Origin of the sequence: Cellulophaga sp. RHA_52, from assembly GCF_007827205.1 — a bacterium.
Classification (GTDB): domain Bacteria; phylum Bacteroidota; class Bacteroidia; order Flavobacteriales; family Flavobacteriaceae; genus Cellulophaga; species Cellulophaga lytica.
The window spans coordinates 1,858,186-1,915,856 of sequence record NZ_VIRZ01000001.1; the positions used below are offsets into that span (position 1 = coordinate 1,858,186).

Below are 57,671 nucleotides of genomic sequence, written 5' to 3' on the forward strand. Positions count from 1 at the left end.
GAAAATTTAAAGTCTGTACAAGAAATAGTACAGCCTAAATTAATGCTAACAATGTTTATTACAACAATACCAGACAAGGTAAAAGACAAAATAGAAGAAATATTAAGTAATACAAGTGCACATTTATTGGTAGCTGGTAATCCTATAAATTTAAAAGAAAAATATTTTGAAGAAAGAACAACTTATGTATCTAGCCCTTTAGAATTAATAACAATACTTCAGGAAAAAAAATAGTACAAGTAAAAATCAGTTTAAGAATCCGAAAGCCTAGTGTTTTCGGATTTTTTTTGTCTTTTTTATTTAAAATTAACCATTTGTGCTACAATTTTAAACACTTCTATTACTAGACAAATTATAGTATTACTAATTTTATTGAAGTAAATATTTTAAATTTAGAGATAAACCTTTTTTAACTAAAATAAGCAACCTTATAAAATGAAAGACTCAGGCAACATTAAAAAAACAAAAATAAACACCAAAGTATCCAGAAGAGGCTTTATTACAAAAACAGCTTTAGCAACCGGAGCCATTACTATATTACCAAGGCATATTTTTGGTAGAGGATTTGTTGCTCCAAGTGACAGAGTTAATATAGGTTTTATAGGATTAGGAAAACAAAGTAGAGGTTTAGCAAATAATTTTGTGGGTGCTACAAATTCCCAAATTATAGCAGCCTGTGATGTATGGTCTACAAAAAACGAATGGTTTAAAGGTGCTGTAAATAAAATTTATGCAGACAAAAGAAACCAAAATAGTTACAACGGAGTAACTACATACACAAATTACAAGGAGTTGTTAGACCGTAATGATATAGATGCCGTAGTTATTGCAACACCAGATCATTGGCATGCAATACAAGCTATAGATGCTATGAAAGCGGGTAAAGATGTTTATTGTGAAAAACCTTTAACTCATAATATTAATGAGGGTATAGATCTAGTTAAAACAGCAAAAAAAACAAGTAAAATATTGCAAACTGGTAGTATGCAACGTTCTAACAAAAATTTTAGAAGAGCCTGTGAACTTGTTAGAAATGGTTACCTGGGAGATATAAAACAAGTATTGGTAAATGTAGGAGACCCAGCAGTACCATACAATTTAAAAGCAGAAACACTACCAAGTGAGGTAAATTGGAACAATTGGTGTGGACCTGCCCCATTATTAGAATATAATCACAGATTAGCACCATCTCGTAACGATGTTGATTTTTGGCCAGACTGGAGACTTTATGAAGAAGTAGGTGGTGGTATACTTTGTGATTGGGGTGCACATATGTTTGATATTGTACAATGGGCTTTAGGTATGGATAGGTCTGGACCTGTAAAGTATGTTCCGCCAACAGATAAAACAGCTGTTAGAGGTTTAAAAATGTATTATGATAATGGAGTAGAAATGATACACCAAGACTTTGGTAGAGGTTGGGGTGTACGTTTTATAGGGTCTAAAGGTACTATGGATATTAGCCGTAGCTATTTTGAAACTACGCCTAAAAATTTAGTAAATGCAGAGTTAACAACATCAGATACTAAGTTGTATGACACAAAAGGGAATCACTACCAAGATTGGATTACTTCTATAAAAAATAGAACTCAACCTATTTGTGATGTAGAAACAGGTCACCGTTCTGCAACAGTATGTAACATTGCTAATATTGCGTATAATTTAGGCAGAGATTTAGATTGGGATCCAGTAAAAGAAAAGTTTTTAAAAGACAAAGAAGCTAATAAAATGCGTGGTAGAAAAGAACGTAAGTTTTAATACATAATACCTTATTATATTTATATATTCACCTGCTCCTTTCTAAAAGAAGCAGGTGTTTTTTCTGTATGCTTTTTAAAAGATCTAGAAAAGTATGATACGTTTTCAAAACCAACCTTTTGTGCCACCTCTTCTAAAGAGTCGTTTGTGGTTAATAGCAGTAGTTGTGCACGCTCTATTCTTTTGGTTTGTATGTATTTATTAGGTCTAATACCATAGGTTTGTAAAAATAACTTAGAAAAATAATCTGTACTGTAATGGCACTTATTAGCAAGCTCATCTATAGTAATTGGTAAATGAAGATTTTTATTAATGTAGTTTAGTATTTGGTTTAAATTAGAGTTGGTTAGGTTTATTTCTTTAGGGAGTTTATTATTTGTTATAAATTTTGATATTAATATATTTAATATTCCTTGGGTTTCTATAAACTCTTTTGTGGTTAAATTTTCATTTTGTTTAATAAAGTCTAATAGTGTAGGTCTATTATCATACGTTTTAGGATCACTATTTTTAATTTCCCTATTGGCATTTAAGTCAACCAATCTTTTAAAATAATACAAGCTTTTTTCATCTGCTTTTACTTCGTATTCAAAATTTTTAAAATTGTATATAGACAAGCCATTATTAATTTCCTCTAAAAAACTAATGTAATATTGCTCATGATAATCCTCACAAATATACCTAGCATAAGTATAGCTAGGAATTAAGTATATGTAGCCAGGCTTTAAAATGTAAACTCCATCATTATGGTACACTTTAGCAGTGCCTTTTGTAATGTAATACATTCTGGTAAACGGACTAATAACATTGTCAAAATTCCATGATGTACCTAATTTAGCATAGCCAGTGTTAAGTAAAGTTAACCTTAAAGATTGTAGAATTTCTATCATAATTAGTACTTATTCTTCTAAAATAGCTGATTTAGTATTTTTCTAAAACTAGACACTTTTCTAAACAACTACTTAAATCTCTACTAAAATAGCAAATTTTAGTAGATTATATCACTAGATAAAAACTGAACATAACGGAAATGTATATTTTATAAGCTGATTTGGTCAATAAAATGGCTACAAGTTATTTTATTTTTGAGATGTTAAATAATCGTCAAATTTTATGTTAAAAAATAAGATACTGTTAATTATAGGTGGTGTTTTTTTGTTATTGTGTTCTTGTGGAGGCCCAGACTTACCAGAGTTGGTTGCTGTAGAATATAACAACTTACCAGAAAAAGTAGATTTTAATCAGCATGTAAAACCAATTTTGTCTGATAAATGCTATTTGTGCCATGGTCCAGATAAAGGAAACATAAAAGGTGGCTTACAATTACATGAGGCTAGTTTTGCTTATGCAGAATTAGCAGAGACTCCAGGAAAATTTGCAATTACTCCAGGTAATTTAAACAAAAGCGAGTTTTTTCATAGAATAATGACAGATGATCCTAAGTTAATAATGCCAGAACCTAGTTCTCATTTAACCTTAACAGATTATGAAAAAGCTGTTTTAATTAAGTGGATTGAAGACGGAGCTGAGTATAAAGATCATTGGGCATTTATTAAACCAGAAAAGCCAGTTGTACCAAAAATTAAAGAGCCTAATTTAGCGGCAAATTCTATAGATAATTTTGTTCTTGCAAAATTAGAAGAAGTAAACCTTTTACCTTCTAAAAAAGCAAATAAGCATATGTTACTCCGTAGGGCTTCTTTAGACCTAACAGGTTTACCGCCAACACAGCAAGAAATACAAAATTTTATAAATGATACTTCTACTAATGCTTTTGAAAAACAAATAGATAGGTTATTAGCATCTCCTCATTTTGGAGAGCAAATGACATTAGATTGGATGGATGTTTCTAGATATGCAGATACTCACGGTTATAGCAATGATAGGTATAGAGATACTTCTCCGTGGAGAGATTGGGTAATAAAATCTTTTAATGAAAATATGCCATATAATGAGTTTTTAACTTGGCAATTGGCAGGAGATTTATTTGATGACCCAACAACAGAACAAAAAATAGCAACAGCTTTTAACAGACTGCATCCGCAAAATTTAGAAGGTGGTATTATAGATGAAGAATTTAGATCTGAGTATGTTGCAGATAGGACCGCTACAGTAACACAAGGTATGTTAGGCTTGTCTTACGCTTGTGCAAAATGCCATGACCATAAGTATGACCCTATTTCGCAAAAAAACTATTATGAAATGTATAGTTTTTTTAACAATATAGATGAAACCGGCTTAATTCCTTGGGATTTAGCTACACCAGTTCCTGCAATGATGTTGCCAACTAAAGAGCAAGAAGGGGTAATTGCTTATCTAGAAAAAATTGTAAATACTACAGAAAATAAAGTAGCGCAAACTGCACAAAATGAAACCACAAAAGCAAACAAATGGTTAGCCAATAATAGTCATCAAAAAATACCATTGCAGCCAGCACCAACTGGTTTGGTGGCCTCTTTTAATTTTAATACTCCAAAAATAACAAATGCTATAGGTGGTAACGGACAAAATAATATAAGAATGCGCCAGCAATTTGTAGATAATGAAAAACCTATTTACAAAAAAGGAGCTAGTGGTAATGGTTTGTTTATGAATGGAGATACTTGGTTAGATTTAGATAAAATTGGTATTTACCAAAGAAATCAGCCATTTAGTATAGGTATAAAAGTATTTATACCAAAAGATTTAGAAGAGGGAGTTATTTTTCATAAAATGAATAGCCCAGAGTTACACAGTTTTAGAGGGTATCATTTAAAAATAAAAAACAATAAACTACAGGCTTTACTAGCCCATGTATATCCAGATAATGCCATAGTAATAGAGTCATTAAATAATGTGCCAAAGGAAAAATGGATACAACTTACTATGACCTATGATGGCTCTAGCAAAGCAGACGGGGTAGCTATTTATGTAGATGGAGAAAAACAAAAAACAAAAACTGTTTATGATAATTTATATAAAGATATTGTATTTCATGAGATAAGATTATACGGGCCAGAGAGTGAAAAACTAGAACCAGGTTTGCGTATAGGAGCAGTATGGAGAGGTAAAGGTATTGGCGGAGCCACTGTAGATGATTTACTGGTTTATAATAAAGAATTAAGTGAAATTGAAGTGTTGCAAATTGCAGATACAGAAAAACTTAAAACACTTAAAAATAAAACCTTTGCTAATTTATCTAATGCAGAAAAAGATAAACTATTAAAATATTACCTACATACCAACTCTGAGTCTTACACTGCTATGCTAAAAAAATTAGAAAAAGACAGACTTGTTCTAGTAGATAGTATAGACCCTGTTAAGCAGATTATGGTAATGAAAGAGCGTAAAACGCCAAGACAAACCTATATTTTAGATCGTGGTAATTATGATTCTCCTACAGATTCTGTTTTTCCTAATGTGCCAGAAGATATATTGCAATGGAATGATAGCTGGCCTAAAAATAGGTTAGGTTTAGCCAAGTGGATTACAGATAAAAACAATCCTTTAACTGCCAGAGTAACGGTAAATAGGTATTGGCAAAATTTATTTGGAAGAGGTCTTGTGTTAAGTTCAGAAGACTTTGGTAACCAAGGAAACCTGCCTACGCACCCTAAATTGTTAGATTGGTTAGCGGTTAGTTTTGTAGAGTCTGGTTGGGATGTAAAAAAACTACTTAAAACTATAATGCTAACAAACACATACCAGCAGAGCTCTGTAATATCTGAAGAGTTATTGGCTGTAGATGTAGAAAATAAATGGTTGTCTCGCGGTCCGTCTTCAAGGTTATCTGGAGAAATGTTAAGAGATAATGCCTTGTTAGCATCTGGTTTGCTAAACAAAAAAATTGGAGGAGAAAGCGTAAAACCTTATCAGCCTAAAGGATTATGGAAAGTAAATAGTGATGAGTATGTGCAAGACGGGGAAGAAGGTTTGTACAGAAGAAGTATGTATACCATTTGGAAACGCTCTGTGCCAAACCCAACTATTGCTACTTTTGATGCTCCTACTAGAGATTTATGCTCTTCTCGTAGACAAAAAACAAATACACCATTACAAGCTCTTGTTGTTCTTAATGATCCTACATACATAGAAGCATCTAGGGTGTTAGGTAAAAAAATGTCTGAAATAAAAGATGAAAAAGAGGCAGTTAACTTAGCCTTTTTAAGGCTTACAGGAAGAAATGCCAATCAAAATGAACTAAAACTACTAATTAATTTGCAAAAATCTGAATACGAGAAATTTAGTGCCAATTTAGATAAAGCAAAAGGTTGGTTACAAACAGGGGCTTTTAAATTGTCTGACACAGATAACAAAGCTCTGGTAGCAGCAAATGCCGTTGTAGCTAGTACAATAATGAATGCAGATGCAACAATTACTAAAAGATAAATAGACCATTTTTTTAAAGATATATTATGTGTAATAATCGTCACCAAAAAATAAAATCTGTTAATAAAGATTTACAAGAACTAGAGAAACAAGTAGACCGAAGAGATTTTTTAAAAAAGACATCTTTAGGTATAGGTGCTTTAGCTTTAGGAACATTGTTAGGAGCAGATAAAATGTTTGCGTCTATAAATAAGAATAGTTCTGCAGAAGATATATTAAAAACGTATAACAAAAACAGGCTTGGTTTACCTCACCATTTACCAAAAGCAAAAAGAATTATTTACTTGTTTCAGAGTGGAGGTCCATCACAAATGGATTTGTTTGACTATAAGCCTAAGCTAACAGATATGTTTGGTAAAGAGTTACCAGAGTCTATTATAGGCGGACAAAGGTTAACTGGGATGAGTGGCAACCAAAGTACGTTACCTATAGCGCCATCTTCGTTTACGTTTAAGCAATACGGAGAGTCTAGAGCTTGGGTTAGTAATGCAATGCCTTATTTGTCTGAGGTTGTAGATGATTTATGCTTTATAAAAGGAATGCAAACAGACCAAATAAACCATACACCAGCAGTTACTTTTATGCAAACAGGTAACCAGTTGCCAGGTAGGCCATCTATTGGATCCTGGCTTAGCTATGGTTTAGGATCAGACAATGAAAATTTGCCAACGTTTATAACTTTAGTTTCTAAAAATGGTAAAGGCCAACCTTTAAAAGCGGCTTTGTGGGGTAATGGTTTTTTACCAACAGAACACCAAGGGGTACAGTTTAGATCTGGTAAAGATCCCGTATTGTACTTAAGTGATCCAGAAAATTATGATGGTAATGACCGTAGACATATGCTAAATTATTTAAAAGATTTAAATAGTTTACAAACTGATGCTTACGGAGACCCAGAAATACAAGCAAGAATGTCTCAGTATGAAATGGCATTTAAAATGCAAACTTCTGTGCCAGAGGTAACAGACTTGTCTGATGAGCCAGATAAAATTTTTGAAATGTATGGTAAAGACAGTAGAGATCCTGGTACTTATGCAGCAAATTGCCTAATGGCCAGAAAATTGTTAGAAAAAGGCGTAAAGTTTGTACAACTATACCATCAGGGTTGGGATCAACATAGTTACTGTCCAGGAGGTGTAAAAAGTCAATCTAAAAAAACAGACCAGCCAACTGCAGCATTAATAAAAGATCTAAAGCAAAGAGGTATGTTAGATGATACCTTGGTTGTTTGGGGAGGAGAGTTTGGCCGTACAGTATACTCACAAGGTCAATTAACCAAAGAAAATTATGGTAGAGATCACCATCCAAAGGCATTTACAATGTGGATGGCAGGAGCCGGTGTTAAACCAGGTTTTACTTATGGAGAAACAGATGATTTTAGTTACAACGTTGTAAAAGATCCTGTACATGTACATGACTTTCATGCAACACTTTTACATTTATTTGGTATAGACCATGAACGCTTAACATTTAAGCACCAAGGCAGACGATACCGTTTAACAGATGTACATGGTAATGTTGTAAAAGATTTATTAACCTAAATAACCAAATAAATGTCTTCTAGAAGAAATTTTATAAAAAATACAGCTCTAGCTAGTGCAGCTGTTACAGCTACGCCATCTATCGGTTTTTCAATTATTAAAAAAAGCAAGCCCAACCAAACTATTTTAGGCCACGGAGATTATACGTATAAAGTAAATAATGATTGGGCACAAATAAGTGCAGTGCATACTCCTTTGTTAAATTGCCATGAAATGGAAATGGACAGTAAAGGAAGGTTAATAATGATAGGTGACCATACCAAAAATAATATTATAATTTTTGATAAATCTGGTAAGGTTTTAGATGCTTGGGGAACAGCTTACCCTGGTGGTCACGGACTTAAAATATCTAATGAGGGTGGTGAGGATTTTTTGTTTTTAGCAGATTCTGGTTGGTATTTAAATAAAACAGGAAAATGGGTTAAGCATAATGGAAGAATAACAAAAACAACTACAGATGGTAAAGTTATTTTTGATATTGGTCATCCGCAAACAATAGGAGTTTATGAGCCTGGAGAAAATTTTTGTCCAACCGAAATAGCCATAGGTCCTAATGGAGATATTTATGTGGCAGATGGTTACGGACAAGATTATATTTTGCAATACAATTATAAAGGAGAATTTATTAGGCGTTGGGGAGGACATAACAACACCAATAAAAATTACAATTTGCAAAACGCACACGGTGTTGCTATAGATTACAGAGATAAAAACAACCCTATGGTTGTGTGTACCTCAAGAAATGAACAGTGTTTTAAATGGTTTACCTTAGATGGCACGTACGTTAAAACATTAAAATTACCCAATATGCAAGTATGCAGACCAGTTTTTGATGATACTAACTTGTATGCAGGTGTGTGCTGGTCTCAGCCCAAAGTTGGAAAAACAAACTGGAAAGACCACACTGGTTTTGTAACTATTTTAGATGGTGATAAAGTGGTTTCTAATCCGGGAGGCACTGCTCCAGAGTACAAAAACGGAGCTCTTCAAAAATCATATCAACTAAAAAATAAACCCATTTTACACGGTCATGATGTATGTGTAGATGAAGATAAAAATTTGTATATCTGCCAATGGAATGCTAATAAAACGGCTCCAATAAAATTAGAGCGCGTTTAAAATTATAAGTTGAGTATGGAAAATAGTGTCCCAGATATTGTATTATTTTTAGGTAGGTTTCATCCACTTGTGGTGCATTTACCAATAGGTTTTTTAGTATTTGCCTTTTTATTAGAGGTTTTTAGCAGAGTTAAAAAAAATCCTGTATTAACAACGACTATTCCTTTAGCATTGTTTTTAGGAGGTGTAAGTGCATTGGTAGCTTGTATTTTAGGTTATATGTTATCACTAAGTGGAGATTATGATGAAAATGCGTTGGATTCTCACTTTTGGTTTGGTGTTGTAACAACAGTACTAGCCTTTGTAGCTTGGTTAATTAGAATTGAAAAAATAAAATTATCAAACTATAAAAAATTACAACCCAATATAGCGGCTCTTACTTTATTAGTTATTGTAATAAGTGTAACAGGGCATTATGGTGGTAACCTTACTCACGGTAGTGATTATCTAGTAAAGTACTTACCTTTTAACAAAGAAGAAAAAACAGAATTAGCAGCAGTTACAAATTTAAAAGAAGCTGAGGTTTACGGACATTTAGTGGCTCCAATTTTAGATAATAAATGTATTAGCTGTCATAACCAGAGCAAAAAAAAGGGAGGTTTGTCTATGGTAGACAGTGTTTCTATACATAGTGGAGGAAAAAATGGTCCTGTTTTAGTACCTGGTAGTGCTACCAAATCTGAACTGGTAAAAAGAGTATTACTAGACCCTCATAGTAAAGATTTTATGCCTCCGGAAGGAAAAACACCCTTAACTGATGAGGAAATTGCTATTATTACCTATTGGATAAATAGCTCTAACGCTGGCTTTAAAACCAAAGTAGCTAATGTAGAAACACCAGAAAATATAACCACAATTGCTAGCACTATGTTGGGGCTTACTAATAGTAACTCTTCGGAGGCATTGCCTACGGTAACTAAAGTAAGTGAACAATTAATAGCAAGTATAGAAAAAGAAGGTTTTAGGTTAAGAGAGCTAGTGTTTGATTCTAGTTTATTTGAGGTAGTTTTAGATGTCAATACAATACAAGAAGTAACCAAAGATCAGCTTCATAATAAATTAGAAAAGTTGTTACCTATAAAAGAAAATATCATATGGTTATCTTTAGAAAGTAATGGGATAACAGATGAAAATGTAAAAGTGATAAGTCAATTTACAAACATTCAAAAGTTAAAGCTTGGTAAAAACCCAATATCAGATAATGCTGTAGAGTATCTTACAAGTCTACAAAAAATGACATCAGTTAATTTATTTGAAACTAATATTACAGCTAAAAGTTTACGAGTGTTTTCTAAAATGAAGAACTTAAAATATGCTTATGTTTGGAAAACCAATATAAAACAAAAAGATTTGGAAGGCTATAACAGTAACAATGCTCCTAAAATAGTATTAGGAATGTAATCTCCAAGTTATTTAACCTACTATGAAAAACAGAATTTTTATAAAAGCTTGTTTAGTGTTACTTTTTACAGGTTGTATCAGTAAAAAAGTAACAACAGAAATACCTAATAAGAGCCTAAAATATACTGCAGACTGGGAGTCTTTACAGCAGTATAATGTGCCAGAATGGTATAAGGACCTAAAATTTGGAATTTACTTTCATTGGGGGCCATATACAGTGCCTGCATATAAAAATGAGTGGTACTCTAGGTGGATGTATGTAGATGGGCACCCTATTAACAAGTACCATAAAAAAACGTATGGTAGTTTAGATACTTTTGGTTATAAAGATTTTATACCAATGTTTACTGCAGAAAAGTTTAATGCAGATGCTTGGGCAGATTTATTTGTAAATGCAGGAGCACAATTTGCTGGTCCAATAGCAGAACACGCAGATGGTTTTGCAATGTGGGATAGTAAATTAACCACCTGGGATGCTAAAGATAAAGGACCTAAAATAGATGTTGTTGGTGCTATGGAAAAAGCTATAAAGGCCCGTGGTTTAAAATTTATTACTACTTACCACAGGCATTGGTTATACGCTTGGTACCCAACTTGGGATAAAACTACAGATGCTGCTAATTTAAAATATAAGGGATTGTATGGGCCTAAAGTTCCAGAGGGCACTTTTGTTATGGCAGATAAACCTACAAACCCTTTACCTAACAAAATATTTAATGAAGAGTGGTTAAACAGACTTACAGAGTTAACTACTAAGTATGACCCTGATATTGTTTGGTTTGATAATAAAATGGATATTATTGATGAAGATTACAGAAAACAATTTTTAGCAAACTTTTACAACCAAGGATTAAAAAATAATAAGGAAGTTGTAGTAACCTATAAATTTAAAGATTTAGCAGTTGGCTCTGCAGTTTTAGATTTAGAACGTTCTAGAATGAGTGATAAAAAAGACTTTACTTGGTTAACAGACGACTCAATAGACTGGAAATCTTGGAGCCATATTCAAAATCCTAAATACAAATCTACAAACAGACTTATTGATTTTTTGGTAGATGTAGTAAGTAAAAACGGAGCAGTTTTATTAAATATTACACCAACTGCAAAAGGAGAAATTCCTGCAGAAGTTAAAGAACGTTTGCTGCAAATGGGAGCTTGGTTAAAAGTAAACGGAGAAGCTATATATGGTACAAGAACTTGGGAGGTTTTTGGAGAAGGCCCATCGGAGGTTGTAGAAGGGCATTTAAGCGAGCATAAAAATAAAGACAACACAGAAAAAGACATTAGGTTTACAACAAAAGATGGTATACTGTATGCTATAGTTTTAGATTGGCCTAAGGATAAGGTTTTTATAAAATCATTAGCAAACACAAAACATCAAATAAAAAAAATAGAAATGTTGGGTACTAACCAAAAAATTGTTTGGGAACAAACAAAAAATGGTTTGGTTATACAACCTTCAAAAACAAAAAATGGTAACTACGCTTTTGTGTACAAAATAGTTTTTTAAATAATTTTCATCAGCTTTATAAAACCATCAGCATTATTTTATTTGTAGTGTTGGTGGTTTTTTTGTGTGTTTATTAATTTGTGTAATTAATGCGTTAATTTTTTATAAATTAACATTTTTATACTGTTTAAATTACATAAATAATACAAAACCAACATATTTACTGGTTTCAGCGTGGTTTAGTTAACACTTTTTTAAGATTTTATACATATGTTTTACTTAAAAAAACATTTGTTACTACCCTTAAAGCAAATAAAACCAACATTTGTGTAACTAAACTTAAAAAACGATTATGGAAATGAAATTTAATTTACTTGTTAAGTCTAGACATAAAGCTTTTTTAACGATTTTGTTTTTTGTTATAGGCTTTGGTTTGGCTCTAGCACAAACAAAAACCGTAAAGGGTAATGTTAGCGCAGATGGCGAGCCACTTTTAGGGGTAAGTGTTGTTGTAAAGGGAACAACAGTTGGGGTAGTTACAGACTTTGATGGTAACTACACCATACAAGCAGAACCAAATAGCGTATTAATATATAGTTATATAGGCTATGTTGCGCAAGAAATTGCAGTAGGCTCTAAAAGTACTATTAATGTAACTATGGTAGAAGATATTGAGGCATTAAAGGAAGTAGTACTTATTGGTTACGGTGTGCAAAAGAAAAGAGAGGTAACAGGTGCAGTTGCCCAAGTACAAGCAGAGGATATTGAAAAAATATCTACTTCAGATGTTGGTAGTGCACTGCAAGGGCAAATTGCAGGTGTAAACGTAACTTCTAGTAGCGGACAACCAGGGTCTGATGCAGTAATACTTATACGTGGTATAAACTCTGTTTTTGGTAGTAACTCTCCTTTGTATGTAGTAGATGGTATACCGCAAGATGGTAATCCACAATTAAGTATTGCAGAAATAGAAACTATAGATGTACTAAAAGATGCAGCTTCTGCAGCTATTTATGGTACAAGAGGCTCTGCGGGTGTAATATTAATAACTACTAAATCTGGTAAAGTTGGTAAAATGGATATTGGTATAACCAGTTATATGGGGGTGCAAGATATTGTATCTAGTGTTCCTTTAATGAATTTTGAAGATTCTATGTATAGCCAATTTGTAAGGTTAAACAATATAAATGGTACTTTTCCAAATAACTCATTTACAACACTAGAGCAAAACCGTTATGACTTTACCAACAACACCAATTTAATGGATATTCTTCAGGAAGATATGGCTTTAATTCAAAACCATAACCTTAATATATCAGGTGGTAAAGAAGGCTTACGTTTTAATGTGTCTGTTAACTATTTTGATCAGAAAGGTTCATTAATTAATTCTGGTTTAGAAAGGTTAAATGTAAGAGCAAATACAACTTATAAAAAAGGAAAATGGACGTTTACAACTGGTATTGGTTTAAGAACAGATGAGCAAGAGTATACACCTTGGCAAATATTATTAGATGGTTACAGGTACAAACCTTATCAGCAATTAATAGATCCAAATTCACCAACGGTAGATGATAGCGCAGGTGCTGCAAATAATAATGATGCTACAAACCTTAGTTTTTTAATGGCTAAGCTTAAACAGTCTGACGTTAGAAAAGGTGATAATTTTAATGCACGTATGCAGGTAGATCACCAATTATTATCTAGCTTAAAATTAACTACACGTGCATCTTTAAGCAGAACAAACAATACAAGAGTTAGGGTAAATCCTTTATTTACAGCATATTCTGTAGAAGGAGATTTAATACCGCAACAAATTAGGTCTGGGGTGTATAACCAAAGTGATAGATCTACTAGTGCAACCATAGATGGTATTGCAACTTTTGACAAAACTTTTGGAGACCACCACGTTACGTTGGTAGGTGCGGTAAGTGCAGAAAAATACACATACGATTCTTTCTTTGCTCAAAAATTTGATCTTTTTAATAATGAAATCACCAACTTAAATGGTGCTACGTTAGATGCTAACGTAGGTACTGGTAGTGGTTACGGACAAGACAGAACCAATACATTAATTGGTATGTTAGGGCGTATACAGTATGATTATAAAGGAAAATACTTAATAAGTGCAAGTTTAAGGCGTGATGGTACAAGTCGTTTTTCTGAAGAAAACAGATGGATATATGCACCATCTGCATCTGCAGCTTGGATTGCATCAGACGAAAAAGGTTGGGATGATATATTTGGACAAACCTTTAATTTCTTTAAAATGAGGTTTAGTTACGGTACAACAGGTAACCAAAGTATATTAGATTATAGTACTGCACCAACTATTGGTTTAGGACATGACTATGTTTTTGGTACAGGATCTGACCAAGTTTTGGTTTTAGGAGCTATACAAGAAGCATTTAAAAATCCTAAAGCAAAATGGGAAAAGAAAATAGAAAAGAACTTTGGTATGGAGTTCGGTTTTTTTAACAATAAACTTACAGTAACCAGTGAGGTTTATGATGGTTCTAGAACAAATATGCTATTTCCTGTTATTTTACCTCCAACAGTTGGTGGTGGTAACAACTCTAGCGTAATATTAAATGTTGGTGATATGCGTAACTACGGTACAGAATGGAGTGCTAATTACAAACACAAAGGTAAGTTTAGTTGGAATGTTTCTGCTAACTATTCTAAAAATGAAAATAGAATTACTAGAATGAGTGATTCTAACAAGTTTTCATTCTTAGGAGGTAGCCAAGTAGCGCCAGGCTTACCAGGAGAAGATTTAGTTACTGCTCTTAGAGAAGGTTATGAGGCTGGTGCATTCTTTTTAGTAGAAACAGATGGTTTAGTTACTAGTCAAGAAGAGTTAGATGAGTACAGACAAATAGATCCTACTGCTAATTTAGGAGATTTAAAGTACGTAGATCAGTTAACCGTAGATACAAATAATGATGGTATACCAGATGCTGGTGACGGAGAAATTACACTAGATGACAGAGTTTATAAAGGTAGTGGAGCTCCTGAGTATGAGTTGGGTTTTAACTTTAACGCTAATTATAAAAATGTAGATTTTTCTATGAACTGGTATGCAGCCATAGGAGGAGAAATTATTAATGGTAGTAAAGCCTATGCATACAAGCAGGGTACACATCAAGACTTAGTTCACCAATGGACATTAACAAATCCAACATCTACAATTCCGTCAGACAGAGGTAGAGATCATTTTAATTACAGAGGATATACAGATTACTGGTTGCAAGACGGTAGTTTTGGTAGGTTAAGAAACGTAACTTTAGGTTATACTTTACCTAAAAAATTAAATGAGAAGCTTAATATTAATAAATTAAGATTTTACATAGCAGCAGATAACCTATTAACCATTACCAATTATGATGGTTTTGATCCAGAAATAGGTAATGATGGTTTAAGCACACGTGGTATAGATGCGGGTGTTTACCCAATAAGCACACAATATAGAGCTGGTATTGAATTTAAATTTTAATAAAAAAAGAACTAGAAATGAAAAAATTAATATTTAACAAAATAGCTGTTGCTTTACTGTGCATTATTTGCAGTACAGCATGCTCAGATGATTACTTGGAAGAAACCAATCCTAACGAACTATCAACAGGTAGTTTCTGGAAAAATAATGTAGATTTAAACGGAGGTTTAACTGCGGTATATAATGCTTTTAAAAATACAAGTATTTTCAATGTATTGTCAGACAATCACAGGGCAGATATGAGCTGGCCAGGTTTTGGTAGGCCAAACACACAAAATTCATTCTACCTACAAACGTTTAACGATTCAGAAAATGATATAAGAAATAAGTGGTCTGCTATTTATACAGTTATTTTTAGAGCAAACCAAGTTATAGCAAACGGAGAAAGGTTAATTGAAACGTATGACGACCAAGATAATATAGATTTTGCTACACAAATAATAGCACAGGCTAAGTTTTTTAGAGGAATTTCATACACCTACCTGTATAATATGTTTAACCAAGGTAGTGTGCCAATTTTTGATTTTGTACCAGAGGCAGAAAGCGATTTTTATCAGCCATTAAGCACGCCTGAAGAGGTAAAAGCTTTTTATTTAAAAGATTTAGAATTTGCTTATGAAAATTTACCTCCAATGTGGGACGGTAATGCTAATGTTGGTCGTGTTACAGCTGCAGCTGCAGCCGCAGAATTAGGAAGAAGCTATTTGTATGAAGAAGATTATACAACAGCAGCAGTATATTTTAATGATATTATTACTAACGGAGAATATGGTAGGTCTTTAGTAGAAAACATAGACGATAATTTTTCTGAGGCAGGTGAATTTAATTCTGAGTCTATTTTAGAAGTTAGTTATTCTGTAAACTTCAAATCAGAACTAAACCCGTATGATAGTCAAAATGTATCTAACACATTAGGTAGAGTATTTGCACCAGCAAACTTAGGTGGTTTTAGAGTGTCTATGCCAAGTGCTTGGTTGCAAATGGCCTATAAGAATGAAGAATTAGATATGAGTGACCCTAGAAACTATGTGCCTTGTGAAGATGGCACAGAAGGCTGTGATCCTGTAACATTAATGAGACCAAGATCATACTCATTACGTGCTTCTTATTCTATTGCTGTAGTAGATGATTTAGACACTCCTTATTATGGCGGATTATCTACAGCAGATGCTACAATATTTAACAACAAAGAAACAGCATATTTTAGAAAGTATACAAACTGGGCAACTGTAGCAACAGAAAGTGACATTGTACCTAATACACGTTCGGGTATTAACATACGTTTGGTACGTTTGGCAGATGTTTACCTTATGTTGGCAGAGTGTTTAATTAAAGGAGGTACAGATGACGGTGGCGTAGAACAAGCAATGGCATTAATAAATGAAGTAAGACACCGTTCTGCTTTAAAATTAATTGGTCCAGATGGTAGCGGTACCTACCCAGGAGCAGATCATGACAATGTTACTTATGATGCTAATAGTTTAATGGAACATTTAATGTATGTAGAAAGACCATTAGAATTAGCAGAAGAAGGGCACGCTGTTCGCTTTTTAGATTTAAGAAGATGGGGTGTTTTAAAAGAACGCTTTCAAGAGTTAAGTCAAAAAAGATACTGGGCAGATAATTTTCCTTTTATAGATAAAGAAGGTAAACCAGTAACAAGATGGGGTTCTGTTTTAAAAGAAGGAGAAAGCCCTATAGCAAATGGCTTTACGTTTATAGATTATGCACAAGCTGCAGTAAATTATAACGAGAGTATACATGGATATTATCCTATTCCAAATAGTGAAGTTACAGCCAACCCAAATTTGAATAACTAAAAAAAGATATTATGAATAATAGATTAATTTTAATAGCATTAGTTATAGCGCTTTTTACCGCGTGTAACAGTGATGATTATGATGCTCCTAATTCGTTCTCAGACGTATCTTGGTACACAAGTGGTTTTAGAGATACAATAGTTAGTGTAAGTGTAAATGATTTTGCTTCATTTTCAGATTTATCTCAAGGTGAAATATCACACAAATGGACCATAGAACAAGGAAGTTATTTTTTAGAAGGTCCAATTAAACGTAAAGATTCTATTTATGATGATTTTATAATTAAACCAGAATCTTTAGAGAGCACAGACAAAACAGTACATGTTCTGTTTAAAGAAGGTGGTTTAAAAAAAGTAAACCTTTACAATGAGTTTAAAGAATATGTAGAGTTTAAAGGTGCAGATGGTTTTGTTTTTCCTTCTAAAGAGGTAGGTGGTAAATGGGTTATAGATACTACTTTTGTTGTAGATGTGTATGATACTATTGTGCCACAAATACTAATTCGTCAAAACGGAGTAGTTGTTCCTCATGAATTAGAGAGTGATGTTATTACGGTAGAAGCAGGGTCTGAATTAGAGTTTGTAGATATTACTACCATTGGTCGTCCTAATACTAGAGCATGGCAAATAGGAGATATTACAAGTACAGATTCACTTGCTGTAATACAATTAAACCAATTGGGTTCTTTTAAAGCAGCTTTAAATATTAGTAGGCTAGGAGAAAATATACCTGCAGATTATGATAGGTATAATGTTGCAGCTACTATAAATGTAGTGCCGTCATCATTACCATTTGAGGTTGCTGGTGATTTGGTAGAATTAGAAAACCAAACCATACAAATACCTTATAATGGAGAATTTAAACCTTTTGCAGACCAAAAAGCTCATTTTACAGTAAACGTAAATGGTACTCCTTTTACCATTTCATCTATAGGTTTAAACTCTTCTAATGCAACTATTTTAGAGATAAAACTTCAAGACCAAATATACAGGTCAGATAATATTACTGTTTCTTATGATGGTAATGGCACATTAGAGTCTACAGATACTCGTATACCAGCTGCTTTTACAGATTTACCTGTTCAAATGTATCAACATGAAGCAGTACGTTATGATATAGAAGATGGTGGAGTAAACTGGACAACTAAAGATGATAACTTACCAACTACAACTGTTGCACCATCAACAGAACAAGCAGCTAGCGGACAATATAGTATAAAAGTAGATGCAGCAGAATCTGGTGCTTGGTCTGGTTTTCATAATTTAATAGATCAATATACCTTAACAGCAGGGGTAACTTATCAGTTAGAGTATAAAATTTATAAGCAAGCTGGTGCAGTTATAAATATGAACGGACCTTGGATACAAAAAGACGGAGAAACTGTATTTCAGTTTTGGAATAATATTGTTGCAACAGCAGCAGAAGATACTTGGGTTACGGTAAGTCCAGGTCAAAGGTTTACTGCAGCTACTACAGGTAGTGATTATGAAATATATTTAAGACACAATGGTATGGGTGTTATATATTTTGATGATATAAGAATTATGGAAGTAGATGAAAGACCATAAAAAATAATTTTTTTAAAAAAAATGGCTCTACTCTACAAAGTGGGGCCTTTTTTATACTTAAAATACTAGTGTTGTCTATTTTTTGTACAGTTTTTTTTTGTGTTAAAATCACAATCATTCTACAACTTTGAGCCAAACTAATTAATTTATTATGATGAAATTTAATACAGCAATAGTATTCTTGTTATTTTATGTAGTGTCTTGTAGTGATAGTAATTCTACAGATAAAGTAGAAGATGAAGAAGTAATAGAGACACCAGAAACCCCAACTGAAGAACCAGAAGAAGAACCAGAAGTAACTTGGAAAACCATACCTGTGCCAGCAGAAGCAGGAGAAGGTAATGTTTGGGAGTTTCAAAATATGTCAGACAGTTTTGATTATGAAGCAGAGGCCGCTAATAAAGGAGCAGAGTTTGATGCCAAATGGACAGATTTTTATCATAACCAATGGTCTGGCCCAGGATTAACAGAATGGAAAAGAGACCACTCTTTAGTTAAAGATGGTTATTTGCAAATGGTTGCTAGTAGAGTTCCAAACTCAAACAAAATTCATTTGGGTTGTATAACCTCAAAAGAACAAGTAATTTACCCAGTGTATATAGAGGCGTATGTAAAAATTGCAAATACTACGCTAGCATCAGATGTTTGGCTTTTAAGCTCAGATGATACTCAGGAGATAGATATTGTAGAAGCTTACGGAGCAAGCTACTCAGAGTTAGCACAGGCAGACCAAACTTGGTATGCAGAGCGTATTCATTTAAGCCATCATATGTTTATTAGAGAACCTTTTCAAGATTACCAACCAACAGATGCAGGTAGTTGGTATAAAGATGAGGTTGGTACATTATGGAGAGAAGATTTTCATAGAGTAGGAGTGTACTGGAGAGATCCATTTCATTTAGAGTATTATATAAATGGAGAGTTGGTAAGAACAACCTCTGGAGCAGAAATGATAGACCCTAATAATTATGCAGATGGTGAAGGGTTAAGTAAACCTATGGATATAATTATTAATGCAGAGGATCAAACATGGAGATCAGATAAAAATATTACACCATCTGATGCAGAATTGGCTAATAAAGAAAATAATACATTTAAAGTAGATTGGATTCGTATTTTTAAACCGGTTAAAGCAGATTAAATGTATTAATCATATGTTTTATTCATAAAATCATATGTTATTCTTCATTACTAAAAAAAATGTAACTTTTGTAAAGCGCTTTAATTAGCGCTTTTACTTTATCAAACTAAAACCTACCAAAAATGTTTAAAAAGCTATTTTGTTTTTCACTGTTTATGGCAACCATTATTTCATGTGCCGAAAAAGAAAAAATTACAATAGAAACCAAAAAGCCAAATATAATTTACATAATGGCAGACGATCATACGTCACAAGCATTTGGTATATATGGTAGTAGGTTGGCAAGTTTAAACCCTACTCCAAATCTAGATAAAATTGCTAACGAAGGTATTATTTTTGATAATTGTTTTGTTACAAACTCTATTTGTACACCAAGTAGGGCAACTATGATTACGGGTCAATATAGCCAAACAAATGGCGTGTTAGATTTAGAAGGGCATATACCACCAGAAAGGCAATATTTGCCACAGGAAATGAAAAAATTAGGGTATGAAGCTGCTGTGGTTGGCAAATGGCATTTAGAAGATGAGCCTGCTACTTTTGATTATTATGCTGTATTACCTGGACAAGGTAAATACCATGATCCAGAATTTATAGTGCAAGGAGAGCAAGAGTGGCCAAAAAACAGAATACAAACTAAAGGACACTCTAGTGATAATATTACAGATTTAACTATTGCTTGGTTAAAAGACAAACGCAATAAAGACAAGCCGTTTTTTTTAATGCACCATTACAAAGCACCTCATGACGATTTTGAGTATGCACCACGTTATAAAGATTATTTAGAAAATACATATATACCAGAACCAGCAAGTTTGTATGAGAATGGTAATAATGGTTCTATAGCCACAAGGGGTTCTAATGATTCTTTACTGCGCGTTATTGGCTCATCTGTATCTAAAAGAAACATTGTTAGAAGTATGGGAATGCGATTGTGGTCTAACAAATATATGCAAATCTCTAACCCAGAGTTTGATGCCTCAAGCATTTCTTTAGATATGACAGACAAAGAATACACTCACAAAACGTATCAAGAGTACTTAAAAAGATATTTACGTTGTGTAAAAGGTGTAGATGATAATGTAGCCAAATTGGTAAAATTTTTAAAAGAGGAAGGCTTGTATGATAATACTATAATTGTGTACACAGGCGACCAAGGTTTTATGCTGGGAGAACATGATTATATTGATAAAAGATGGATGTATGAAGAATCTATGCGTATGCCATTTTTTGTGCGTTATCCAGAAAAAATAAAGGCTGGTACTAGAACAGACGCAATAATTAACAATGCAGATTTTGCACCTACTTTAATAGAGCTAGCTGGTGGCACAGCCCCAGAAAAAATGCAAGGGCATAGTTTTAAGTCTATTTTAGAAACAGGTAAAGAACCAAAAGGGTGGCAACAGTCTACATACTACAGGTACTGGATGCATATGGCACACGCACATGCAAACCCGGCACATTTTGGTATTAGAACAAAACAGTACAAACTAATATTTTTTTATGGTAAATATTGGGTAGATACCAAAGACCCTAATGCTACATGGAACAAAAAAAGTTGGGGTAATAAGTTTGAGATGGATACACCAGCTGCTTGGGAGTTTTATGATTTAACTAAAGATCCTAAAGAAATGAATAATGCCTACAATGACCCTGCGTATAAAGATATAATTAAGGAACTTAAAAAGCAGTTAAAAGCCAAACGTAAAAGTTTAAATGAGGAAGATGGTAGTAAGTTTCCGCACATACAAAAGGTAATAGATGAGCATTGGAATGATTAAGAAAATATAGGTAAATAAAAACAGTGTTATGCAAAATGTATTAAAACTTTTAATAGTTACTAGTTTGCTAAGTTTTACAGTAGTAACTAGCCAACTTAAAAAAGAAAACTACACGTTAAACACTGTTTTTAAAATTCCAAAATGGGAGGTTTTAGATATAACATTTACAGCAAACCAAAATGTAGCATCTCCTTATACGGCTAATTTTTATGCAATTTTTACTCATAGTAATGGTACAGTACAGCAAGTGCCTGGTTTTTATAATGGTAATAAAGAATGGGTAATACGGTTTTCTAGTTCTTTAGAGGGTAATTGGAAATTTACAACCTATGCAGATCTAAAAAAAATACATCATAAAAAAGGTAGTGTAATGGTGTCTTCTGCAGCCACTAATAATCACGGAGCATTAGTTATACCAAAAAATGATCCTCAAAATTTTTATTATGAAGATGGCACTCCTTACTTTTTATTGGCCTTTGAGTGCGATTGGCTTTATGCCTTAGACTACCACAACAAAAAAGGATTACCAAAAACAGAGCATCTTTTAAACCTTTTAAACCAAAACGGATTTAATCAGGTAGTGATGAATGTTTTTTCTTATGATGTTAGCTGGACTAAAGATTCTAAATTAAAACAACATCCAGAACATGAGTTTGGTGGGCCAAAAGATATTTTTCCTTTCCTTGGCAATAATAACAATCCAAATTACTCAGCTCTAAACCCAGAATTTTTTAAAAAATTAGATCGTACTATTAGCTTAATGCATAACAAGCGTATAGCTGCGCATTTAATGATATACGTTTGGAACAAATTGGTTGCTTGGCCTAATATGAATACAGATGCAGATAATATGTATTTTGACTATGTAGTAAAAAGGTACCAAGCTTTTCCTAATATAGTATGGGATATTTCTAAAGAGGCGCTGTACTATGGTAGGGCAGATGAAGCGTATATTCACGGAAGAATAGAAAGGTTAAAAACAAATGACAAATACAACAGGTTGGTGTCTGTACATGATTATAAATATTGCTCTAATTTTCCAGATAAGGTAGATTTTATTTCTTCTCAAAATTGGTCACATAACATTTACAACAAAATGTTAGAAGCCAAAACAAAATTTAAAAACAAACCAATATTTAATATAGAACACGGTGGTTATGAGGAGTCTATGTATACTGTTTTTACAGGAGATTATACCAATGCAGAAACCTGTTTACGTCGCAATTATATGTGCTTATTTGCAGGTGTGTACACCACTTATTATTGGCAAGGTACTTCATGGAATGTAATTATTTATAACCCTTTTGAGCAACCTAAAGAGTTTTATAAACCAAAGTTTATATACTTTAATTACATGCAAAAACTCTTTAGTAAGTTTCAGTTTCATAAAATGAAGCCTATTCCTTGGCATAACGGTAGTGGTTATAACTTAACAGATGATAAAGGCACAGTTTTAATATATATACACAAAGAAAACTACGGTATAGATGCTGCATTTTTAAAAAAGAAAGATGAAAACCGAACTATGCAGTGGTTTAATACCCTAACAGGAGAGTTTACAAAAGAGGTAGCTATTAAAAAACAAGGAAAGTTTAAGTCTCCTTGGGCAGAAAAGGCAGATGCAATACTTATTTCTAGGCTTAAATAGTAGTAAAAACAGGGAATTAGACATTTGGTCTACTATAAAAAACATACGTTTTAATGCTTTTAAAACTATAGTTAGAATTTCGCTTTAGATAAGTAAGAACAACCTTTAAGATCTATTAGATATGAAAAGTGGAAAATATATAGTACTGAGCTTTTTTATTCTCTCATTAACAATTTTGTCTTGTGCAGATAAAAAAGATAAAAAGGAGGAAATAGCTCAAGAAACTAAGCCAGTTTATGAAGCAAACTGGGAATCAATCAAAAAAAATTATAAAGACCCAACTTGGTTTAACAAAAAAAAGTTTGGCATTTTTATTCATTGGGGCGCATATAGTGTTCCTGAATATTCATCAGAATGGTACCCACGTAAAATGTATATGGATACGGCTACTTTTTCTGCGCAACTAAATTTAGAAAAAAAGGGACCTTCAGATGTGTATTTGCATCATAAAAAAGAATGGGGAGATCAAAAAAAGTTTGGTTATAAAGATTTTATACCAATGTTTAAAGGAGAAAATTTTGATGCAAATGAATGGATAGATTTGTTTAAAAAATCTGGTGCAAAATATGTAATACCTGTAGCAGAACATCATGATGGTTTTGCAATGTATAAATCTAATGTTACACGTTGGAACGCGGTAGATATGGGGCCTAAAAGAGATATTTTAGGAGAATTATTTAAAGCCGGAAGACAAAAAGGTATGATTATGGGAGCATCTTCTCATTTTGCTTTTAATTGGTCTTTCTTTAATAAAAAAGATCATTTTGATACTACAAACCCTGCATATGCAGATTTGTACTCTACAAAAGGTAAAGATTTAAATGAACCTGTTTCTAAAGAGTTTAAAGAGTTGTGGTGGGCAAGAACTAAAGATATTATAGATAATTACCAACCAGATATTATGTGGTTCGATTTTTATTTAGATATTCCAGATTTTGCAGATCAGAGACCAAAATTAGCTGCTTATTACTATAATAAAGGTATAGAATGGGGTAAAGAGGTTGTTCTACAAGATAAAAATTTTTCTCATGAAGCTTTTCCAGAAGGTACAGTTATTTATGATCTAGAACGAGGTAAATTACCTGGTATACGTAAATTACCTTGGCAAACAGATACCTCTATTGGCAAAAACTCTTGGAGCTATGTTTCTAATTGGCAGTCTAAAACAGCCAACCAAATTGTAGATGATTTGGTAGATATTGTTAGTAAAAACGGAAATCTTTTACTAAATGTAGGGCCTAAATCTGACGGCACAATACCAGAAGATCAAAAAGAAATTTTACTACAAATAGGAGATTGGTTAACTATAAATGGTGATGCTATTTATGACACTACTTACTGGAAAACGTTTGGAGAAGGACCAACAGAGGTTAAAAAGGGTCACCACTCTGAAGGGAATAATAAAGGATTATCTTCTAAAGACATTAGGTTTACAACCAAAGATAATAAGCTTTATGCTATTGTTTTAGATTGGCCAAAAGATGGTGTTGTTGTTATAGAATCTTTAGCAAAAGAAGCTACTTATGCAAAAGATTTAAATATTACCAATGCAAGAGTATTGGGTAGTAAAGAAAAAATAAAGTGGAGTCAAGAAAAAGATGGTTTTAAGGTTACAATGCCAAAAGAAAAACCAGGAGACTTTGCATATGTTATTGAGTTAGAAATGTAGTTTAATTGTTTAAAGTAATAAAAAGCCAAGGTTTTATGCAGATACAAATCTTGGCTTTTTTAGTTTAAAAAAATAGTAAGTGTAATGGCAATGCAATCTTTTAAAAAAGTGTTTTTTTATACAGTAATAACAGCTTTTTATTTGTTGTTATTTGTGAGTTGTAAAAGTACAGATGTAGTTAAAAATACAAATTCTTCAACCATTTATTTGTTTGATGAAAAGTTATCTAATTGGGAAATTTGGATGGGAGCCGTGCATACTTCTGTAGATTTAAATGTAGAGAAGTTTGCAGATGTAAAAACAGGAAAACCTTTAGGGCTAAACAAAGATTTAAAAAATGTGTTTTCAATCATAAAAGAAAATAACGAACCGGTTTTAAAAGTTACAGGTGAAATTTATGGCGGTTTAACTACAAAGCAAGAGTATGGAAATTACCATTTAAGTGTGCAGTTTAAATGGGGAGAAAAAAAATGGGAACCACGTTTGTATACCAAAAGAGATAGCGGAATTTTATATCATGCTAAAGGGCCACACGGAGCTTTTTGGAATGTTTGGATGTCTAGTTTAGAGTTTCAGGTGCAAGAGGGTGATTGCGGAGATTTTATTGCTCTAACAGATGTTTTTGGTGATGTTCCTGCAGAAAAAAAGTATGCTAAAAACGGAAAGCCATTTTTTGTATATAATCCTAATGCAGAATTAGTGCCTTTAAAATGGGGACCAGGTTTTGAATCTGGTCAAGCCAGTAAATTAGGAATGTTTGAGAAGCCAAACGGAGAGTGGAATACATTAGAAATTTATTGTTTGGGGTCAGAAAGTATACATCTAGTAAACGGTAAAGTTGTAAACAGGGTAAAAAATGCCCGTTATTTAAAAAATGGTATTGTTACACCTGTAACTCAAGGAAAAATACAAATACAGTCTGAAGCTGCTGAAGTATATTATAAAAATTTAAGCATAACACCAATTACCTTTTTTCCTAAAAAGTACCTTAACCAGTAATGTTTAAGATATAATTCATCATCCGTTCTATATTCTAAAACATACGTTATCTGCTAAAGGAGGCTATTAAATTATTTTTGAAATGTGTTTAAGGTAACAAACAACACTTTTAGTAATTAGGAGCAAAAAAGAAAAGACTTTGCTACTATAATATCCTTTTTAGTATGGTAAAATTAAAATTAACAATAGCAGTTTTTAGTATAGTAGCGTTTAGTTATAGTCAATCTTCAAAAGAACAAAAAAATAGTAATGCGGTATATACAAAAAGTTGGGAGTCTTTAGCAAAGGTAAATGCTACTCCCAATTGGTTTAAAGATGCTAAGTTTGGAATATATGCCCATTGGGGACCAGTTTCTTCTGCTTTTGAAGGTACAGATGCAGATAAGTATTATGCTGGTTGGCACGGAATGAAAATGTATGAAGACGGTAAAAAAGTACCAACCAAAAATGGTAAGCCAACAACTAACTACCTACACCATAAAAAAAAGTATGGTAAGCCAGCAAAATATGGTTATAAGCATATAATAGAACAATTTTCTCCTACTGCTTTTAATGCAAAAGAATGGGCAGAGTTATTTAAAAAATCAGGAGCTAAATTTGCTGGACCCGTAGCTATGCACCATGATAATTTTGCTATGTGGAACAGCAAGGCCACACGTTGGAATTCTATAAATTATGGTGGCATAGATCCATCAGCAGAATTAAAAAAAGAAATAGAGGCAAAGGGGCTAAAATTTATGGCTTCTTTTCACCACGCATTTACGTGGAAATATTTTGCACCTGCACACAAACACGGCGGCATAAACCCTAAAGATTATGACTTATATACAAATCCACATTCATTAGAATCTAATACTCCAGATGAAGATTTTTATAATGATTGGTGGCTTAAAATTAAAGAATATATAGATGTGTATCAACCAGATTTAATTTGGTTTGACTGGTGGTTAGAGAATATGACAGAAGAAAGTAGACAGCAATTTTTAGCATATTATTACAATAAAGGAATTGAGTGGAACAAAGAGGTTGTAGTGTCTTACAAAGAATCTACTTTTCCTGAAACCACTGCTGTTAAAGACTATGAGCGTGGAAGACCAAACCAGCCAAAGTCTCCTATGTGGTTAACAGATACGTCTCCAGGTGCTTGGTTTTACAGACCCAATGCCAAGTTTAAAACGCCAAATGAGCTTGTAGATATACTTGTAGATATTGTATCTAAAAATGGCTTAATGTTGTTAAATGTGCCACCAAACCCTGATGGATCTATACCTCAAGAAATGAAAAACTTATTGTTAGATATGGGGAGTTGGTTAGCTGTAAACGGAGATGCAATTTATGGTACAAGACCTTGGATAATTTTTGGTGAGGGGCCTACTCGTTTACCAGAAGGCGGACATAAAGTTGAAAAATTTAAAATAGCATACACAGATGCAGATATTAGGTTTACTAAAAAATCAGATAAGGAATTTTATATTATCATAATGGATACTCCTAAAAAAGAAATTACGGTAAAGTCTTTATCTACCGCTATAGGAGTATTAAACTCTAAAATAGAAAATATAAGTTTATTGGGCAGTAATGAAAAAATTAGCTGGAAAAGAGACCAAAGAGGACTTATAATAGCCAAGCCAGCTAAACTACCAACAAAATATGCACACGCATTTAAAGTTAGTTTAGAGGGTTATAAAGAAAACAATATTGGTGGTACAATAGATGCTCATGCAGATTAAATTAACAACTAACTTAAACCAACATAATTTATATTATATGAAAAATGTTTTGCAACTACTTATAGTATTATTACTACTGTGTGCTAGTATAAACGCACAAAACCCACTGGTAACAGATATATTTACGGCAGACCCAACTGCTCGTGTTTTTAATGGTAAGTTGTATGTTTATCCGTCTCATGATATAGTACCAGAGGAAGGAGTACAAGCGCCAGATTTTTGTATGCCAGATTATCATATGTATTCTTTAGAAGGTGGTAATACATGGAAAGATTATGGAGTGGTTTTAGATCAAAATAGTGTGCCTTGGGGTAAAAAAAATTCCTACGGTATGTGGGCCCCAGATTGTATTAAAAAAGGAGATACATACTACTATTATTACCCTGCAGAACCATTAGATAAATCTTCCTTTAGGCGTATAGGCGTAGGTACATCTAAAAATCCTACTGGGCCATTTAAATGGGAAAAAAATTACATTAAAGGTGTAGAAGGTATAGATCCAGGCTTGTTGTTAGATGATAATGGTAAAGCTTATTTATATTTTGGTGGAGGAGAAAAATTATATGTTACTCCATTAAAAGATAATATGAAAGAAATAGCTGCAAAACCTATAAAAATAGAAGGGTTGCCTGCTGGCTATAAAGAAGGTTCTTTTCCTATAAAAGTAAATGGTATATATTATTTAACTTTTGCGCATGTATTTGCAAATGAAGGATACACTATTGCATACGCTACAAGTAACAATCCTTTAGGGCCTTTTACGTATAGAGGCAAAATAATGGACAACCTTGGCAATGGTACCAATCACCATTCTGTTGTAAACTATAAAGGAAAATGGATATTGTTTTATCACTGGTGGGAAATTAGCGGTTACAATAAATTAAGATCTATGCGTGCAGATTATATGACATTTAAAGAAGATGGTAGCATAGCCCGTGTAAAGCCAACATTAAGAGGCATAGGAGCACCAACAATAGGAGAAAAAATACAAGTAGATAGGTATAATGATATTAGTGGAGCAAAAACTAGTTTTGTAGGTGGTAATGAGCCTATTGGGTGGATGGTTACAAATACCAAAATGATGAGTAACGTAAGGTTTAATAATGTAGATTTTGCAAGTGGTTCTGCTAAAAAAATAGTTGCACGCGTAGCAAGCGGACAAAGAATAGGTTCTATGGAGGTACGTTTGGGAAATCCTAAGGGAGATTTAATTGCAGAGTTTCCTATAAAATATACTGGTGGCTGGAATAGTTGGCAAACCATAGAAACAAATCTTTTAAAAAAGGTTTCTGGTATGCAAAATATTGTAGTTGTTTTTAAATCTGTTTGGGGTGCCGATAAAATTGTAAATCTAAATTGGTTAATGTTAAAATAATAAGAATGTTTAAAAAGTACATATTTGTGATATGTGTTGTTTTTTCAACACAGATTTTTGCGCAAAAACAGCCTAATGTAATTGTTGTTTTAGCAGATGATATAGGTGTAGGAGATATTTCTTATTACAGAAAAATGCATAGCAACAATGTGGTTTTAAAAACACCAGCTATAGATAATTTAGCTAAAAACGGAATGGTTTTTACAGATGCACATTCTCCTGCGGCATTATGTGCACCATCTAGATATGCAGTAATGACAGGGAATAATTGCTACCGTAGTTATGCTCCTTGGGGTGTTTGGGGAGCTTATGAGGCATCACCAATTAAGCCAAACCAATTAACTCTTGGTAAGCTTATGAAAAATGCAGGATACCAAACAGCTTTTTTAGGCAAATGGGGGTTTGGAATGGATTTTTTTAAAAAAGGTAGTGACACGCAAATATACAGGTCTCCTAGAAAAAGAGTAGAGTTAGGCGTAGATGTACGTAAAATAGTAGGTAAAGGACCACTAGATAATGGTTTTGACTATAGTTTAACTTTCCCTGCAGGAATACAAAATGTACCTTATGTTGTGTATGAAAATCAAGAGTGGATGCCTTTAGAAAAAAACTCAGAAATTGGCTATATATCACAAGAGAATATGACCAAAAAAGGGGTTACTTTAGATAAAGATGAAGGCTTAGGAGATACAAATTGGGACCCGCACAATATGGGACCTTTACTTGTAAATAAAGCAGTAGATTATATTGCTAAAGCAGATACAAACAAACCTTTTTTTATGTATTACTGTTCTTTAGCAGTGCATTTGCCACACACGCCTACAAAAAGGCTAAATGGTGAAAAAATAGCAGGCCAAACACCATCTAAACATTTAGATATGGTAAAAGAGTTAGATGTACAAATGGCTATGCTGGTAGCAGCATTGAAAAAGAAAGGTGTTTATGATAATACTATAATTTTGTTTACATCAGACAATGGGGGGTTATTAAAAAGGAAAAGCATACAATCTGGTCACAAATCCAACGATATTTACCGAGGAGGAAAAAACCAAGCTTATGAGGGCGGACACAGAGTACCTTTTATTGCTTGGTGGCCAGAAAAAATTAAGAAGAACTCTACATCTAAAATACCAATTTTAACTATAGATATTTTAGCAACCTTGGCAGCAATTACAAGTCAAGAAATTGAAGAAGGCCAAGCTAATGATTCAGCCAACTTATTGCCAATTTTTACAGGAGAAAACAAAAGTAAAGAAGTGCACCCTTATTTAGTTACACAATCTGGTACTGGTAAAGAAGCAATTATTATTAAAGACGGTTGGAAATTAATTATAGCTTTTGATAAAAAAGATAAAACTAATAGTACCAGAACTCCAGTAGCATTATTTAATTTAAATAATAATGTTACAGAAAATGAAAAGCAAAATTTAATACACAAACCAGAGTTTGCATCTAAAGTAAAAAGCCTATTTACAACCTACAACACGTACAGAGATTCAGGAGAGAAAACTAAAATTTAAATAGATATTTATACCATAAAAAAGCCCAAACAAGTAATTTAACTGTTTGGGCTTTTTTTAAGATGTTATTTTTTATTTAGACTTTTGTAATTCTTTATTACTTGCAGTAATACGTTCTTTTTGTTTTTTACTTAAACTTTGTTTTAAATATACCTCTGGTCTGTGATAAACGTGGTGTTTTTTCATTTCAGGATCGTTAATAGCAGTACTCAAATCACAGTCAAAACGTACTAAAACAGCATGGTTTTTATCCCAAGTTGTTGCATTTGTAAAATGAGATAATCCCCAACTAATTCCGGTGCCATTTTTAGTATTTGTAAAGGCATCAGGTACATAAGGTCCTGCTGCTGTAGGCATCATTTCTACTATAGAGGCAATCTTAAAATTAACACCATCTTTTGCAAACTGTACGGTGTTGTGCTCATTACCATCTCTAATTGTTAAAGCAGCAATTCCATCTTTAAAAGGGAACATAGTAGTTTCATGACCAGATGCTAAAACTGGATTTAGTTTATTTTTAGTAAAAGGCCCAAAAGGAGAATCTGCAGTAGCCAAACCTTGCATTCTTACCAAATCAGGTTTTCCATCAAAATCAGATTTGTAATACAAGTAAATTTTATCTTTATACACTAAAGGATATGGGTCATGTATAGAAAACTGATCCCACGCACCTTTTGGTCCGTTAGGGATCACAATTTTATTAGTTGCTGTCCAAGGCCCATCAGGAGAATCTGCATAAGACATTAGTACAGGGCAATCATCACCACGTAAACCACTGGCTTCACTAAAACCTTGGTAGTACATATAGTACTTTCCTTTCCATTTTAAAATATCAGCAGTACTAACAGATCTGTGACCCAATTCTGGTTTAGGAGGTCTAGGTATTGCAACACCTTGCTCTTCCCAGTTAAACCCATCTAAACTGGTAGCATACCAAATTTCAGATAAATCCCAATCTGCAGAAGGTATAGTCTCTGTAGCCTGTTTAGCACCTTTAGGAGGTGTTTTGGTTTTTCTGTGTGTGTACCAAACATAATACTTCCCGTTTTCAAAAATAATTTTAGAAGGATCTCTACGGCTAACAGTTCCGTCTCCATTGCTATAATCTAACCCCTCTAATTTTGTATATTTAAATAAGGAGTACAACTCGTTGTCTTCTGGTCTTGGCGCTAAATAGTTATCATAATTACGTTGCATAGCCTCACTTAACGGTTGGTTAGGTTTTTGTTTAGGTAATGCAAACGGAAAATTTTGTGCAGAAACAGTATTAGCCGTTAAAAAAAGGCAACTTATTATTAATGTTATTTTTAGTCTTTTCATATTATTTAGTATCAATTAATTTCCAAGTTCTTACCCAGTTATAAGTAGTAGTTCTTTCTTCTTTAGAACCGTTCATTCCGCCATCTTCAGGAACCGGATTCCAGTTATACGTTTCTACAACCATTCTTAAATACATTTCTATATTAAAGTCTGCTGCAGGTTTTACTTTAGATACAAAATTACCATCCATAAAAAACAAAATTTCATCTTTAGATTTCCACCAAACACCATACACATGAAAATCTTCATAAGTTTTAGTATCAAGTTTTCCTTTAGATTTAACAGAGCCTTTTTCAAAATCACAGCCTTCAGGAATATTTCTACTATGTGTGTTAGAGTTCATAGATTCATCAAAATACTTCATCCATTCTGCCTTATTAACAATTTGCCCAACAGTTTCTTGTATATCTAGTTCTGTAACTCTTTTATTACATCCATTTTGTTCTCTAGATTCATTTATTAGCCAAAAGGTAGAAGACATAAAGGTTTTGTTGGCTTTCATTTTACACTCGTAATACCCGTATTTCATTGCGTTTCTAGAGCCAACATAACCACCGCCATGGGTGTACACTTTACCATTTTTAGTAACGGGCTTATCTAATAAAGTGGTTGTAATTTGTAAGCTACCATCTTTAACTTTAATATTTTCTGCCAAAAATAATCCTGGAGCACGCCCAATCCATCCTTGTCCAGATATTTGCCATTTACTCTCATTTACTTTTTTGCCTTTAAATTCATCAGACATATTTTTTACCAATTTCCATTTTTTATGGTTAGGTTTTGGATCTTGTCCATCTTTAAAAAACGGAGCTTTTTGAGCAAAAGATTGTCCAACACTTATAAAAATAATAAGTAGTGTAATTTTTTTAGTTACGTGTAAAATAGATTTCATTTTAGTTAGTTTAAGGTTTTATATTTGGTTTTGTAAGTACTTTAAACGCTCTTGTATTAGCATATTATTTTTTACAGTAGTATGTAGTTTACTTTGGTTAATAGTAAACGTATATTTCTGGTAAAAATCTTTTTGTAGTACAATGCTATTAAGTATTAAAAGTGCTTCTTTTGGTTTTTTAGATTGATATAAAAGCTGAATTAAATTCTTAGAAGTATCTTTTTTTTCAGCTATAGCCAAAAACTCTGCAGCTCTCATTTTATTTACAATATCTGCATCTGTAAGCATTATATTTTTAATTAGGTCTGATAAACTAGTTGCTTTGCTACCAAAACTTGTACTTGTTATCAACGCCCAATAACGTGCTGTTTTATCTTTAGATAGTAAATGTTTTTTAAGTTTTGTTTTAGCGTCTTTAAATGGTATAAGCTGTAGATTGGCTATTTTAATGTACTTATTTATTTTTTTTTGATGTTTTTTACCATAAGCTAACGGATTTTTAAAAGCTTGCTCCACTAGTATATGCTCTGGATAAAATGATAGATCTGGCATAGCTTTTTGCCAAGTATTCATCTTTTGCCTAAAAGCTATTATTTTATGCTTGTAAGCAGCATTTTTAGCCAAGTTATTGGTTTCATAAGGGTCTTTTTTTACATCATACAATTCTTCTACCATTTTGGGCTTAAAAAAACTAGACTGTATAGGGTTAAGTTTGTTTTGTAGGTTTAGCGTGCTCCATTGTTTGTAGGCAAGTTGTTTGTACCTGTAGTTGTTCATTAAAGCATCTATGTTAAAAGGCTGAAAATTTCTAATGTACTTTAGGTTATTTTCTCTAATGCTTCTAACCATATCATACTTTTCATCAAACCTATCTGCGTAACCAAAAGTAGAATTGTTGTTAATGGTTTTTTGTTTTACTGATTCACCCAAAAAAGCAGAACCATCTATAGATTTAGGAATTGTAACACCTGCTAAATTTAAAACTGTAGCACTAAAATCTATAAAACTAACAAATGTGTTAGTTGAAGTACCTATAGTAAAAGGAGACATTTTTTTATATTTTTCTGGTATATAAACAACCAAAGGAACCTGTAATCCTGTTTCTTTTAAATACCCTTTACTGTTAGGCAAAACACCACCGTGGTCTCCGTAATAAAAAATAATGGTATTGCTTAACAGCTTGTCTTTTTCTAAAGCATTAATAACAGCACCTACCTCTTTATCCATTGCCATAATTTTGTCTCGGTAAAATGCATTGGTGTACTTAAATAGTTTTGTATTTGGGTGGTTTGGTTGTACAAAAACAGATTGCACATTAGTTTTGGTTTTGTGAGAGTTCATTTCTTCTTCAGAAAAATGTAAACTTCCTTCGTGGGTTGTACCTAAGTTGTGTACATAAAAAAAAGGTTGATTATTAGCTCTGTTTTTCCAGCTTGCTTTTCTAGAAGAATCGTCCCAAACGTCTTTGTTTTTTACAATATTATAGTCTTCTTTTGCATTATTGGCGGTATAGTAACCTGCATTTTGTAAATACACAGGAAACATCTTTACTGTATTTGGTAGCACAATTTTTTTTTCGGACCTGTGGTAGTGTGATGCCAATTTTGGTCCGTAAACACCTGTAATAATACTAGATCTTGCAGCACTACAAACAGCAGCATTAGAAAAAGCATTGGTAAAAGTAATTCCTTTTTTAGCTAGTTTTTCTATGTTAGGAGTGGTTACACCGTGCTTGTTAAATAACTTTAAATAGTGTTTAGAGTTATCTTCAGAAACAATCCAAACAATATTAGGTTGTTGTGCTTTACCGTAAGAGCAAAAACATAGCAATAGTAATAGTATATAGGTTTTATGTTTCATACTAATGGTTGTTAACAGTTAGTTTCTTTCGGTTTAAAAAAATAGAATTACCATAAAAATTAAGAACGTCATTTAAAACAATAGGAGGTCTTTTATCATCTAAAACAGTATTTAAATAAAAGTTATTAATAAACAAACCATTTACATGTCTGGCATAAATTCCAGAGGCGGGTAATGTACCAACCAGCCTAAATTCTGGCCACCAATTACCTAGTGTTTCTAAAGTGTATTCTTTTATATTTTTTTTGTTAGCATCTGTTGTATTTCCACCACCAGAAACCGTCATTTGTATATTATTTAGCTGTATGTCTGTTATGTAGTTTTTAGGCATACCAGTTAAAAAAATAACAGAATTTTTGTCTAGTTCTCTGTTATCTATAACAATATTATTAAAAGCGAAAGAGTGCATAGCTTTCATAGGAAGCATTTTTAAAGGCGAGTCTACACCTGCTCTTTGTTGGCAAAAAGTCATAAAAATTGGTCTAGGAACGTTTTTCATAACAATGTTAGAAAAAATCATATTTTTCATTTCACCACCTTCATTCATTTGTATTTTTAGTCCGGAATCTTGTATATCATGAAATGTAGAGTTGCTTACAGTAACGGATTCAAAATCTCCCCTAGAAGCTAGTCCAATACGCATAGCTGCCCATTTGCTGGTAAATACACAATTGTTAATTACAATGTTTTTACAAGGCTTATCTGGTCTAGATGTTTGCAAGCAAATAGAGTCGTCACTAGTATTAAAAGAAGAATTAGAAACACGTACGTTAGTACAACCATCAAAATCTAAACCATCTCCGTTTTGGTTAACTCTACTTATAATTTTAATACCGTCTACAACAATTTCATTACAATATAACCAAGCAGAAGTCCAAGAAGCAGAATTTATAAGGGTAACATTTTTAATTTTAATATTATTACAATTAAGAAAGCGCAACATCATTGGTCTACCTCCTTTAGCTTTTGTGAAATTCTTAGGAAACCCATTGCCATTAATTGTGCCGTTACCTTCTATAGAAAAGGAGTTTGCTTCTTTTGCAAAAATTAAACACCTATCCATATGAGGTTCATTTTTATAGGTGTTTTTATGTGTATTTGTTGCGTAGTCTTTGTAATCAGGACTGCCTAAAAGAATAGAGCCATTTTCTAGATAAAGTGTTACATTATCTTTTAAATATATAGTGCCAATAAGTACAGTTTTTCCAGCAGGAATTACAACTTTTCCTCCACCCTGTTTAGAGCATAAATCAATTGTTTTTTGTACGGCTTTTGTGTCTAAGGTTTTGCCATTAGCTTTGGCACCGTAATCCATAATATTATAATCATTAGCAAATACAGATACGCTAAAGCTTATATAAAAAAGCAAAAAAAAATGTTTCATTTTTATTTATAGTTTAAAAATAAAAATAGTAACCTATTAAATATTTAAGAGAAATAAACTACTATAATACTACCATAAATGATTTTTAGTTTTAACTGATATGTGTTAAGGCAACTAGATTTTAACTAAACAGTACCGTTTTTATAGTTTATGATATTTTTTTTAGAGTTTTTTATTAAATCACAAACTAGTTTTATTTTTAAAAGAAGAAGCTTCTATAATAGTTTAAATTTTATAGCTCTTCAAGCTTCCATACCCTTACCCAATCAAACCTTGTATATCTTTCTTCTAAAGGATTTTCAAATCCCATTTCTTTTGCATTTATTTCCTCAATCCAATCATAAAAATTACTAGACATAATTAAGCGTAGAGCTCCTTTAAAAGGAATTACTGGGGTAACAGATTTTTCTAGGGCACCATCAATATAAAAGTCAATTTTACTACCATCTGCATGCCAATATGCTGCATAAATATGAAATTCATCAGCATTTTTTTTATCAAAATTTGTTTTACCTCCTTTAGTTTGTCTTTCTCCAATATTGTTACAAGGGCTATTGTGTCTGTGCGTGTTGTAATGAAAAATTTTATCCCATTCAGAATTTACCGCCCAGTCATCATTAGTCCATTCATCACCTAATTCTCCTGTAAATATGCCCACACATTCCTGTATATCAATTTCTAGGTTTTCACCATCGTTAAAATTATCGGTACAAGGTTTTGTCTCAGACTTAAGCCAAAAAGCAGCAGACATAGCTGTTTTACTTGCTTTCATACGGGCTTCTATGTAGTAACCAGGCTCGGCTAAAGTTTTTCCGTACACATAAGCTCCACCATATCTACGTTGCGGAGCCTCACTGGTATTGTCTTTAGGAGAATATTTGGGGCTATTAAACTTTTCACCTTCTATTCTTAAAAAACCATTACCTGTACTTACGTTATCTGCTTCAAAAAGTGATCTGCTAGATCCGTACCATCCTCTGTCTTGACCATTCCAAATAAATTTTGGAGTAGGGTTCCATTTGTTTGTGTCTAATTCATCACCATCAAATTCATCAGAAAGTTCTTCTACTTTAACCCATTTTTTTTCAGATGGTTTAGGATCTTCATTTTCTAAAAAAGTAGGTTTAGTGGAGTCTACTTCATTTTCTTCTTCCTGATTTTTAATTTCTTCTTCATTAGTAGTTACATCAGCTTCATCATTATCAGAATTACTACAAGCCAAAATAGAAATCATTAAAAAGATGAATATAATTTTAAATGTTTTAGTCATAATTACCAATGTTTAATAGTGTTTTATTAGTTAATGTTAGTGTTTTGCATTTGGGTAAGCGTCATTTGTATACCTGTAAACTTCAGCCTTTTTTGTGCCTCTAGCGGCAGTTATTTCTATTTTCCACTGTTTTTTAAGGTTGTCTAAAATTGATTTATAAGCTGGCTTGTGAATTAGATTATGTAACTCTGAAGCATCATCTTTTAAATTGTACAATTCTTCATAAACTGGTTGTTCTCCTAGTAAAGGAGCCTCTATATAATTTCTATATACAGCAATACCAGGATCATGCATTTTATACAACATTTCATTTACAGGAATGTTAAATTCTTTTGCATATGCTATTTCTTTAGCTGCAGAAAAATTGTTGTTTTTGTAGTACCTAATGTATTTCCAATTTTTTGTTTGCACAGACTCGCATCTAGGATTTCCAAAATGTGTAGACCATAAATTTTCTGTAAAAACATATTCTCTAACCTCAGTTTTAGAGCCATTAATAAGACTACTTATATTTTTTCCTTGATAGGTATTTGGGATAGATATCCTTGCCATAGCAAGCATAGTAGGGGCAATATCTATAGATTGTACTAAAGCATTACTCTTAATCCCTTTTAGTTTTTTTTTGGCTTTTGGGTTGTACACTATTATGGGTACGTGTGTAGTTTGCTCATAACAAAGAGCTTTGCCGCCAAGACCTTGTTGCCCACTAAAAAGCCCATGGTCTGATGTAAATATTATAATGGTATTTTTATCTAACTTAAGAGCTTTTAATTTTTGTAGTAGGTTGCCAATAAGTCTATCTATACCAGTCATTGCTTGTAGCTCTCTTATGTAACGCTCTTTAATTGTATCGGGTGTATCTACATAATTGTAACCAGTTTGCCTATCTTCTGTATGCAATATACTAGCAGGTAATTTAGGTGTGGTAATGTCTTTTTTTGCAATATAATTATCAGGTAACGGAATAGCTATATCTCTGTATAAGGTTTTGTACATATCATCATCACTATCTTTTAATTTCATAGATTTTGTACCTGCTCCGTGTGGTAAATTAAAGTTTACAGAAAGCATAAAAGGTTTGTCTGTTGGTCTATTTTCTAAAAAGTGTAATGCACCTTTTAGTTTACGTGCATTAGGGTCTAAAAAATCATTTACTGCTTCATTAATAATTTCGGGTTGTGTAAAAGCTATAGCATCATTAAAAATAGCGTGATTGTCTTTTGGGTAAAACCCTAAATGTCCGTGTCCTGCATACCAATAATCAAAGCTTTTTTCCATTAATCCGCTATGGTAACCACCTTTGCCAATAGGAGCGTGGTTTTTGCCAATCCAGCCTGTGTAATACCCATTATTACGCATAACAACAGGATATGAGTTTTGCCAAGCAGCATTAGAAACACTAGTGCCAGAATTAAAATTTACACCGTGTTTACGCTCATACTGACTCAATAAAATGGAAATTCTGCTTGGCGTACATATAGCACTTGTAACGTGTGCATTAGTAAATAATATACCATTATCTGCTAGTTTATCTATATTTGGAGTTTTTACAATTGTATTTCCTGTACAACCAAGCAAATCATAAGATTGGTCATCTGTAAGTATAAATACAATATTTGGTTTATCTTGAGCTTTGCAAAAAGCAGTGCATATTAGAAATACAAAAAGTAATTTTTTCATTTTATAACTTTTTAATGTACACGTAGTAAGCCACGTTCTTTTCTCCTTTATCAGAAATAAAATTTGCATATAATTTAGTTTTACCTGCTTTTAAATTGATATTGAAGTTTGCTGATAAATCATTCTCTTTTACATCAATTTCTGAAACTATTTGATGCTTAAACTGTATAGAAGCTCTACTATAATTTAAGCTTTTCCCCTCAGGAATATCTTTTTCTAAACCTACCAGTTCTGAAGTTGTTATTGCTGGGGTAGTAGAGTTAATAGGTAAGTTAGACTCTATAGGATACCTCCTTAAAGCAACTTGGTAATTACCATCTTCTAAAATATTTACACTCCAGTAACCAGCACCAATTTTACCTTGCCTAATTTGTATTTGGTTCCAGGGTTGCATAGTTTCTTTGCCGTGTATATCATGTGCAGTTAGTGTAATAGGGTTTTCTTTACTAGAACCTATTTTAAAGTAAATTTCTTTATTAAAGTCTTTAGATACTTGTGTCCACCAGTTATTGTAAAAGCTTCTCATTTCTGCTACCTTTTCTTTATTGGTAGCTGCAATATTGTTTCGCTGCCCAACATCTGTGCTAATATCATACAGTTCTTTACCGTTAATTAAACGCCAATTGCCTTGCATTACAGCAGAGCTTTTCCATTTTTCTGGGTTTTGAACACGTTGAGAGTCGGTAATTAAAAGTCTATTGTTTAAAGAGTCTTTTCCGTTTAATACTGCAACCAAACTTTGTCCGTCTATATCTAAATGGTTTTTAGGTAATTTTATGTTGCATAACTCAGCCAATGTTGGTAAAATATCTATTTGTGCAGCAAGTGTATGTATATCTTTAGCGGTATTAATTTTACCATCTTTCCAATGTATAAAAAATGGCACTCTATGTCCGCCGTCATATTGGCTACCTTTGGTTCCACGCATACCTGCGTTGTAGCCCGTAACTTTACCTTTTTTATTATAATAACCAGCAGATGTGCCATTATCTGTCATAAAAATTAAAATGGTATTGTCCGCTATTTTTAGTTCCGTAAGTTTTTTTCTGAGCTTTCCAAAATTGTCATCAATATTAGTAATCATTCCATAAAAACGCTTTTGTGTATCTGCTAAAATGGTATCGTTTAAATCCTTATACAAATTGTAATACGCTTTAGGAACATTGTAAGGACCGTGTGGTGCATTAGGTGCTATGTAACAGAAAAAGGGCTTGTCTTTGCTTTTTTGAATAAAATTTATGGCTTCTGTAAAAAAAACGTCTGTGCAATAGCCATTGTATTTTTCTGGTTTTCCGTTATGAAAATAGGTGTCGTTAAAATAGGTGTTGTTCCAATAATCTGGGGTTTGTTGTACACCACCACCACCGTGCATTACTGTTTCATGAAAACCTTTATCCTGCGGTCTAAACGGATAGTTGTCTCCCAAATGCCATTTGCCAAAGGCAGCTGTAGAGTAGCCTGCTTCTTCAAACATATTACCCAAAGTTTTTTCTTGCTCTCTAAGTAAAGACCAACCACCAACAGTGTGCCAAACACCTGTACTATTTGCGTACCTACCCGTCATTAAAGCGGCGCGGGTAGGAGCGCAAGTAGGACTAACATGAAAATTAGTTAGGTGGTAACTTTCAGAATACAACTTATCTATATTAGGTGTTTTTATAACTGTATTTCCTAGAGCGCCTACATCTCCATAACCTTGGTCATCTGTAATTACTAAAATTACATTTGGTTTGGTATTTTTTTTAGCTATTGTAGTTTGTTTTTTAGACTCACAGCCAACTAATAACGCCAAACATATAACACCTATAAAATAAGTTTTGTAGTGCCTAAACATAATTATTTTTTTAAGTTTTCTGTATTTAAAATAATAGAACTTACATAACCTCCAGAATCAGGAAAAGTTAGCTCTACGGTGTTTACTCCGTTTTTAATATTACTTACAGTTAAAGGTATTGGTATTACACCAAAAAATTGCTCTCTACCGGCTTGGTCATACCCAGCCCAATTGTTAGGTACAGTGACTTTAATACCATTTATTTTAACAATAGGTTTTTTAGATAAATTATGAGCTCTACCAAGTCCCATTTTTAAAGTAGCATTTCCTTTATTAGTAGAAATTACATTGTTAACAGTAAAAGTAATAGGAGCATTAGCTTTTATTTCTTGTAAGCAAGTTTTTGCATAATAGTTGTTTTCTTTTATAACATTAGAAAACGTATAATCTGCTAGGTCATAATCTAAAATAATAGTTTCTCCAGGTTTTAAAGTTAGTTCTTTTACAGCTTTTTCATTGGTAAAAAAAACAAGCTTAGGAATACCATTTTTATTATTGTAAGACCTTTTTATAGTTAAGTTGTTTACCAATTGGTTGCTAGTGTTTAGGTAGTCTATATTAATAGTTTGTGCATCACCAGCTAAATTGTTTAAAGCAACATACCCTTTGTTTTTATTAGCAAATGCGTGTACTTGTATGTCTGGATTGTTAGATGTTGCATAAATACGTTTGCCTTGTACACCTTTCCAAAGCTGCCAAAATTTTCTTAGATGCGTGTATTTGTACGCTCCATTTTTTCCTTTGCGTAGTAATACCCAAGGGTAAGGGTGACCATCTGGGTTTCTACTATCTTTATAAAACCACGTTGCTTTGCCAGTAATAAATGGTACAGCTTTTAGCAACCTGTCTGGTTTGTCTAACAAAGACATTAATATGTTATTGTATGATGTTAAACAAATACCATTTAGTGCAGCAGAATAAGGTTGTCCTTGTAAACCTTTTGCAGTGTAACCATACTCCGATATAAGATGAGGTTTTACAACACCCCATTTTTGGTAACTATAAGACTCAATTAAATCTAAAATAGCTTCAGAATTACTACCAGACCTATAATTAAAGTCGCCTTCTACATTTCTGCCATCATAAATATGGGTAGCAAAAAATTGCATACTTTCTCCAGCGGTATCCATAAAAACCTTCATTCTGGTGTTCCAAATAGCAAAGTTATTTTTGTCATATTCTGGCCAAGCAGCACTATAACCACCAACCATAATATTAGGAATTTCTGCGTGTACTTTATCTGCTACTATTTTATGAAATTCAGACATTTCTGAAATTACTTTAGGAGTCTTATCATAACTATCTACAAAATCTTTTGCGTGTACAAAAGGCTCATTCATAACCTCATAATATTTAGGCATTACAGGGTATGCTTTTTTAATATATGCTACGTTAAAAGTAGCAGCTTTTTCAAAATCCATTCCTAGTTTATAAGCATCTCTAGGGTGGTTTGTAATAATTAAATCTGTTGTTTTTTGTGTAGCAAATAAAGGTGCTTTTTTAAACCTCTGTGCATTTGCTAAGGCTAATTTAGTAGCATTATTTACAGATAAATCTCCTTTTTTATATTTAGAAAAAGGCCCTGGTCCAGCAAATGTTCTTCCAAATTTAATACCTAAATCGTTAAATAAATAATTGGGGTCGTCTGCCAAAGCACCGTCATTGTATGAAGCGTGCATTGCAAAGTATTTTTCTCGGCTTAATTCACTTTTATCTCCAATAAACTTTTGAGTGGTAAAATCTATTTGTACACTATTGTTCTGAGAAAAACAGAATGAGCAAAGTGTAATACTTATAAGCGTTAAAATTTTATTTTTCATATGTTTAAAATTTTGCAAATTTGTAATAATTATTGTCGCTTGTAATAGCAAAATATCCACCTTTAGGCAAGTTGTTAAGAGCTACAGACTTGCTATCTTTTACCTCTAAAACCGTTTCTCCTTTTAATGTTATTATTTTTATGTATTTAAATGCAGTTGCACTTGGTAAGGTTAAAACTTTAGCTGTTTTGTTTAAAGATACCTGAATGCTTTTATCATTAATCTCTACTATGGTAAGTTGTTTTTGAGGTTTGGTAATTTTTAGACCAGATATTTCTTTACTTACATACGTTTTATTACTAAAATCTTCTTGACTACCAAAAGAAACAGAGTACTTGTAATTTTTTCCCTCTAAAGGTGTATTGTAATTTATAGTTAACTGTTTATCTCCCTTACCAGCAGATACCTTTATACGGTCTGATGATGCTAACCATTTACCACCCTCCCAAATTGCAGCTTGTATAAATATTGGTTCTTTTGTAATGTAACTTACTGGCACATTGTATTTTGGGTTACTAGCAATATTAGTAGCCAAAAGTGGAGAAAACGTTACATTGTTAGAAAATGAAACAGCTTGTTTAACCATTTCTATGTTACTAATAACCTGCCCTGTACGTGTAGTTTTCCAATTGCCATTTACATCTCTTAAACTTAAAACAAGTTTATAGCCTTTGCCGTTAGTTGGTTTTTTATTAGTGGTAATAGTTAACTTTTTTATACCCTGACCTTTTTTTACTTTCACCTTGCTGCCAGCATAAAATTTAGTGGGTCCACCACTAAGTTCAACACTTAAATCACTATCAGTTAAAGCAACATAACCAATAGTAAACTCATATGTTGTATTAGCTTGCAAAGTAGTATTTGGTTCTTTAATAAAAATTACTTTTTCATTTTGCTCTTGTGCTGTTATGCTAGTAAAACATAGTAAAAACAGCCAAAACAAGTGTTTTTTTAGTGTTATTTTCATTGTTTTTTGGTTTATTGGTTGGTTAATTAGGTGTTGGTAAAATGCATTATTTTACTTGTTTTAATACAAAGCCGTTTAGCCACATATCACCTACATTGTTTAAATTTTTAAAGTTGATGGTTATTGTACTTTTACCGTCTGCAGAAAACTTAGATGTTATAGATAAAGGTTTACGTTCTCCTGTATTATCATTCTGGTAATAATCTACTATATGATCATCAGATTTTCTTGAAAAAGCACCATTAACATCTACAACTTGTACTTCAATTTCGTTGGTCATTTTAACGTTGCCTCTTCTGGTATGGTGAAATGTTTCTATTTCATAATTACCTGCTTTTAAATTATTTATGCTAAGACTTAAATTTCCTTTTTCAGAATATAAACCATCTGTACCTACAAAGCTTAAATCTCCTAACATTGCGGTATCTCCTAACCATTTAATGTTGTCTGTAGCACTAACTGCTATAGTAGCATTAAAATCCTTTAAGTTGTAAGTTAAGTTGGCATTGCTGTTACCGGTCCATTCTTCCCAATCAAATTGTACCAATTGTTTGTTGCCTCCAATGTCTACACTGGTTACAGGAAAATCGTAAATAGGAGTAGCATTATTTACAATTTCATTTGTATTATAGGCTGATGTTGTAATACTTGTTTTAGCAGATTTTAAGCCTTTAGCTTTAGCTGTAATTGTAATTTTACCTGGAGTATTTTTTCCTTTTATGTAAATTGATGCAACACCGTTAAAAGAGCGTGCAGGGTTAGCATCTATTTTACCATTGTCTATTAATTCTCCTGCACCAGATACAAAAAACTCTACGCGTTGCTTTGTGTTAGTAACTACCTCGCCATTTTTATCTAAAATAGATGCGTGTACCAGTCTTATATCAGATCCGCCTGCATAAAAAGGTTGGTTTGTAATATTTAAATCTAGTTTTAAACTATACGGACTCTCTTCTTTATGCCTTGTAAATTCGGTTATTTTTTCTCCATTTGTATAACCTATAGCTTTTAAAGTACCATTTGTCCAGTTAAATTTAAATGTAAATGAAGGGTGGTTTAGGTTTAGTTTGGTTAGACTATTATCTGGAACTTGCCTTGCAATAAGTTTACCATTGTGATAAAGCGCTACCTCTTGGCAATTACTAAAAACTCTAACTTTTCCGTTTTTAGAAGCCGTTTCATCTGCAATATGTACCATTGGTTTTTTTACCAATTCAGATTGATACCAGTAGTACACCGGTTTTGGTACTCTAAAAGCAGATAATACTCCGTATGTAGTCATAAAATCTCTTTTCCATTGCTCGTCATTTACATCTGGTTGTAAATGATTGTAATCTGCACCCAACCAAGTTATGGCTGCAAAATTGTTTTTATTGCCTTTGTACCTAGAAATATGAAACTGATTTACCTCGGAATCTGGCGTACTACCGTGCTCCATAACCATAGTAAAAGCACTCTCAGGAAATTCTGTTCTACGGTAATCCATAGTTGCGTGTACATCTGTAACACCTTCATTTTTTACTCCGTTCCACGGACTAGATGCAGATGCTGTTAGCCTAAACGGATCTTCTTCTTTAGCAACAGTTTGCATTCTTGGCACTGGACCTCTGTGGTTTATTCCTGCACCCCAAACAATAATAGAAGGGTGGTTTCTGTGGTTACGTATCATAGTTCTTGTAGCAGCTTCTAAATTAGAAAACCAAGCATCATCACCCCATAAAATCCAAGTACTAGGTTCCTCATAAACCAAAATACCTAACTCATCACAAGCTTGTAAAAAAGCATCATCTTGTGTATAATGTGATGTTCTAATAATGTTCATCCCCGCTTTTTTATATTGTAGTGCTTCATTGTAATGAAAAGAATTAGGAACGGCATCACCTACATTTGGGTAGTTTTGATGACGGTTAGCACCAACTAAAAATAACGGCTCGCCATTTAAAACAAACCCTTTACCTTTTTCTAGGCTAAATTTTCTAAAACCAAATTTGTTCTCTACAAAATCTACCGCATTATTTTCATCATAAATAACAGAGTTAGCTCTGTACAAATAGGGAGAATCTGGAGACCATAAATGGTAATTGTCTTCTATAGTTGCAGATTGTCTAAAAGTATATACAGCATTAGGCGCTATTGTTTTGGTAGAAGTAATTTTTTTTACAACCACACCATCTTTATTAACAATCTTGGTAATAATCTTGGTGTTTTTGGCTGTATCGTTTTCGTTTTTTACGGTAGTTTTTATGGTAGCCGTTCCGTTATGCTTGTTTACTGTTGGTGTGGTAATATGTACGCCAGCATTAAAATCTTCCCAGTTGTAGTTAACGTGTAACTTATTGGTTGTTACCAAATAAACATCTCTATACAAGCCACCAAACTTTACATAATCTGTTCTGTGTGGGTCAGGAGCTATTACCTGACTAAAACTATTATCTGCCTTAACAGCAATAGTATTTTCTTTGCCCAAGTTTACAAAGTCAGTAATATCAAAATAAAAAGGAACATAACCATTTACAGCATAGTTGCCAACTTTTTTACCATTTACCCAAAGCTCTGTAGCATTGTGTATGGCTTCAAACTCTAAAAATATTTTTCCTGTAGCATTGGCATCAATAGTAAGTTTTTTTCGATACCAACTAATGTCACGCAAATACTTTTCTTGTACCCAAGTTTCTTTTACGCTATCTAACTCATAAGATACCAATTGTGGTGTATGGGGTACAGAAACGTTTTCCCAATTGTTGTCATCAAAGTCAATAGCAGTTGGTGCGTTTGGTAAATCTCCTAAATGAAATTTCCAGTTAAAATTTAAGTTTGTTTTGGTTCTGTCACCAGCTGTAAATCCTTCTGGTAAATTATTACTTTGTGCATAAGAAATTGCAGTAATAAATAAGCTTAAGAGTGCTAATTTTATTTTCATTGTAAAGTGTTTGGTTTATGAGAAATTAAAATTATTTATTCTTAGCTCAATAGGTAATTAGATATGTATTGAAAAATAGAACATATGGTTTATTGCACATTTTAAAGACATTGTTAACATTAAAAAGTAATGTATTAGTATAAAAAAAAGCCTTGAAAAATAGTTTTCAAGGCCTTTTAGTTGTTTAGGGTAACTAAATTTATTTAAGTTCTAATTCTCCAGTTTCTTCAGTAGTTTCACCTCTTAATTGTGTATATATAGAAACAAGTTCAGATAGTTTTTTAGCATTTGTATCTGCCAAGTTGTTTTGTTGCTGTTTATCTTCTTTTAAGTTATAAAGTTGATACTCATTAGCTATACCCAATTCTATATTTACTTGTGTATTTATAGCTTTACCTTTATAGGGCGGAATTAAAGCCCAGTCACCACTCCTTAATGCCGTTTTTTTGTTGGCTTCTAAAATTAAATGCTTTCTTCCGTTGTTAGACTTTCCTAAAAATGCATCTAATAATTGCTCGCTATCATTAGTAGTTGTATTACTACCTGTAAGTTTAGCAAGCGAACTAAGTAAATCTAATTGGCAAACCAAAGCATTAGATACAGCAGGCTTTATTTTTCCTTTCCAATAAGTTATAAATGGTACACGCGTACCAGCATCAAACAAACTGTATTTGCCACCTCTTAAACCACCTGTAGGTGTATGTTTTCCTAATTTTTCTACAGCATCATCAAAATAACCATCATTTAAAACAGGACCATTATCACTGGTAAATACAATTAAAGTATTTTCTAATAGTTTTTCTTCTTCTAATGTTTTTATAAACTCGCCAATTATCCAATCTGCTTCTAAAATTACATCACCTCTAGGACCCATTCCAGATTTGCCTACAAAGCGTGGGTGTGGTGTACGGGGTACGTGTGGCTGTTGTAGAGCGTAGTATAAAAAGAAAGGCTCATTTTTATGCTCTGTAACATATGACTTAGCTTCTTTTAAAAAATGATCTGCCATATCTACATCACTCCATTTGGCAGTTTCACCACCTTTCATAAAACCAATTCTAGGAATACCATTTACAATGCTATTATTATGTCCATGATGCCATTTCATACTTAACAATTCCGGATTGTTTTTGCCTGTTGGTTGGTTGTCATAATTTTTAGAATAATCTACTTCTATAGGATCTTTTGGGTCTAAACCATCTACGTGTCCGTTTTTTATATAAACTGTTGGTACACGATCTTGTGTTGCTGCCATAATGTAAGAGTAATCAAAACCAACTTCATTAGGACCAGGAGAAACACGTTCATTCCAATTCACATTTCCTTGTCCAAGTCCTAAATGCCATTTACCAACAACACCAGTAGCGTATCCTTGTTTTTTAAGCATTTTAGGAATGGTAGTTTGCTCTGTATTAATTATAAGTGGTGCAGTACCAGGTAAAATTGCCGCATCTTTATTACGCCAAGGGTACACACCAGTTAGTAAGCCATATCTACTAGGCGTACAGGTTGCAGATGTTGCATAACCATTGGTAAACCTAACGCCTTCATTTGCAAGTTTGTCTATATTAGGAGTAGTTATTTCTGTAGCACCATTAGCACTAATATCTCCGTAACCTAAATCGTCCATATAAATAACAACAATATTTGGTTTGGCGGTTTCCATTGTTGTTTTATTTTTAGCAGAATTGTCTGCCTCTTTTTTAGTTTCTTTACAGCTGCTTATAAAAATACTAGTTGCAATTGCCAGCGAAACGTAAATATATCTTTTTTTGTTTTTAAGTAAATGTATCATTGAATTGGTTTTGTGGCTAAAATATTACTTTTTTAATGATTTTTCTCGTGTTTTTCTCCATCTTTTATCCTCTTTAACTACATTTTCTGCGTGCGGATCTAACCAACCAGGAGTCTTGTTTTTTACATCCCAGTTGGCATAAGACTTTTCTAAATCTATACATATTTCTGGGTGTTGGGCAGCAATATCATATCGTTCTAAGTTATCTTCTTCAATATTAAAAAGTAAGGTTTTATTTTTATAGGCACTTTTATACAATTTGTACTTGTCTTTTCTAACAGCATATTCAAAATTACCAGAAGATCTCCAAAATAGGGTCTTGTGCGGTGTACCTTTATTTTTATTCAGTAAATAAGGCATTAAATCTACACCATCTAATTGTTTTTCTATAGCAGCATTACCACCAGCAGCATTTAAAAGTGTAGGAAATAAATCTAATGATGATATAGGTTTTGTATACTTACTATCTTCTTTTATTTTGCTTGGCCATGAGATAAAAAAAGGTACTTTTATTCCGCCTTCAAATAACATTCCTTTGTGTCCTCTGTAAGGTCTGTTATCTGCGTGTTGTATTCTTCCGCCATTATCACTTAAAAAAACTAAAATAGTATTGTCTTTAATACCATTAGCAACAAGAGTAGAATCTATTTTACCAATATTAGCATCTACAGCATTTACCATAGCAGCATAAACACTTCTGCCAGCATACTCTATATGTTTGGTTTGCTCTATATATTTTTTTGTAGCGTGGTCTGGTGCGTGTGGTGCGTTATAGGCCAAGTAAATAAAAAATGGGTTTTTATCTTTTTTGTTGATAAAATTGATAGCTTCATTGGTAAAATCATCAGTTAAGTAGGTTAGTTCTTCCTCTGCAACTGGCTTTGTGTTGCGGTAAATAGTCTGAATTTTGCTTGTTGCTTTTCCCCAATAGTTCATACTTCCGCCAGGAAAACCAAACCAATGGTCAAAACCTTGTGCAGGTGGGTGCAGATTAGGATGATCTCCTATATGCCATTTGCCAATTGCACTTGTTCTGTATCCTTGTTCTTTTAATGCTTCAGATATTAGTTTTTCTGATAAAGGTGTACCAATTGTGGCATCATTTTCTCCTTCATAAGGCATATTACAGTCGTGCCCAAAACGCGCCTGATACCTTCCGGTAAGTAATCCAGCCCTAGACGGACTGCAATAAGGGTGAGAAACATATCCGTTAGAAAAAATTACACCTTCAAAAGCTATTTTATCTAAATTTGGTGTAGGAATATCTGTAGCACCATTAAAACCAACATCTGCCCAACCTTGGTCATCTGTTAATACCACAATAATATTGGGTTGTTTTTGTGCAGTTATTAGTTGCGCAAAATAAAAAAAACAAAAAGCAAGTATTAAATTTTTAAGGCTACTCATTCCTATTTAGTTTTTATAGTTATTGTGGCAGAGGTAAGGTTATCTGCAGTAGCTGTTAGAGTTATTTTACCAGGATTTTCTGTAGCTTTTAAAATGGCTAAACTTTTACCGTAAAACGATGTAATATAATTTGCCTGAAAAGACTCTAATGAGGCAGAGTTGCCATTGCCAACAGCTTCTAAATTACCATTACCAGATACTTTAAAATTAATTAGATGATTTGCTTTAGGACATAAGTTACCGTCTTTGTCTTCAACCCTAACTGTAATAAATGATAAATCTTCTCCACTAGCATTAATAGTAGTTCTGTCTGCTATTAATTTTATTTTATAAGATTTGCCTGCTGTTTTAATTTCTTTAGTAGCTACAGGTTTTCCATTTTTATACCCAACAACTTTTAAGCTTCCAGGTTGGTAAGGTACATTCCATGAAAGTCTGTATTTAGAGTCAATAGTGCCACCTTTAAAACCATTGTATTCTGCAAAAATGGTAGTAGTATCTTTTCCTTTTATTTTTTTGCCATAAGATTTACCGTTTACAAAAAGTTCTACTTCATCACAATTTGTATACGAGTATACAGGTATGTTTTGGCCTTCTTTACCTTCCCAATTCCAATGTGGTAATACGTGTACCATTGGCTCTGTGGTCCATTGGCTTTGGTACAAATAAAACCTGTCTTTAGGAAAACCTACTAAATCTACAGGTGCAAAATATGATGCGTGGGATGGCCAATCATCATTCCAATATCCGTTAGTAGAGTTGTCTCTTCCCCCATAAGGAGTAGGTTCTCCTAAATAATCAAAACCAGTCCAAATAAATTCTCCCAACGAATGTGGATTTTGTTTTTGTGCTTCAAATTCTACTTCTGGAGGGTATGTCCATGACGGACCAATATTTACATCATAACTAGAAACCTGATTAGTTTCTTTACTAACTCTTTCTTTTAATGGAAACTCATAGTAACCTCTAGTACTTGTTTGTGAAGATGTTTCTGATCCATAAAAAATCATATCAGGGTTTTGTTCTCTAATTTCTGCATAATAAGCAGGTTTGTAGTTTACACCAACAACATCTATTTGGTAGGCTAATTTGTTTTTAAATGAAGCAGGGTAATAGTTAAAACCAGCAGTTGTAGGTCTGGTATTGTCTTCATTATGACAAATGTCATTTAACATTTTAGCTATTTTCCAGCCATCTTTTTTACCTTGTTCTAAAATTTCGTTTCCAATACTCCACATAATTACAGATGGGTGGTTGCGATCTCTTTTTATCATATCTCGCAAATCTTTCTCTGCCCATTTGTCAAAATATTTATGGTAACCATTAGGTACTTTAGCCTCTTTCCATTCATCAAAAGCTTCATCAATAACCACAATGCCAAGTCTATCGCAAACCTGCAGCATTTCTGTAGAAGGTGGGTTGTGACTAGTACGTAGAGCATTTGCACCCATTTGTTGCATTATTTGCATTTGGCGTTCCGTAGCTCTATAATTTACAGCAGCACCCAAAGGGCCAAGATCATGGTGCATACAAACACCATTAAGTTCTACTGCTTTTCCGTTTAAGTAAAAGCCTTCTTTTTTAAACTCAATAGTTCTAATACCAAATTCTGTAGTGTACTCATCTATTGTCTTGTTATCTTTTATAACACGACTAACAGCTGTGTATAAGTTTGGTTTGCCAATATCCCATAAAATAGGGTTAGGAACTGTAATTTTTTGCACCTCTTTTTGTTCAGATGCTTTAGCTAGTTCTATTTTGTTGCTTGAAACAGCAACAGTTGTATTGTTTATGTCTAAAATGGTAGTTTCTAGTACAATGTTTTCAGTTGTATTTAGGGTATTTTTCAGTTTAGTTTCTACGCTAACAACGGCTTTATTACTAGCTACTTTAGGTGTAGTAATGTATGTTCCCCATTGCGGAATATGTATTGGTTCGTTTAACTTTAAACGAACTTTGCGGTAAATACCAGCGCCAGGATACCATCTTTCAGATAAAATTTCTGGAGCCAATTGTACGGCAATAACATTGTTTTCTCCAAATTTTATAAACGGAGTTAAATCGTACTCAAACCCACTGTAACCGTAATGGCGTTCTCCTACAAAATTGCCGTTAATATAAACTTTGGAGTTATCCATAACACCATCAAACTCTATAGAAATTTGTTTGTTTTTGTTTTTAGCGTCTACAGTAAAATGTTTTCTGTACCAGGCAATACCGTCTATAGGTAAACCACCGTTACGTGCATTATTTTTATCACTAAACGGACCTTCTATAGCCCAATCATGTGGTACGTTTACTTTTCTCCAATTGCTATCATCAATAGTTATGGCTTCTGCATTAGGAATACTATCTTTTATAAATAACCAGTTTTTATTAAAATCTTGGTCTGCTAAAACTTCTATTTCCTTTTCTTGACAAGAAGAAAAAAACATCAGAAAAAGTAGTAAAGCAGTTAATTTATATGTTTGCATATGGTTTATTTTTTAGTTTGATTTAAGTTGAGGTTTAGACGTAGAAATATCTAACGGGTCATTCATTGTTTTTTGAAGCTTTTGTAGTTCATTAAATAACTGTAATACCCTGTTTTGCTCTTCCGGTAGGTTAGCAATATTATTCATTTCTTCAGGATCTGTTTGTAGATTAAACAGTAGTACTTTTTTAATTTTAGGGTATACAAGAAGCTTGTAGCCATCTTTTCTAATCATTCTTTGTACATCTAAATACGCACCGTAAATACTTTTGTATTTGCTTTTTGTATTATTTTGTTTTGCTAGCTGTAAAAAGCTATTAAACTCAATGTAATTAGGTTTTTGTATACCTGCAATTTCTAACGAGGTTGCCATAGCATCTTGTAAGTATACATCTGCAGTATTCTTTTTGTTTTTGGGGATATCTGGACCAACAATTATCATTGGAGGTCTAATACTGTGGTCAAATAAATTTTGTTTACCAAGTAAACCGTGTTTTCCCATAGCTAAGCCATGATCTGAGGTAAAAATAATATACGTATTGTTTATTTTTCCAGAGTTTTTTAATGCTGTTAGTATATCTCCTATTTGAGCATCTAAGTGTGTTATACTAGCATAATACTCTTTTATATGAGTTTTTATGGCAAGCTCTGTTCTAGGAAAAGGAGCTAAGGCTTCGTCTCGTAAATTATCACCATTAGCAATATTGTGCCTGTATGGATACTCTGGTAAAAAGCTTTTTGGAATAGTAATGTTATTTACATTGTACATAGCCTGGTAAGCTTTTGGAGCCTGCCTAGGATCATGCGGAGCATTAAAAGCCAAGTACATAAAAAAAGGTTTTTCTTTTTGTTTTGCTGTATTTATAAAGGTTATGGCATCGTCTTTTAAAACTTCACTCCAGTGTTTTCCGCCTTTCCAGTAACCACCTTTAGTAATATCTGTTGGTAACCAAGTAGTATCTGTAGTAGTTTTTGGTCTGTTATAGCCATTAGGCATAATTGTTTTAGAATCTGGATTTTTAGTTTTGTAAAGAGAATCGAACTTTGCAACCATTGTTGCGTGGTCCCAAGCATCTCTTGGCATACCAGGTCTTATGTTGGCAGTATATTTAAATACTTTTGTAGCAGGAGCGTCTACGTGCCATTTACCAGTCATATACGTATCATAACCACTGTTTTCTAATAATTTAGCCCAAGTTTTATCAATAGAATCTTGTTTTTTCCAGTTTTGTTTAAAATTATTAGCTCTCCATACGGTTCTGCCAGAAATAAGCATTGCTCTAGATGCAGCGCAAACTGCACCGCTCCATGACCCCATATTGTACGCGTTGGTAAATGTGGTTCCTTGCTGTACAAGAGCATCCATATTTGGAGTCTTAATTTCAGAATTTCCTAAAGCATTAATGGCAGTATAGGTTTGGTCATCTGTAAAAATAAAAACAATATTAGGTTGTTGTTTTTTTGACTTTGGATTGCTTTTTTTACCACAAGCACTAAGTGTAAGTACTAGTATTAAAATAGCTGTATAAATCTTCATAACTACATATTTTACCATAAAATTATTGTGCGCACTAAAGTTGTACGCACAATAATAAAATTAACTCCTATGTAACAAAGTTGAGATTTGCAGCTTTAAAAGTAGTATACAGATGGTTTTAATAATAAAACATATGTTTTTTATTAAAAGCTATTCCTTATCTGTGGTGTCCTCACTATTAATTCTAATGTATTTGCTAGGTACAACACCAAACTGTTTTTTAAAACATTTAGAAAAATATGATGCCGTATTAAAACCAGTCATATACATAATTTCTTTTACAGATAAATCGCTCTTTTCAAAAAGCTGTACAGCTCTTTTTAATCTAATGTTTCTTATAAATTCACTAGAGGAGAGTCCTGTTAGTTCTTTAATTTTTAAATACAAGTTACTTCTACTCATATTCATTTCTTTAACTAACATTTCTACACTAAACTCTGAGTTCATCATATGCTTTTCTACAATTTCTATGGCGTTTTGTAAAAAAGTTTCATCAGAAGACGTAACTGTAACTTCATTAGGCTGTAGTGTAATTTCTCTATTAAATTTTTTCCTTAATTTTTCTCTGTCATTTAAAATATTAGAGAGTTTAATCTCTAATAATTCTAAGTCAAAAGGTTTTCTAATGTAAGCATCTGCGCCAGTTTTTAGGCCTTCAATTTCTTTTTCTTGAGACGTTTTTGCGGTTAACATTACAACAGGAATATGACTGGTTTCTTGTGTAGATTTTATTTGGTTACAAAATTCTATACCATCCATAACAGGCATAACTAAATCTGTTATCACAATATTAGGAATAAACTTTTTGGCAAGTTCTAATCCTTTTTGTCCGTTTTCAGCTTCATAAATATAGTAGCTTTCACCTAGTCCTTTTTTAATAAATGATCTTATATCTGGGTTGTCATCAATAATTAAAAGCATTGGTAATTTAGATCTTGACCGTGTCATATTCTGGTCTATAATATCATCCATAAAGCTTATGGCGTGCGACTCTGCATCTACCTTGCTAATAAATGTATTATCTTCAAAAACCTCATGAAAGTTAAGCTCTTTCTTTTCTTCATAGGTTTCTTTATCTTTTGGTAACCAAACATAAAAAGTAGATCCGTTTTCAGAATCGCTTTTCACTTTAATAATACCTTGGTGTAGTTCTACCAAGTTTTTTGTAAAAGATAAGCCTATGCCTGTACCTTTAGTGTTTACATGAGTTGTTAATCCAATTTCTGTGTAAAAACGTTCAAAAATATGTTGCAATCTGTGTGCAGGAATTCCAGGTCCAGAATCTTTTACTTGTATAACAATATATTTATCTTGGTTTATATTAAGTTCAATATCATCTGGTTTTTTAAAATCTTTACCATTAAAAATATCTAACTTAATTTGCCCATTTTCTGGAGTAAATTTAAATGCATTAGACAATAAGTTATTTATAATTTTTTCTACCGCATCAGGATCAAACCAACTTAAAATAGATTCTTTAGAAACATTAATTTCAAAATTAATATTCTTTTTTCTACTTAAAAACTGAAATGGTTCACCAACATCTTTTAAAAATTCTACAATATTATTTTTACTTAGATTAAGGCTCATTTTTCCGTGATCCATTTTTCTAAAATCTAATAATTGATTTACCAAACGCAATAAGTAATCTGTGTTTTTACGCATTAATACATATTGGTCTTTTGCTTCTTTTGGGCTAATGGTATCTGCCTTTTTCAGTAAAAAATCTAAGGGTCCTTTTATAAGTGTTAATGGAGTTCTAAACTCATGAGAGATGTTGGTAAAAAACTCTAACTTTAATCGGTGTATTTCTTCGTGTTTTTCTTTTTCTAAATGTTCTAACTCTAACTGGTGTTTTTCTGCAGATCTAATTATAGTAAACCTTCTAAAAGCAAGTAGTAGAGCAATTGCAAGTAACACATATAAAGCTTTGGCAATGTTTGTTCTCCACCAAGGTGGCGTAACATCTATTTTTAATTCAATAGGTGTTTCATCCCAAATGTTATCGTTATTAGAGGCTTTAATTTTAAGTACATAAGAGCCAGGTTCTAAGTTGGTATAGGTTGCAAATCTGTTTTTTGATGTTGTGTAAATCCAATCTTTATCAAAACCTTCTAATTTATAGGCATATTTATTTTTTCTGGATGCAGCATAGTGTAAAGCAGCAAACTCAAAAGAAAAACTGTTTTCGCTATATTTTAGCTTAATTTTATTTATAAAATTTATAGACTTGTTTAAAATAACTCTTCCGTTTATTTGTTCACCAATGGCAACAGGTTTATTAAAAATAGAAAAGTTAGTAAGTACCGTTTCTGGCTTAATTTTGTTGCTAATTATTTCTTCAGGAAAAAAAGCAGTAAACCCGTTTACACCACCAAAAAATAATTTTCCTTCCTTGGTTTTTAAAGCTGTAAGTTCACTAAACTCGTTACTTTGTAGCCCATCATTAACATCATAATTCTGAAAAGTTTCAGAGGTAGGGTTAAATTTAGATAATCCGTTGTTGGTAGACATCCATAAATTACCTTGGTTATCATCTAAAATACCTTTAATAACATTGTTAGGTAAACCATCTTTTTCTGTGTAACGTTTAAAACGTATTGTTTTGTCTTTATTTACAATAAGTTTGTTTAACCCGCCACCAAAAGTACCAACCCAAATGGTTCCAGATTTACTCTCAAAAACAGTTAATATGTAATTGTGACTAAGTGTGGTGTCATCTTCAGGATTGTTTTTAAAAGTTTCAAACTTTGGTATTTTAGATCTTTGTTGGTCTGGTGTAAGCCTGCTTAAACCATTACCTGTAGCAAACCATTTATTTTCTTTAGAGTCTTCAAAAATATCTCTAATAATGTTGTTGGGTAGGCCAAACTGCTGGTTGTTATTTTGTCTTAAAATATCTTTAGTAAAACTGGTGCTGTCTTTGTTAATTAACCACCTATGTATACCTCCGTTATAGGTGCCTATCCAAATATTTTTTTCTTTGTCTTGTAAAATAGAAAAAACACTGCCAGATACATCAGGAATTAATTTTAAATCGTTTTCTGATATTTTTTTGTTGTCTGTAACATCAATTTCAAAAAGCCCAGGAGAAAACTCTCCTCCAATAAATATTTTTCTTTTGTTTTTTAAAAAAACTTCTTCAATAGCAAATATTTTGTTGATGTTATTAAAGTGTTTAAATTGATTAAAATCTTTAGTAATGTTATTTTTTTTGATAAAATTTAGTCCGCCACCTTCTGTGCCAATCCATATGTTTTGTTGGCTATCTTCAAAAATAGCACGTACTTTATCATTACTTAAACTATTAGGGTCTAAGCTCTTTTTTATATGAGAAAATTGCTTTCTGTTTGGGTCAAATTTATTTACACCGCCACCATTTGCTCCAGCCCAAATTATACCAGTTTGGTCTATGTATAAAGATTTAATAGCATTTTTAGTAAGACTATTATTAGGGTTTTTGGGATCGTACTTATAAATATTAATTAACTTAGGAGTAGCATTTTCTGTACTAGAAAATTCTAATAAACCATTATCTGTACCAGCCCATATTTTGTTATTGTCTATAGAAATTGCATTGTAAGAACCCTCATATAAAAACTCTATTTGATTGGTTTCTTTAGTTGGCATATACCTATACAAACCATTACTAGTGCCCAAAATTAAATTACCAAAACTATCCTCTTTAATAACTTTTACATTACAATTTGGTAAGTCAATTAAGTGGTTAACAGATTGAAAATAAATAGTACCATCATTATCTCTAGATAGTTTAGATAAGCCGTTGGTACCACCAATCCATACTTGGTGTTTACTGTCTTCAAAAAAAGAACTTACATTATTAGTACTTTTTATTGGTACAGAGCTGTTTTGGTATAAATTGTAGTGGGTAAACTTTAAAGAATCTGTAGGCTTACTTAAGTCTGCCATACTAATGCCTTTTACTGTGCCAACCCATAATCTATTGCTACTATCTCTAAAAAGTACAGTTATATAATTACTTTTTAAACTACTATTGTCTTTAGGGTTGTGTTTGTAGGTTGTAAATTCTTCGGTTTCTCTATTAAAATAATTTAATCCGCCACCTGTAGTGCCAACCCATAAGTTGCCTTTATCATCATCAATAATTTT

34 protein-coding genes (2 of these 34 only partly in view) are annotated in these 57,671 nt (G+C 32.7%); 18 read left to right on the forward strand and 16 right to left on the reverse strand.

The genetic code is table 11. The features are described from left to right. Nucleotides 1-234, forward strand: partial view of a MerR family transcriptional regulator gene (locus JM80_RS08200; protein ID WP_013620039.1) — the end only. The gene continues 639 nt to the left of window position 1, outside the view; the window shows 234 of its 873 coding nt (coding positions 640-873); its start codon lies off the left edge, out of view; its stop codon occupies nucleotides 232-234. A 201-nt stretch (nucleotides 235-435) separates the two neighbouring features. Then, nucleotides 436-1,758, forward strand: a complete 1,323-nt coding sequence (locus JM80_RS08205) for a Gfo/Idh/MocA family protein (protein ID WP_013620038.1) — start codon at nucleotides 436-438, stop codon at nucleotides 1,756-1,758. 20 nt (nucleotides 1,759-1,778) lie between these two features. Here the strand turns inward: JM80_RS08205 and JM80_RS08210 are convergent, their stop codons facing one another. Beyond that, nucleotides 1,779-2,648 (reverse strand): AraC family transcriptional regulator, encoded by an 870-nt coding sequence (locus JM80_RS08210; RefSeq protein ID WP_013620037.1) that lies wholly within the window; start codon nucleotides 2,646-2,648, stop codon nucleotides 1,779-1,781. Nucleotides 2,649-2,871: 223 nt separating this feature from the next. Here JM80_RS08210 and JM80_RS08215 point away from each other — a divergent pair, with 223 nt between their 5' ends. From JM80_RS08215 to JM80_RS08290, 16 genes are all read left to right on the forward strand, one after another. Then, nucleotides 2,872-6,126, forward strand: a complete 3,255-nt coding sequence (locus tag JM80_RS08215; protein ID WP_144709666.1) for a DUF1553 domain-containing protein — start codon at nucleotides 2,872-2,874, stop codon at nucleotides 6,124-6,126. Nucleotides 6,127-6,152: 26 nt separating this feature from the next. Continuing rightward, the gene (locus JM80_RS08220; protein ID WP_144709667.1) at nucleotides 6,153-7,667 is read left to right on the forward strand and encodes a DUF1501 domain-containing protein; all 1,515 of its coding nucleotides are present in this window, start codon (nucleotides 6,153-6,155) and stop codon (nucleotides 7,665-7,667) included. Nucleotides 7,668-7,679: 12 nt separating this feature from the next. Beyond that, nucleotides 7,680-8,786: a twin-arginine translocation signal domain-containing protein gene (locus tag JM80_RS08225; protein WP_089118650.1), complete on the forward strand. Its 1,107-nt coding sequence runs from the start codon at nucleotides 7,680-7,682 to the stop codon at nucleotides 8,784-8,786. Nucleotides 8,787-8,801: 15 nt separating this feature from the next. Then, nucleotides 8,802-10,187 carry a DUF2231 domain-containing protein gene (locus JM80_RS08230; protein WP_144709668.1) on the forward strand — a complete coding sequence of 462 codons (1,386 nt, stop codon included), beginning with the start codon at nucleotides 8,802-8,804 and terminating at the stop codon, nucleotides 10,185-10,187. A gap of 22 nt (nucleotides 10,188-10,209) precedes the next feature. Beyond that, nucleotides 10,210-11,697 carry an alpha-L-fucosidase gene (locus tag JM80_RS08235; protein ID WP_144709669.1) on the forward strand — a complete coding sequence of 496 codons (1,488 nt, stop codon included), beginning with the start codon at nucleotides 10,210-10,212 and terminating at the stop codon, nucleotides 11,695-11,697. 292 nt (nucleotides 11,698-11,989) lie between these two features. After that, nucleotides 11,990-15,130, forward strand: coding sequence for a TonB-dependent receptor (locus tag JM80_RS08240; RefSeq protein ID WP_013620031.1), 3,141 nt, complete (start codon nucleotides 11,990-11,992; stop codon nucleotides 15,128-15,130). A 17-nt stretch (nucleotides 15,131-15,147) separates the two neighbouring features. After that, nucleotides 15,148-16,950 carry a RagB/SusD family nutrient uptake outer membrane protein gene (locus tag JM80_RS08245; protein ID WP_144709670.1) on the forward strand — a complete coding sequence of 601 codons (1,803 nt, stop codon included), beginning with the start codon at nucleotides 15,148-15,150 and terminating at the stop codon, nucleotides 16,948-16,950. 11 nt (nucleotides 16,951-16,961) lie between these two features. Further along, complete coding sequence (locus tag JM80_RS08250; protein WP_013620029.1) at nucleotides 16,962-18,518, forward strand: hypothetical protein; 1,557 nt, start codon at nucleotides 16,962-16,964, stop codon at nucleotides 18,516-18,518. A gap of 151 nt (nucleotides 18,519-18,669) precedes the next feature. Then, nucleotides 18,670-19,659: a beta-agarase gene (locus JM80_RS08255; RefSeq protein ID WP_034645118.1), complete on the forward strand. Its 990-nt coding sequence runs from the start codon at nucleotides 18,670-18,672 to the stop codon at nucleotides 19,657-19,659. A gap of 122 nt (nucleotides 19,660-19,781) precedes the next feature. After that, complete coding sequence (locus JM80_RS08260) at nucleotides 19,782-21,440, forward strand: sulfatase (RefSeq protein ID WP_013620027.1); 1,659 nt, start codon at nucleotides 19,782-19,784, stop codon at nucleotides 21,438-21,440. 28 nt (nucleotides 21,441-21,468) lie between these two features. Continuing rightward, nucleotides 21,469-23,088: a DUF5060 domain-containing protein gene (locus tag JM80_RS08265; protein WP_013620026.1), complete on the forward strand. Its 1,620-nt coding sequence runs from the start codon at nucleotides 21,469-21,471 to the stop codon at nucleotides 23,086-23,088. 121 nt (nucleotides 23,089-23,209) lie between these two features. Further along, complete coding sequence (locus JM80_RS08270) at nucleotides 23,210-24,757, forward strand: alpha-L-fucosidase (RefSeq protein WP_013620025.1); 1,548 nt, start codon at nucleotides 23,210-23,212, stop codon at nucleotides 24,755-24,757. An 84-nt stretch (nucleotides 24,758-24,841) separates the two neighbouring features. Then, complete coding sequence (locus JM80_RS08275; protein ID WP_013620024.1) at nucleotides 24,842-25,756, forward strand: DUF1080 domain-containing protein; 915 nt, start codon at nucleotides 24,842-24,844, stop codon at nucleotides 25,754-25,756. 164 nt (nucleotides 25,757-25,920) lie between these two features. Further along, nucleotides 25,921-27,486: an alpha-L-fucosidase gene (locus JM80_RS08280; protein WP_013620023.1), complete on the forward strand. Its 1,566-nt coding sequence runs from the start codon at nucleotides 25,921-25,923 to the stop codon at nucleotides 27,484-27,486. Further along, entirely contained in the window at nucleotides 27,476-28,861 is a 1,386-nt protein-coding gene (locus JM80_RS08285) for a family 43 glycosylhydrolase (RefSeq protein WP_197055053.1), read from the forward strand. Before JM80_RS08280 ends, JM80_RS08285 begins: the two co-directional genes overlap by 11 nt. A 5-nt stretch (nucleotides 28,862-28,866) precedes the next feature. Continuing rightward, nucleotides 28,867-30,381 carry an arylsulfatase gene (locus tag JM80_RS08290; protein WP_144709671.1) on the forward strand — a complete coding sequence of 505 codons (1,515 nt, stop codon included), beginning with the start codon at nucleotides 28,867-28,869 and terminating at the stop codon, nucleotides 30,379-30,381. A gap of 72 nt (nucleotides 30,382-30,453) precedes the next feature. On the opposite strand, the gene JM80_RS08295 is transcribed toward JM80_RS08290, so the two are convergent. The 15 genes from JM80_RS08295 to JM80_RS08365 all read right to left on the reverse strand — a co-directional run. Then, nucleotides 30,454-31,701, reverse strand: coding sequence for a family 43 glycosylhydrolase (locus JM80_RS08295; RefSeq protein WP_144709673.1), 1,248 nt, complete (start codon nucleotides 31,699-31,701; stop codon nucleotides 30,454-30,456). Nucleotide 31,702: 1 nt separating this feature from the next. After that, nucleotides 31,703-32,593, reverse strand: a complete 891-nt coding sequence (locus JM80_RS08300; protein ID WP_013620019.1) for a family 16 glycosylhydrolase — start codon at nucleotides 32,591-32,593, stop codon at nucleotides 31,703-31,705. Nucleotides 32,594-32,611: 18 nt separating this feature from the next. Then, on the reverse strand, nucleotides 32,612-34,453 hold the full coding sequence (locus JM80_RS08305) for a sulfatase-like hydrolase/transferase (RefSeq protein ID WP_144709675.1): 1,842 nt from the start codon (nucleotides 34,451-34,453) through the stop codon (nucleotides 32,612-32,614). Nucleotide 34,454: 1 nt separating this feature from the next. Further along, complete coding sequence (locus JM80_RS08310) at nucleotides 34,455-35,837, reverse strand: glycoside hydrolase family 28 protein (RefSeq protein ID WP_034645131.1); 1,383 nt, start codon at nucleotides 35,835-35,837, stop codon at nucleotides 34,455-34,457. 232 nt (nucleotides 35,838-36,069) lie between these two features. Next, entirely contained in the window at nucleotides 36,070-37,107 is a 1,038-nt protein-coding gene (locus JM80_RS08315) for a family 16 glycosylhydrolase (protein WP_144709677.1), read from the reverse strand. 36 nt (nucleotides 37,108-37,143) lie between these two features. After that, nucleotides 37,144-38,787 carry a sulfatase-like hydrolase/transferase gene (locus JM80_RS08320; protein WP_144709679.1) on the reverse strand — a complete coding sequence of 548 codons (1,644 nt, stop codon included), beginning with the start codon at nucleotides 38,785-38,787 and terminating at the stop codon, nucleotides 37,144-37,146. Between the two features lies 1 nt (nucleotide 38,788). Further along, nucleotides 38,789-40,621: an arylsulfatase gene (locus tag JM80_RS08325; protein ID WP_013620013.1), complete on the reverse strand. Its 1,833-nt coding sequence runs from the start codon at nucleotides 40,619-40,621 to the stop codon at nucleotides 38,789-38,791. 2 nt (nucleotides 40,622-40,623) lie between these two features. Then, entirely contained in the window at nucleotides 40,624-42,441 is a 1,818-nt protein-coding gene (locus JM80_RS08330) for a hypothetical protein (protein WP_013620012.1), read from the reverse strand. A 4-nt stretch (nucleotides 42,442-42,445) separates the two neighbouring features. Then, the gene (locus JM80_RS08335) at nucleotides 42,446-43,408 is read right to left on the reverse strand and encodes a hypothetical protein (RefSeq protein WP_089118661.1); all 963 of its coding nucleotides are present in this window, start codon (nucleotides 43,406-43,408) and stop codon (nucleotides 42,446-42,448) included. A 46-nt stretch (nucleotides 43,409-43,454) separates the two neighbouring features. Beyond that, nucleotides 43,455-46,328 (reverse strand): sugar-binding domain-containing protein, encoded by a 2,874-nt coding sequence (locus tag JM80_RS08340; RefSeq protein WP_144709681.1) that lies wholly within the window; start codon nucleotides 46,326-46,328, stop codon nucleotides 43,455-43,457. A 199-nt stretch (nucleotides 46,329-46,527) separates the two neighbouring features. Further along, the gene (locus JM80_RS08345; RefSeq protein ID WP_144709683.1) at nucleotides 46,528-48,123 is read right to left on the reverse strand and encodes an arylsulfatase; all 1,596 of its coding nucleotides are present in this window, start codon (nucleotides 48,121-48,123) and stop codon (nucleotides 46,528-46,530) included. A 24-nt stretch (nucleotides 48,124-48,147) separates the two neighbouring features. After that, nucleotides 48,148-49,530: a sulfatase-like hydrolase/transferase gene (locus JM80_RS08350; RefSeq protein ID WP_144709686.1), complete on the reverse strand. Its 1,383-nt coding sequence runs from the start codon at nucleotides 49,528-49,530 to the stop codon at nucleotides 48,148-48,150. Nucleotides 49,531-49,532: 2 nt separating this feature from the next. Beyond that, nucleotides 49,533-52,004, reverse strand: a complete 2,472-nt coding sequence (galB, locus tag JM80_RS08355; protein ID WP_144709688.1) for a beta-galactosidase GalB — start codon at nucleotides 52,002-52,004, stop codon at nucleotides 49,533-49,535. A gap of 12 nt (nucleotides 52,005-52,016) precedes the next feature. After that, nucleotides 52,017-53,540, reverse strand: coding sequence for a sulfatase-like hydrolase/transferase (locus JM80_RS08360; protein WP_255436723.1), 1,524 nt, complete (start codon nucleotides 53,538-53,540; stop codon nucleotides 52,017-52,019). 150 nt (nucleotides 53,541-53,690) lie between these two features. Further along, nucleotides 53,691-57,671 carry the 3' portion of a two-component regulator propeller domain-containing protein gene (locus tag JM80_RS08365; RefSeq protein WP_255436724.1) on the reverse strand. The gene runs 291 nt beyond the window's last position, so 3,981 of the gene's 4,272 nt are visible here — the last part of the coding sequence; the start codon falls outside the window, past its right edge; it ends in the stop codon at nucleotides 53,691-53,693.

Coding starts and splice junctions, on each gene's coding strand:
- JM80_RS08295 (WP_144709673.1), bottom strand. CDS start 31,701: ATGAAAAGACTAAAAATAACATTAATAATAAGTTGCCTTTTTTTAACG.
- JM80_RS08305 (WP_144709675.1), bottom strand. CDS start 34,453: ATGAAACATAAAACCTATATACTATTACTATTGCTATGTTTTTGCTCT.
- JM80_RS08310 (WP_034645131.1), bottom strand. CDS start 35,837: ATGAAACATTTTTTTTTGCTTTTTTATATAAGCTTTAGCGTATCTGTA.
- JM80_RS08205 (WP_013620038.1), top strand. CDS start 436: ATGAAAGACTCAGGCAACATTAAAAAAACAAAAATAAACACCAAAGTA.
- JM80_RS08280 (WP_013620023.1), top strand. CDS start 25,921: ATGGTAAAATTAAAATTAACAATAGCAGTTTTTAGTATAGTAGCGTTT.
- JM80_RS08325 (WP_013620013.1), bottom strand. CDS start 40,621: ATGTTTAGGCACTACAAAACTTATTTTATAGGTGTTATATGTTTGGCG.
- JM80_RS08225 (WP_089118650.1), top strand. CDS start 7,680: ATGTCTTCTAGAAGAAATTTTATAAAAAATACAGCTCTAGCTAGTGCA.
- JM80_RS08340 (WP_144709681.1), bottom strand. CDS start 46,328: ATGAAAATAAAATTAGCACTCTTAAGCTTATTTATTACTGCAATTTCT.
- JM80_RS08255 (WP_034645118.1), top strand. CDS start 18,670: ATGATGAAATTTAATACAGCAATAGTATTCTTGTTATTTTATGTAGTG.
- JM80_RS08260 (WP_013620027.1), top strand. CDS start 19,782: ATGTTTAAAAAGCTATTTTGTTTTTCACTGTTTATGGCAACCATTATT.
- JM80_RS08300 (WP_013620019.1), bottom strand. CDS start 32,593: ATGAAATCTATTTTACACGTAACTAAAAAAATTACACTACTTATTATT.
- JM80_RS08320 (WP_144709679.1), bottom strand. CDS start 38,787: ATGAAAAAATTACTTTTTGTATTTCTAATATGCACTGCTTTTTGCAAA.
- JM80_RS08285 (WP_197055053.1), top strand. CDS start 27,476: ATGCAGATTAAATTAACAACTAACTTAAACCAACATAATTTATATTAT.
- JM80_RS08215 (WP_144709666.1), top strand. CDS start 2,872: ATGTTAAAAAATAAGATACTGTTAATTATAGGTGGTGTTTTTTTGTTA.
- galB (WP_144709688.1), bottom strand. CDS start 52,004: ATGCAAACATATAAATTAACTGCTTTACTACTTTTTCTGATGTTTTTT.
- JM80_RS08275 (WP_013620024.1), top strand. CDS start 24,842: ATGGCAATGCAATCTTTTAAAAAAGTGTTTTTTTATACAGTAATAACA.
- JM80_RS08360 (WP_255436723.1), bottom strand. CDS start 53,540: ATGAAGATTTATACAGCTATTTTAATACTAGTACTTACACTTAGTGCT.
- JM80_RS08230 (WP_144709668.1), top strand. CDS start 8,802: ATGGAAAATAGTGTCCCAGATATTGTATTATTTTTAGGTAGGTTTCAT.
- JM80_RS08265 (WP_013620026.1), top strand. CDS start 21,469: ATGCAAAATGTATTAAAACTTTTAATAGTTACTAGTTTGCTAAGTTTT.
- JM80_RS08330 (WP_013620012.1), bottom strand. CDS start 42,441: ATGAAAAATAAAATTTTAACGCTTATAAGTATTACACTTTGCTCATTC.
- JM80_RS08270 (WP_013620025.1), top strand. CDS start 23,210: ATGAAAAGTGGAAAATATATAGTACTGAGCTTTTTTATTCTCTCATTA.
- JM80_RS08350 (WP_144709686.1), bottom strand. CDS start 49,530: ATGAGTAGCCTTAAAAATTTAATACTTGCTTTTTGTTTTTTTTATTTT.
- JM80_RS08250 (WP_013620029.1), top strand. CDS start 16,962: ATGAATAATAGATTAATTTTAATAGCATTAGTTATAGCGCTTTTTACC.
- JM80_RS08210 (WP_013620037.1), bottom strand. CDS start 2,648: ATGATAGAAATTCTACAATCTTTAAGGTTAACTTTACTTAACACTGGC.
- JM80_RS08335 (WP_089118661.1), bottom strand. CDS start 43,408: ATGAAAATAACACTAAAAAAACACTTGTTTTGGCTGTTTTTACTATGT.
- JM80_RS08235 (WP_144709669.1), top strand. CDS start 10,210: ATGAAAAACAGAATTTTTATAAAAGCTTGTTTAGTGTTACTTTTTACA.
- JM80_RS08240 (WP_013620031.1), top strand. CDS start 11,990: ATGGAAATGAAATTTAATTTACTTGTTAAGTCTAGACATAAAGCTTTT.
- JM80_RS08290 (WP_144709671.1), top strand. CDS start 28,867: ATGTTTAAAAAGTACATATTTGTGATATGTGTTGTTTTTTCAACACAG.
- JM80_RS08345 (WP_144709683.1), bottom strand. CDS start 48,123: ATGATACATTTACTTAAAAACAAAAAAAGATATATTTACGTTTCGCTG.
- JM80_RS08220 (WP_144709667.1), top strand. CDS start 6,153: ATGTGTAATAATCGTCACCAAAAAATAAAATCTGTTAATAAAGATTTA.
- JM80_RS08315 (WP_144709677.1), bottom strand. CDS start 37,107: ATGACTAAAACATTTAAAATTATATTCATCTTTTTAATGATTTCTATT.
- JM80_RS08245 (WP_144709670.1), top strand. CDS start 15,148: ATGAAAAAATTAATATTTAACAAAATAGCTGTTGCTTTACTGTGCATT.